Origin of the sequence: Daejeonella sp. (assembly GCF_036405355.1) — a bacterium.
Classification (GTDB): domain Bacteria; phylum Bacteroidota; class Bacteroidia; order Sphingobacteriales; family Sphingobacteriaceae; genus Daejeonella.
Genome location: NZ_DASWXT010000053.1, coordinates 1 through 47,950, shown reverse-complemented (window position 1 = coordinate 47,950; position 47,950 = coordinate 1). Strand labels below are relative to the sequence as shown.

The following is a 47,950-nucleotide window of genomic DNA, read 5'->3' as shown; positions in this document are numbered from 1 at the left end:
ATCGGAGTATAAGACGATGATCATCTGGCTTCCTGAATATCTCAAAAATGAAGGGAACCGGCTTTTAAAAACATTGGAGGAACCGGCTAATAAAACCCTGATTATTTTGGTGGCACAAAATCAGGATCAGATATTAAATACTATAATATCAAGAACGCAGCTGGTTAAGATCCCTGCTCTAAAGAATGAAGATATAATACGTTATCTGGCTGATAATAAGGATATTTCTGAAACTCAGGCTTCCCGGATTGCTTATTTGAGTGATGGAAATATGCAGGCTGCCCTGAATCTTTTGAAGGAAGATGATCATGATGATTTCAGGAATTTTACGGGCTGGATGCGGATGACTTTCGCCGATAAAGGAGCACAGATCATAGATTTTGTTGATGAGCTTTCTAAACTGGGCCGGGAGAATCAGAAAAATATGTTGCGTTATGGGGTTCAGTTGATCCGTGAATGCATTATGTTGATGTCAGGTGCAGAATCATTAGTACATTTACCTTCAGCAGAGCTTGATTTTGTTAAAAATTTCAGCAAACACCTGGATCTTGCTAAATGCGAGGCCCTCGTAAATGAACTGGAAAAGGCTCATTATCATATTGAACGTAATGCAAATCCAAAAATTTTATTTTTAGATGTATCTTTACAGTTCGTTAAAATTTTAAAGTTTAATACGCTCCCTGCGGGGACTCAATATATATTGAATTAGATATGGGATGTGGTAGTTGTTCAACGGGTGGCTGTGCGCCTGCCGGATGCAAGAGTAATGGTTCATGCCTTACTAATGGTTGCAGTAAATTAGATGTTTATGATTGGTTGTCGCATATGGATATGCCTTCTAATTTTAAACCATTTAATATTATAGAAATTAAATTCAAGGGCTCGCGAAAGGAGTTCTTTCTAAATACAGAAAATTTATACCTCGAAGCTGGGGAGTTGGTTGCCGTTGAAACCACTTCCGGTGGATTTGATATTGGTCATGTTTCCCTGACCGGGGAGTTGGTTCGTATGCAGCTTAAAAAGAGGCATGTGCGCACGGAAGATGTTCTAAAAAAGATATATCGGAAAGCTACTCCTGCTGATGTGGATAAATGGAAAGTTTCAAAGGAACTGGAGTTTGAAACCATGCATAAGGCAAGGGTTTTGGCTAAGGAACTTGGCCTGGCTATGAAGCTGAGTGATGTGGATTATCAGGGCGACCGCACTAAAGCCACATTTTATTATACTGCAGAGGGCCGTGTTGATTTCAGGGAACTGATTAAAAAAATGGCTGAGACCTTCCGGATTCGTATTGAGATGCGGCAAATTGGAATGCGTCAGGAAGCCAGCCGGCTGGGGGGAATAGGTTCCTGCGGACGTGAACTATGTTGTTCAACCTGGTTAACTGATTTTAAAACAGTATCCACTTCTGCAGCGAGATATCAGAATCTGTCATTGAATACACTGAAGCTTGCCGGTCAGTGCGGCAAATTAAAATGCTGCCTGAATTATGAGCTGGACACCTATATGGATGCTCTGAGGGATATTCCAGATAATGTGGAACGCCTGGAGACAATGACAGGGACAGTAAGACATCAAAAAACAGATATATTCAAGAAACTGATGTGGTTCAGCTATCCAAATGATGAGAACTGGATTGCAGTAGATATCGCCAGAGTAAAAGAAGTTCAGAAATTAAATAAAGAGGGAATTAAACCGGAATATCTGAAAGTAGAGCTTGCCGAAGAAGATAAACCTGTTGTTGCCAAGGTGTTTGATTACGAAAATGTAGTTGGACAGGATAGTCTGACCCGTCTTGATAACAAGGCTGGAAAGAACAAGAAAAATAATCGTAATAAAAATCGTAATAAACCCAAGGGACCGGGTGCTCCGCAAGCAGCTGCAGTTACACCAGCCGGACAGGAAGCAGCCCCAAGAGTACCAAAGCCTCAGAATCCTAATCAGCAACAAAGACCTGGTGGTCCGCAAGCTGAAAGACCTGAGGGCCCAAACAGAAATAACAAGCGAAGGAAAAATTTCCGGAATAACAACAATCGTGAAAGGCCGGCCGGAGAAAAACCAGGCGGTGGAAAACCTACAGAATAAGATTAATGAAGCCGGGTAAAAAATCGTTTTTGTTTGTTGTTTTATTGGCAATAGTTCTGGCTTCCTGCCGGGATCAGTCGGCAATTGTAGATACCAATATTGAACTTGATAAGCATAACTGGTCTTATGCAGAGAAGGTCAAAATTCCATTAAGCATTGAATCAGCAGAGATACCCTGTAATTTATATCTTAACCTTCGTCATACTTCAGATTATAAGTATTCAAATATTTTTCTGCTGATCCACATTACCGGGCCGGATGGTAAAAAATCTACCGAAAGAAGAGAATTTAAACTGGCGCTTCCGGATGGAGAATGGCTTGGCAGTGGTTCGGGAAATTTGTACAGTTATCAAATCTTATTCAAAGAAGATTATAAATTTCCTTTGAAGGGAAAGTATGTTATTGAGCTTGAGCAGAATATGAGAGATAATCCGCTGGATCATATTACTGATGCCGGAATCAGGGTAGAAAGGGCGATGTAAGATGAAGAAGACATTTCAAAAATTTCTGACTAGTTCTTACTACAACTATTTCACGATTTTTCTGATAGCCTTCTGCCTTTTTTCAGTATTAATTTTTGAGCCGGGGCATCCTCTTTATGTATTTTCATTTCTATGTGCACCGGTCATACTCATCCTTCAGCAATACCGAAGGAACCTGATTAGAAAATCGGAGAAATAATCTTGAATTGCCCTAAGTTATAAAAGTGGTAACAATGTTTCGAGCTTCATTCCCCTCGACCCTTTTACTAAAACAGTAGAAGCCAGGATTGGATTTTCTGCCAGCACTTGTTGTGCTTCATGCACTGTTCTGAAAAATTCAGCAGATTTACTTCCTTTCAGTTTATAAAATTCTTCACCAATAAAGATCTTTCTTTCCGAATTTGCTGCCATTGCTTTATCTAAAATCAATTGATGTTCTTTGCCGGCTTCCTTTCCTAATTCAAACATATCACCTAAAATCATTGCCCTGGAAGCCGAATTCATTGATTCCAGATTATCCAAAGCTACAATCATACTGCTCGGATTAGCATTGTAATAATCGCAGATTATTGTATTTTTTTCAGTTTTTAAAATCTGAGACCTGCTATTTAGAGGTTGGTATGAACTGACACCAGAATTAATCTGTTCTGGGCTTAATTTAAAATAGCTGCCTATGCAGATCGCGCAAACGATATTATTAAAATTATAGATTCCGGGTAAATTTGATTTTGCTGTAAAACCTTTCTTATCGGATGATTTAGCTTTGCATTCCCATTTTATATCAAGAAATGGAGAAGAAGCTTCTAGTGCAGCACATAAGAAATTATCTTTCCCGGAGCCATAAGTAACTGTATTTTCAAGCCCACGTTCGGCACTCATTTCTTTCAGAACAGGATCATCTGCATTGAGGAATATTGTACCTCCGGTTTTCGCAATGAATTCGTAAAGTTCTCCTTTACCGATTCTCACACCTTCAATCCCGCCAAATCCCTCCAGATGTGCTTTCCCAACATTTGTAATCAGTCCATGGCTAGGTTGGGCAATTCCACAAAGAAATTCGATTTCTTTCTGATGGTTGGCACCCATTTCGATGATGGCAATTTCGCATTCATCGTTTATTGATAAAATACTTAATGGAACGCCAATATGGTTATTCAGATTACCTTCAGTAGCAAAGGTTTTGAACTGTTGTGAAAGTACCGATCTGATTAACTCTTTGGTAGTGGTTTTTCCATTGCTTCCGGTAATTCCGATTACCGGAATGCTAAGCTGTCTCCGGTGATATCTGGCAAGATCCTGAAGTGCTTCCAAAACATCTGAAACGAGTATAAAGTGCTCATTTACAGCATATTTTTCTTCATCTATTATCGCATAAGCTGCGCCGTTCTCAATGGCCTGGCTGGCAAACTCATTACCATTGAAATGATCACCTTTCAAAGCAAAGAACAGGCATGATTTACTGATCTTTCTTGTATCAGTACAAATTACCGGATGCTTCCCGTATACCTCGTATAATTGTTCAATCCTCATTTTTAATAGCTTGATACAATAATAATACTTTTGTACCTCTCAGGCGAAGAATTTGGTAATTATGCGATTCTCTCGTACATTCGAAGGATTTCATCAGGCATTGAATAAGGCTGAATAGCAGCTTTGATATCAGATAAATGCTTCTATTTATACTGTACAATCTGAGCTATTTTAATGCTTCTCCAGTTCATTGCGGCATATTACCAATTATAAATACATAATTCCGAATGAAGAAATTTTTTATTTTGTTTCTGCTTTTAACAGGAATGCAATTGAATGGTTTTACACAAAAAATTCAATCCCCTTCCGAATTTCTGGGCTATAAGTTGGGTGATCAGTTTACACCACATTACAGGGTTGTTGAATATTATAAATACCTGGCTTCTGTCTCAAAGAATATCAAATTGCAGGATTATGGTAAAACCAATGAAGGCCGTCCTTTGTTTCTTGCCTTTGTTGGTTCAGATTCAAATATTTCCCGTCTTGAGGATATCCGGAAGAATAATATAGGCCTTACCGGGATAAAGGATGGCTTAAATACTTCGAAGCCCATGGAAGGCTTAAAAGATCAGCCTGTATTGGTTTGGTTTAGCTATAACGTACATGGAAATGAATCTGTATCAACAGAGGCTTCATTACAAACCGTTTTTGACCTGCTTGATCCTGCAAATGCAAGAACAAAAGCATGGTTAAAGAATACCCTGGTCATTCTGGATCCCTGTTTAAACCCTGATGGAAGAGAACGTTATGTTAATTTTTATAATCCGATAAAAAATGTTGTTCCTGATGCCCTTCCATTCGCCCGTGAGCATATGGAACCTTGGCCGGGAGGTAGGGCCAATCATTATTATTTCGATTTGAACCGCGACTGGGTATGGCAAAGTCAGGTTGAATCCCGGCAGCGACTTGCGGTTTATAATAAATGGCTACCACAGGTGCATGTTGATTTTCACGAACAGGGAATAAATAATCCATATTATTTTGCTCCGGCCGCAGAACCCTATCATCAGGATATCAGTAAATGGCAGAGGGAGTTTCAAACTATCATTGGCAAGAATAATGCGCGCTACTTCGATCAGAACGGATGGATGTATTTTACCAGAGAGAACTTTGATTTGCTTTATCCTTCTTATGGCGATACCTATCCGGTATATAACGGCTCTATAGGAATGACCTATGAGCAGGGAGGTTCAGGAAGAGCGGGACTTGCAGTAATTAATGCGGAAGGTGATACTTTATCGCTGAAAGACCGGATTGATCATCATCATACCTCTGGCCTTTCAACATTAGAAGCGGCTTCCCAACATGCTGAACAAGCAATTACAGAATTCAGGAATTATTTTACATCGAGCAAATCAAATCCTCCCGGGGATTATAAATCCTACATTATCAAGGGAGATAATACTGAAAAGATAAAATCTCTTGCTATACTTCTTCAGAGGAATGGAATTGAATTTGGCTTTGGGGTTTCGAAGGGGGCTCAGGGTTATAATTATTTTAATGGAAAATCAGAAAGCTTCAGGGTCGATAAAACAGATATGGTGCTTAATGCGCATCAGCCCAAATCGGTACTTCTGAAAGTTTTGTTTGAGCCAAATACATTCGTATCAGATTCGGCTACCTATGATATTACAGCATGGTCATTACCCTATGCTCACGGGCTTCAGGCTTATGCTACAAAGGAATCCATCAAACCGGAAACTACCCTTATCCCGGAGAGCACTGCATCGGCTTCTACGGTTTCAAATCCAGTAGCCTATATCGCGAACTGGAATTCTATTGCGGATGTAAAATTCCTGGCTGAATTACTCAACAATAATATCAAAGTAAGGTATTCTGAAATTCCATTTGAAACTTCCGGCAGACGCTTTAATGCAGGTTCTCTGATCATTACCCGAAATGGCAACATCACTATTAATGGTGGATTCGAGAAGACGGTGAATGAAATTGCAAAAAAATCAGGCATAAGCCTTTTTGCAATTCCTACTGCATTTGTAGATAAAGGAGCAGATCTTGGATCAAGTAAAGTACGTTTTATAAAGAAACCCAGGGTGGTAGTTGTGGGTGGAGAGTCTGTTTCTTCACTCTCTTTTGGTGAGATATGGCATTTTTTTGAGCAGGAGATTGGATATCCTGTAACAGTAGTGAGGCCGCAGGATCTGAATATGATCAACTGGAACGAGTTTGATGTTCTTATATATCCAGATGGGAATTATTCTGAAATGGGAAATGAGAAAATGCTGCAGTGGATTCGGGGCGGTGGTAAACTTATTGCAATGAAAAATGCGGTGTCAGAACTTGCCGATAAAAAGGGTTTTTATCTCAAAAATAAGGAGGACGCTAAAAAAGGAGATAAAGATATCTATGAGGACCTTAAGGCTTATGAGCAAAGAGAAAGGGAGAATGTAAGTACAAATATTCCGGGAGCTATTTATAAAGTGGATTTGGATAATACCCATCCTTTGGGGTTTGGTTTTCCAAATTTTTATTACACTTTAAAGCTCGATGATAAGGTTTATAAATTTATGACTGGTGGATGGAATGTAGGTATAATAAAAAAAGAGAATTATGTTACCGGTTTTGTTGGAGTACAGGCAAAGAAAAAATTAACCGATGGCCTTATTTTTGGCGTTCAGGAAATGGGCAATGGTTCAGTGGTCTATTTGGCTGATAATCCCTTATTTAGAGGTTTTTGGGAAAATGGTAAGTTATTATTCAGTAATGCCGTTTTTATGGTAGGGCATTAAAAAAGCCCAACCCCGAACCTTATCCAGGGCCGGGGTTGGAGTTTGATTGGCACAGGGCTTAGCCTGTTTTAATATTGTTCTTCCGGTTCAGGTGTATTTCTTTTTTGATTGTACAAGCTATCGTTTTTGCATTTTAAACCGTTATCTGTCATTACCCACTCTGAAAGGAAATCATTTTTTGCATTTTGAGGCTGACAGTCCCAGAGGCTATAATCTTCAAGATACTGGTTTAGGGTGCCTTCAATGAATACTGTGGTACTTACCGGAATTCTGAGAACCAGATGAACATTTTGGTCACGCCATAATTCACCCTTCTGCAAATGAGTATTTCCATCAATTAATAACAGGGAGTCTGTTTGAATATAGCGATGTTTTGCACTTTGTGCATTAGACAAGGCAGTTTCAAAATCAGGACCCTTAGCGCTGAATTCCTGAATCAATATTGGCGTGCTTACATCTGCTTTTACAATTTTCAAACTTACATTTCTGGGTAAATTAAAGTTTCCTCTTCTGGAGTTCATAATAATTCGTCCCTTAAAATCATTCGGGTCTATATTATAGTCCATACTATCTTCCTTAGTGAGATATTGAACAGGATTTAGCTTGAGATAAAAAGTATTTGATGGCTTTAAATTTGATTTTATTGAATATTGCGCTTCTTCATTAAATTCTGAACCAATCTTAGAGACATGGTATACTCCAATTCCTAAAGCTGCAAGCCAAATGATCAGCATCCCGAAGTAAACACCTTTTGAAACTTCAAAATGGGCAAATAATACCCTGATTGCAAATACAACAAGTGCGGTAATTGGAATGAATAACAAGGTAAAAGCGGAGAGGGTCAATATAGATTTATAACCCGGGTTTACCATATTAAAAGGAAAGGTGTTTAACTGATTGCCATTCCAGTAACCCAAAAAAGTAATGAGACCAATTCCCAGGACAAAAAGGCCGGTTATTCCGGCGAGTATGATAATTGCACCGATAATTTTTACAAATATCATCCCGGCTTTGCCAATAAACTTCGCCAACTGGTGAATTGCAGGTTTCGCTTCTTTGTGTGCTGTTTTGAATCCGCTTTTTAAATTTTGTATCTCCTCATCAAAGTTCTTTTTGAAACTTTGAATATTAATCGGCTCCCCTTTCATCGCCATTTTATCCACTCTGGTTCTCGCCTTAGGGATGACCAGCCATAAAATAATGTACACCGGAATACCGATTCCCATAAATAAGGTGATGATTGCTATCAACCTGATCCACTTTGGCTCCACATCAAAATAATGCCCAATACCTGCACAAACCCCACTGATTATGCTATCGTCCAGATCCCTGAACAATTTCTTTTCAGTTTTAAAGGCGCCGGTTGACAGGCGTATTGTGGGATCCTCTTCATCGATATTAAAATCATCGACAGTTCCCATTTTTTCCGTTACATATTCAACATCTTCGACAATGATTACCTGTTTATGGTCCTGTTTCAGCTTTTCGCTGAACATTTCTGCCAGTCGGTTTTCAATATCTGTAACTATCTCTTCACTATCGGCGGAATAAGCAAAGTGCCTTTTTACACTAGTCATATAAGTCCTCAGCACTTCATATGCATCTTCCTCGATATGGAAAACAATCCCATTAATATTGATTATAATAGTTTTATTCATGGCCTTAATTTTAGCAATTTTTTATGATTTTTCTTTAATGGGTTCTATAATTCTATCGTTTAATGAGACTTCCACTGCATAGGATAATTCTATCCAGGTCGTATCCAAACGCTTTAACACTTCATGTCCTGCAGGCGACAAAGTATAATATTTTCTTGGGGGGCCCGATGTTGACTCCTGCCAGTTATAGATTAACAGTCCGTTATTCTTTAATCGGGTTAATAGTGGGTATATAGTACCCTCTACGACAATTAAGCGGGCTTTTGTTAGTTCAGAGATGATGTCTGATGCATAAATCTCCCCTCGGGAGATTATTGAAAGGATACAATATTCAAGTATTCCTTTCCGCATCTGAGTTTGGGTATTTTCCACTATCATATTACAAAGATATATGCTTAGGTTGGTATTATGCAATGCATAGTAGTAAAATAATTGCTAATGTATATACAATTGTTACATAGTGGTCTATCTTAAAATTAATAAATCAGATAGTTATACAAAATGCCGGCTCGGTTATGGAAGGAAGTTTAATTATTTCTGTTTAAATAATTTTACATCAGACTTAGTCTATTTTTTATCTACACTATATTTCCCTGGCCCGATAAAAATCAGACCCAAAAACATGAATCCTGTTTCAATAGCCTGAGATGCCGCCATAAAATCTTCTCCGCTTTTCAGGTGCATCAATGCTGCAACTAACAGGTTAAATGTCAGTAACATACATACCGGCCTGAATGTAAGTCCAAGTAAAATTAAAAATCCCCCAAATGTTTCTGTCAAGCCAGCCATCAGACCCCAGACAGCCGGCGCAAAGGTAATTCCAAGATTCTTCATTGCTCCACCAATGGCCTCCCACTGTTCAGGTCCGCCCAAAAGTTTAGGATAACCATGAAGCATAAACATGGTTCCAAGACCAATTCTAATAATTAATAATCCTGTATTTCTGTATTTACCTAATGAATCAAATATTGCCATGTCGATATATTATTTTATTGTGATTACAAAGATGTTTTGGGATCAATGCCTAAATAGCTTAGGTCAACCTGCTGTCTGTCAACCTTTAACTTGCTCATTCTGCCAAATATTAAGGCGCGATTATCCGCAATATGACCTGCCGGGAAATTAAAACATACCGGAAAGTCAAACTCTTTAACGTGTTCCATGATGATTTGTTCAGCTGTCTGGCCAAAGGGGATATCATTATCCTTCAATTCAGTAAAACCTCCAACTATCAATCCCTTGAGACTCTTCAATTTTCCTGCCCTTTTCAGATTCCACAACATTCGGTCGATGGAATAAAGATATTCTCCGACATCTTCCAGAAAGAGGATTTTACCAGAGAAATCCTGTTCAGAAACGGAGCCGGCCATCATCACAAGGAGACTCAGGTTTCCTCCAATTAATATTCCTTCTGCTTCGCCGCTTCGGTTATTTGCCAGATTGGTGTAACTGTATTTAATTTCTTCATTAAAAAGAGCCTTCCTTAATGTTTCCAAAGAAATTTCTGAACCTTCTCTGATGGTTAATGGCATTTGTCCGTGTATGCTTTCTGTTTTGTACAAAGACTGGATGTGGCTGTGAAGTACAGTGATATCACTGAATCCTATAATCCATTTGGGATGATTACTGAAGCCCGAGAACTCAAGACGGTCAATGATGCGGATTGTTCCATATCCCCCCCGCGCTGCAAATATGGCTTTAACAGATGAATCATTTAGGAAACGCTGGAAATCATTAGTACGCAGCTCATCATCTCCGGCAAACTGGTTCCAGGAAGCATGAACGGTTTCCCCAAGAATGACATTTAAACCCCAGGATTCGAGAAGTTTGACAGCATCTTCAATGCTACGTGGGAGTTTTTTTGCCGGACAGGTAATGGCTACAGTGTCTCCAGGCTGCAGATAGGGTGGCGTTTTATAACTATTGATTTCGTTCGTCAATTTCTTATGTTCTGGTTCAGATAATTTAAGATTATGCTTATCCGCTATATTTCTAAAAGTTTTAAAGGGTATCCGATTCAAATTTACAAATTACCTCCACAACAAATTGACCTCTTATGCCATTAGTAATTTAGCTCATTAGCCTTTATCTTTGCAAATAAAAAAAACATATAAAATTCTGATTTTGGGACACAATAAATTCAAAAGATATACAGTTACAGCAGCATTACCTTATACAAACGGTCCGGTACATATAGGGCATTTGGCAGGGGTTTATATTCCGGCGGATATTTATGTCAGGTATCTCAGATCAAAAGGCCGGGATGTCATTTTTGTATGCGGATCTGATGAGCACGGAGTCCCAATTACTCTTAAAGCTCGCAAGGAGGGGATACAGCCACAACAGGTTGTTGATAAATACCACAAAATCATAGGCGATTCTTTCAGGGATTTTGGGGTATCCTTTAATATTTATCATCGCACTTCTTCAGAAACTCATCATGATACTGCTGGCGGATTCTTCAGAACTCTTTATGATAAGGGTGTTTTTAATGAAGAAGAAACTGAACAATATTTTGATGAAAAAGCCGGTCAGTTTTTAGCCGACAGATATATTATCGGAACCTGTCCAAATTGTGGAAACGAGGAAGCTTACGGTGATCAATGTGAAAAGTGTGGTACTTCCCTTAGTCCGACTGAACTGATCAATCCTCGTTCAACCCTATCCGGCGCTCAGCCGGTTTTAAAGAAAACCAGAAACTGGTTTCTTCCTTTGGATAAAATGCAGCCTCAGATAGAAGCCTATATCGACTCCCATAAAGAATGGCGTGCAAATGTGTACGGCCAATGTAAATCATGGCTTAGCGGTGGCCTGCATCCGCGTGCGATGACCCGTGACCTCGAATGGGGGGTTAAAGTTCCGGTTGAAGGAGCAGACGGAAAAGTATTGTACGTTTGGTTCGAAGCACCTATCGGGTATATTTCTGGCACCAAAGACCTTTGTGATCCTGATTTAAGTGCTGAGAAAAAATCAGATTATTATTTTAATGAAGCGCTTAAGCCCACAGATGAGTGGGAGAAATACTGGTATGCTGAGGATACTAAACTGGTTCATTTCATAGGGAAAGATAATATTGTATTCCATTGTATCATATTTCCTGCAATACTGATGGCACATGGGCAGTACCACCTCCCTGATAATGTACCGGCAAATGAGTTTTTGAATCTTGAAGGTGATAAGATCTCTACATCCAGAAACTGGGCGGTTTGGTTGCATGAGTATCTTCAGGATTTTCCAAATAAGCAGGATGTATTGCGATACGTTCTAACTGCCACTGCACCCGAGACTAAAGACAATGATTTTACCTGGAAAGATTTTCAGGCGCGGAACAATAATGAACTGGTTGCAATTTTTGGAAATTTTGTGAACCGCGTTTTGGTTTTATCCCATAAGTATTTTGATGGAAAGGTATTGATGGGTTCTGAACTTACATCTGTGGATCGTGAAGTCCTGGAAGAATTGAAGGAATACCCTGCAAGGATTGCATCTTCTATTGAACAATATCGTTTCAGGGAGGCTTTGGGCGAGTTTATGAATCTGGCCCGTCTAGGAAATAAATATCTGGCGGATGCCGAACCCTGGAAACTAATTAAGACGGATGAAGAGCGGGTAAAGACAATCCTGAATATCGGTTTGCAGATTACCTCTAATCTTGCCATCCTTGCGCAGGCACTCCTCCCGTTTAGTTCCGACAAACTGTTTCAAATGCTGAATCAGGATAAACTGGAATGGGACAAAGCCGGAACTGCTGATTTGCTGCCAATCGGGCATCAGCTGAATGAGGCAAGTTTACTTTTTGAAAAGATTGAGGATGAAGCTGTTGAAGCCCAAATTAAAAAGCTGATGGATAGCAAAAATGCCAATGAACTGGCAAACAGAAAGGCTGAAGATTCTAAACCGAATATCAGTTTTGATCAGTTTGCGGCTATGGATATCCGGGTTGGGACGATTCTGGCGGCTGAAAAAGTAGCAAAAACTAAAAAATTATTAAAGCTTCAGATCGATACCGGGATAGATCAGCGTACCATTGTTTCGGGAATTGCAGAATATTTTGAACCCGAAAATATCATTGGCAAACAGGTTTCAGTATTGATCAATCTGGAGCCCCGCGAGATAAAAGGAATATTATCGCAAGGAATGATTCTAATGGCTGAAAATTCGGATGGAAATCTTAGTTTTGTGGCTCCTCCTGCAGGCATGGATAATGGCAGCGTGATAAGGTAAATGATTGGTCCCGTTTCTATGGGATAAAATATAAATAAAGAAGGTCCCGTAGTTCAACGGATAGAATAGAAGTTTCCTAAACTTTAGATGTGGGTTCGATTCCCGCCGGGACCACAAAATTTTCTAAAAGATTTAAAATCTTCTGTTTATATTTCAATCATGAAAAAATTATTAATCATTTGCCTTCTTCTGGTTTCCCAACTAAGTTTTGCTCAAAAAACAGACAACCGCTATTTCGAATTAAGAGTTTACTATTGCAATCCGGGCAAACTGGACGCTTTAATTGACAGGTTCAGGGATCATGCGGTTCCATTGTTTAAAAAGCATGGAATTGATGGACTAGGTTATTGGGTACCGACCAATAATCCGGATAATGCATTTTATTATCTGATGGCATATCCAAGCAAAGAAGCAAGGGATGCATCCTGGAAAGAGTTTGGAAAGGATCCACAATGGCAGGAAGCTGCAAAAAAATCTGAAGAAAACGGAAAATTAATTGCTCGCGCAAATATTTATTTTCTTAAGGCAACAGATTTTACACCTAAAATTAAGCCTTCAAAAGGTTCAGCAATGCGCACCTTTGAAATGCGTATATACACTGCCATGCCTGAAAAGCTTCAGAATCTTGAGAACAGATTCAGGGATCATACAATGAAGATCTTTAAGAACAATGGCATGCAGAATGTAGCTTATTTTACAACTATTGAAAAGGATCCGGCTGATCAGGCTAAACTTCTGTATTTCCTTGCATATCCGGATGAAGCAGCAGGTAAGTTAGCATGGCAAAATTTCCGTAAAGATCCAGAATGGATAAAAGCAAGCACTGCCTCTGAAGTAAACGGTAAACTGGTAGAAAAGGTGGAATCAGTATATATGAAACCTATGGACTTTTCGAAGTTAAAATAATCACATTTGAACTCATATCAATGTAAATTGGCTCTGTATTTACAGAGCCAATTTTTTGCGCTATTAAATTGCTTTTATTGCAATGCTGCTCTTAGGTTCAAAATCAATCCGGATAAAACCCGGTTCAGATTCCCTGATTTTTACTTTCCCGCTGATCTTTTGTTCAAACTTTCCAAAAGGTGATTTTACTTTAAGGCTACCACCTTTTTCTGATTGGATACTGAGTGCCTCAACTTTTCCATTCTTCTTCTCAGCACTAACCAGAAATGCACCTTCGGCCCTGAGGGTCTTGAATGATACATCGTTCCATTCGGCAGGGATTGCAGGAAATATTTCGAGAAATCCAGCATGAGACTGGATCAGCATTTCCTGTAATCCGGCAGCGAAAGCAAAGTTTCCTTCCAGAGTGAATGGACGATAAACAAAATCGGAATAACCGGATTTTGTCTGATCTCCATTTAGGTGAAAGCTGTTTGTAGAGCAAAATGCAGTGGAGAAAATAGTTAATGCTTTCGCAGCTCCATCACCATCCTTTGCTCTCGCTTTTAAGTTACCCAGCCAGGCATAGGAATACCCGCACCATAATTTCGGGCCAACATCATCCAATAATTTGATACTCGAGCGGATTATGTTTTTTGCCTGATCAGAATCCTCCCATTTGATTAATCCAAGCGGATGGATAGCCATGGTATTTGAAAAATGGCGATGAGATTCATTGTATGGAAAATCAGGAGATATCATCAGTTCATTATTGTTTGAAATAGCAAGATCAGGCAATTGCTGATAAATTTTATCCCAATGCATGGCTTCTTCCATCAGGTTCAACTCTCTTGCCAGCTCCGCAGCTGCCTTAAAATTAAACTGCATCAGTGACAGGTCGTAATTGGTTGTTTTGGTAAACCAGGCTGTACTTTTGTTATCATTGATCTCCGGACTAGAACTGATTACCAGTTTACGCTTGCCGGTTTCAGGATCGAGTATTGAAATTTGCTCCAGAAAGGTAGAAGTGGATTTTATCCAGGGATAGGCTTTATTTTTCAGGAAATCCTTATCCATACTATATCGCCATTGCAGATAATAGTGTTGCGATATCCATGCAGAGACAGTTGGAGAAAGTGAATACTGGATCCATCCACCCATTTCAGTTCCATCTAAAGTAGTCACCCCGGGTACCGCTATCCCTTCTTTGCCAAAGAATAGTTTGGTATACCGTTTATAGTTTTCCTTATTGAGTTCAAAGTGATCAAGGTAGCCCATTGCTTGTTCAAGATGATTAGCACTATAAGAAGGCCAATAGCTGAGTTGGGTATTCAAATCATGGTGAAAATCTCCTTTCCAGGGAGGGATTCGGCCATTATCAGCCGACCAGATAGCCTGTAAGGAGATTGGCGGTGCATTCTGGCGGGCCGTTGATCCAAATTTATACTGTTCCATTTCCCATTGATGCTGGAGCGTTTTATCCGGCACCTGAAGATCAGATTTAGCCCAAAAATTTGACCACCATGCCAGATGAGTCTTTCTGTTCTGATTATATCCTGCATTCAGTTTTTGCTGTAAATTCAAAAGATCCAGATTGCTTTTAAAGACATCGGGATTACTTCTGATAGTCCAGACACCCTCCACTGTTTTAGCATCAAGCCTGTTCCAGCTTACAATTACATCGTATGAGAAATCACCCCAGCCTTTCTGATGGTAAATGATACTATTGGTTTTTCTCTCGACACTTCCTTGTTTGTATCCCAATCGGCCAAGATCGTCCCCTCCAACAGGATCCCCGCTTACTTTTACTGCAGCCTGATAGGATGGTGGAATCAATTCAATATCAAAATCTCCGGATAGGTTTTCAAATCTGAACCAACCTACAGGATCTACAGCATGTATATAGGAATACAACCGCGTACCGTTCTTCCAGCTGATTTCAGATGTAGCTTCATCAAGATTTAATTTCGCATCCGAAATGCTAAATCCTTTTGTGAAACTAAACTCAATTGCTGCTCCGGGAATTTTTGTTGGGGCCGGTTCCCTGTCATAGGGATGATCAAAATATTCCTGAACCGGTTTGTAATTGTCATTCAATCTTTGTTCTACTATCCATTGGTAGCTAAACTCTTTGCGATGCAGTCCTTTCATCGGCCGGCTATCCCAAAGATCTGCACGATCTAATGCAAAGCGTATAGTTTTATCTTTCTCCCAGATCAATGAACCAATCATTCCATTTCCCTGAGGGATTGCTTCATCCCATTGCTGAGGTAAGGGATTGAAAGGATGAAGTCTGGGCTGAGCCAATACAGCAGATGTCAGAATAAAGGATATTAACAGAAAAACTAAATTGATTCTGGTTTTTTTGATGGGATTGATCATAGAAAAAATGATTATTTACTGAATTCAGGTTTTTTGTTTTAACGTACCGGCATTCTGTTCTTAACCGGACTAAGCCCTGTTTTTGACAAATTACCTAAAGTACCCGAAAATTCAATCCATTTTGGATAGGTACCGCTCAGCAATCCCGAACCCGGTGAGGTGCAATTTGCCTGAGCTGAGTAGAATTGGGTAAACAATATGAATTTCTTTTGAAACTGATTGAAATTGGGAGTTTGATATGCATTTGCTCCCTTTATACCAATATCTCCATAAGCCATATCATCAATGTAGATAAGAATATTATTAGGTTTCTGGTTCTGAGAAATCGCATTGGATGTAAACAGAAGCATTGTGGTACAAAAGAGCAGAGTAATTTTTAACATTCTCATTTTAAATGTTGATTGATATTTCCTGACTTAAAGAATCGTCATGAATCAGAGATCCATCCTTAATCATTCTTAAATATAATCACGGTATAATATTTGTTACAATATAAACGTTATTTGATTTTATTTGAACCAATCGGGGTGAAAAAGATTCTTTTCATAACTCTTTTATCTGTTCATCTGCTGGGAAACACTGATTTCATTCAGGTGGTTCGACTGCCTATGTTATTGGTCCATTATCAAAACCACCTCAAAGAAAATAATCGTCTTGATCTGATCTATTTTCTGAGTTCACATTATAGTTCACAAGGTGATGGAATAAGTTCTGATGATAAAGAGGAGAAGGAAATGCCTTTTATGCAGAACAATCAAAGGAGTATAACTATCAGCCTGGTCAATTTGTCTGATTTGTTTCTGGTACCGCCCGCGTTTAAATATTTAAATACTAAACATACCATTTTTCAACAGTTCTATATCTCTGATATTCATACGCTCTCTTTGTTGAGACCCCCGATTAGCCTGAGCTAAGTTTTAAGCTTTTTTAACATTCTTACCAACCTTTCTTTTATTAATTAAGCAGCTTTTTATTCGCTTTTATTAATCTTTTGTATGAAAAAATACATCATTTTTTCTGTGCTTTTTGCATGGATTACTTTCTCATATACTTCATGTAAGCATGAAGTTCCGACTCTATCTGAACTTGAGTCACAGTTGCCGGCTGTTTCGGTATCATGCAGTACCGACACCGTTTATTTTGCCAACACTATTCAACCCTTGCTGATCTCAAATTGTGCAATGAGTGGCTGCCATGATGCGATAAGTCATAAGGAAGGGATTAACCTTACTACCTACAGCGGGGTAATGAGGGAGGTAAAATTAGGCAATGCCGCTAAAAGCAGTTTATATAAATCGATGATTGAAACCGGCAATGATCGAATGCCCCCGCCACCGGCAGCGGCCTTTACATCTACGCAATTAGCTCAGGTAAGAACCTGGATTAATCAGGGGGCAAGAAACAACGGTTGCAGCAGCTGTGATTCAAGCAGTTTTAAATTCGCTGCTAACATTAAACCAATAATCGCCAATAAATGTCAGGGCTGTCATAATCCTAATTCCCTTGGGGGTGGTATAGATCTTTCTACCTACAATACAATTAAAGCATCAGCAACGAGCGGAAAACTGTATGGTTCAATTACCTGGGCAAGCGGATTTTCAAAAATGCCACAAGCCGGAAAACTTCCAACCTGCGAGATTAGCCAGATTAAGAAATGGATTGATGCGGGATCTTTAAACAATTAAAATAATAACATGAAAAATATATTTAAACTCTCCGGAATTCTGCTCATTCTTTTTCTGCTAAATTCCTGTTATTACGATAAAGAAGACCAGCTATATCCCTCATCAGGTATTTGCGATACCAGTATTCCTGCAACCTACACTGCAACTATTGTACCCATGCTTCAGCAGTATTGTTATAGTTGCCATGGAGGCACTGCCACATTGGGAGGCGGCATACCGATGGGTACCTATGCCTCAGATAGAGCCATGGCAATAAATGGATCACTTTATGGTTCAATTGCACATGCATCAGGCTACTCAGCAATGCCAAAAGGCGGCAATAAGCTAACTGCCTGTCAGTTAGCTAAGGTCAAACAATGGGTTGACGGGGGTTGTTTAAACAATTAATGAAAATGTCATGAAATATAAAATAATACTACTTGCCACGGCACTGATCGTTATTGCTGCCGGAGCATATTTTTATGTTAATCGCAAGACTCAATCGCTGACTGATAGTAAGGCAGATTATAAAGTAAGTGCAATTAAGTTCCTCGAAGATTATAACTCTGATCAGGTTCTGTCTGATAAGAAATATCTCGGTAAAATCATTCAGGTTGATGGAAATCTTAAAGACATAGAGAAAGATGATAAAGGGTTTCTGACGTTTGTTTTAGGCGATCTCACATCCATGTCGTCGGTAAGGTGCAGTATTGACACAACGGTGGTCATTGATGAATCTTCCTATCCTGTTGGAACTGTAGTATCACTAAAGGGAGAATGTACAGGTTTTAATGCCGATGACCTTGGCTTGGGTGCTGATATAGTACTTAATCGTTCAGTAATTATTCAAAGTAAAAATTAAGATTATGAAAAAGATTCTTTTAGTTGCCATAGTACTATTCCTTGGAGCATCTGCAAATGCTCAGGACAAATATTTTACAAAAAATGGAACCATAACTTTTGATGCTACGACCTCAACTTCACCCGAAAAGGTTGCTGCAGTCAACAAGTCTGTAACCTGTGTATTAGACAGTAAAACAGGCAATACCCAGTTTTCTGTTTTAATGAAGGGCTTTGAGTTCGAGCAGGCCCTGATGCGCGAACATTTTCACGAAAACTATCTTGAAAGTGAGAAATTTCCAAAAGCCCTGTTTAAAGGTCAGATTATAAATCCTTCTCAGATTAATTATTCCAAAAATGGCATTTATGATGTCAATGTAAAGGGTCAGCTTACAATACATGGTCAAACAAAGGATGTCGAAACCAATGGGAAGGTTTCGGTTAACGATGGGAAAATTTCCATTGCAGCAAAGTTTGCAGTTCTTCTGAATGATTATGGAATTGAGGTTCCCCGTTTGGTATCGGATAAGCTTGCAAAATCAGCCAGTATAAAAGTGGATTGCAGTCTGCAGGTACTTGGTAATTAATCAATCCCACATATACATGAATAAATAAACAATTGTTTATATGAAAAGAATTGGCAATACACTAATAGTGCTGACACTACTTTTACTTGCTTGGACTAAAGTGAGTGCTCAGGAAGAAGATCTGTTAAAACTTGTAGGAGAGGATAAGCCTGAAAAAGAGATTGTAAAAAATGCATTCAAGGCTACCCGGGTTATAAATTCCCAGTCGATGGAATTCCTGTCTCCGGGAACAATGGACTTTATTATTCTACACCGCTTTGGCCAGATCAGCGAAGGCATGAGTAATTTTTTTGGCCTGGATCAGGCAAGTATGAGAATGGCTCTTGATTTTGGCCTGAGGGATAATCTGATGGTGGGAATAGGAAGAAGTACCTATAAAAAGGAAGTAGATGGCTTTGTCAAGTATGCACCGGTCAGGCAATCGACCGGGGCGAATAGTTTCCCTGTAACTATTGCAATTTCCGGGGGTACCACATTGAATACTTTGCCATGGTCTGATCCTGCCAGGCAGAATTATTTTACCTCCAGAATGGCTTATTATACTCAGTTAATCATTGGCAGAAAGTTCAGTGATAAATTTAGCCTGCAGCTGAGTCCTACGATGGTACATCAGAATCTGGTGGCCAGCTCAAGCATGCCTAATGATGTTTTTGCAGCCGGTATTGGTGGCCGCTATAAGGTGTCAAAAAGGATGGCATTAACATGGGATTACTCCTATCTGTTATATGGAGTTGACATGGAGCTCTATAATAATCCGCTATCAATTGGCGTCGATATTGAAACCGGTGGTCACGTTTTTCAACTGCATTTTTCAAATTCAACAGGAATGAATGAAAGAGCATTTCTCACTGAAACTACCGGAAGCTGGGACAAAACCGAAATCAGATTTGGATTTAATTTATCCAGAATGTTCCAGCTGAAGAAAAAGAAGGATGAAGCAAAAGAATGATTTACGAATTAAAAATAGATAACCCCTGATTTAATTACTTAATCAAGGGTTATTTATAAAAAAAATATTAATCAGCTTGGCAAAGCTCATTTCTCAAAAAAATATCAGCTTCAGCCCATTATAATATATGAAGTAGTTTATATATTCTTAAAATGTCAATCTGCCACTTTCATTTCCCTTAATGAGAATAAGACTCTTCGGTTTCTTATCCAGATAAAAATTGATAATATTTTGCTGACTGTCAAAATGCTTGTGAAGAATACTGTTTCTGACATCAACTTTTTGAGGTCTGGGAATTTGTTTTGCCTCAAGATAAAACCAGGCGGCATCTTCTTCAATCTCATAGCCGAGATAGTTTAATTCTGCTTTTTTTCCATTCACTGAAATTGTGTTGTTCTGCAGTATATATTGCTTGAGTTTTCTGTCCATATCTGCCTGGTCTTTTGGTTTTAAAAAATCAATTTTTCCGCCATATAAGTCGGTCAGTTCTGATTCAAGATCATCCCAGAAAATTTTTTGTGAGATCTCCAGACTGCTTTCCTTTGCATTGTATTTTATTTCGGTGAGACTTATATAGAATGGATGAAATAAGCTTTGAAAGAGCAGAAATACTGAAAATATATAATTGTAAAACATAATGCCTGATATTTGCTGCAAATTATGGATATTCTGAATAGGCTCAGTTATTATTTAACAATCTGATTTAATGGGACAGTTTGAACTTTATTTCCGGCTTGGATTAAACCACATTCTTGATCTTGCAGGATTTGACCATATTCTGTTTGTTGTAGTACTATGCAGTTTATATTCTATTTCAGATTGGAAACGCATTATCATTTTAGTTACAGCGTTTACTATCGGACATTCGGTAACTTTGGGACTTGCAACCTTTCAACTGCTAAATATCGATTCGGGTCTGGTTGAATTTTTAATACCTGTAACTATATGCATTACAGCCGCCGGAAACATTCTTAATCCTAAATCATCTAAAGGAATACAAGTCAATTATTTTTTTGCAATTTTTTTTGGTCTGATCCATGGCCTTGGCTTTTCCAATTACCTTAAGGCATTGTTAGGCAATGAGGTATCCTTATTGAATCCACTTTTTGCATTTAATATCGGACTTGAGGCTGGTCAGTTACTGATTGTATTGCTTTTCCTTCTTTTTTCGCTGATTCCCTTGAAGATCTTCAAAGTGAATCAAAAGCAATGGACTATTGTAGTTTCTGCGATAATTCTTGGAATGGCAATTATGATGATGATTGATTCGAAGTTTTGGTGAGTATTTTCTTTAAATATTAAGCAATACTTATCTTAGCAGGTATATTATCCCAGGATCCCTGAATTTAATATCAATTCTATTAACCCTTTATCAGAAATGAAACGAATATCAATTGCATTAGCAGTTTTATTGCTTTGCGGACTTCAAGGTATAGCTCAGCAGACAGAGCAAAACCATGCTGAACGATTTGAACAATTAGGTGGTACTCTTCGTTCTCCTAATGTTTATAGAACGGCATCAGGAGCACCGGGTCATATGTACTGGCAGCAAAAAGCAGATTATGAAATCGAAGTTGAACTGAATGACGAGAATCAATCAATAAAAGGCTGGCAAAAGGTCACGTATCATAATTATTCTCCGGATCCGCTGTCCTATTTATGGATTCAGCTTGATCAGAATGAAAGAGCTAAGGATTCAAATACACCCAAAGTTGCTGAAAGTAAAATCTCTCAGAATATGTCAATGACACAGCTTCAGGGGATTTTATGGCATAATCAGGATCTTGGTTACAAGATAATCTCAGTTAAGGATATATCAGGCCGGGATATTCCTGTAACAATTAATAAAACAATGATGAGGGTAAACCTTCCTGAGCCTCTTAAACCCGGTGCGAAAATGGAGTTCACAATTGACTGGACTTTCAATATTCATGACAGGATCAGTTTTATAGGTGGCCGGCCGGGATATGAATATTTTGAGAAAGATGGAAATTACCTGTATACTATGGCTGAATGGTTCCCAAGAATGGCAGTTTACTCTGATTTTCAGGGTTGGCAAAATAAGCAATTCATGGGTAAGGGTGAGTTTGCGCTAACTTTTGGGGATTACAAGGTTAAAATTACAGTTCCTGCTGATCATATGGTTGGAGCTACCGGAGTGCTGCAAAACCCTAAATCGGTTTTGAGTCAAACTGAGTTACAAAGATGGGAAGAAGCAAAGAAAAGTTATGATAAACCGGTAATCATACGTACACAGTCGGAAGCTGAAAAGCTGGAAAAAGGCAGATCAAAAGATAAAAAGAGCTGGATCTATCATGCAGAAAATGTCCGGGATTTTGCCTGGACCTCCTCACGCAAGTTGATTTGGGATGCTATGGCTGTAAAACAGCAGAACAGGGATGTGATGGCCATGTCATATTATGGCAAGGAGGGAAACCCATTATGGGAGCAGTACTCTACTAAAGTTGTTGCACATACAATTAAATCATACGGTGCAAAAACTTTTGATTATCCATATCCTGTGGCTATTTCTGTGGAAGCCTCTAACGGGATGGAGTACCCAATGATTTGCTTCAATTATGGCCGTCCGGATGCTGATGGAACTTATTCTGATGCGATTAAGTACGGAATGATTTCTGTGATTATACATGAAGTCGGGCATAATTTCTTCCCAATGATTGTCAACTCTGACGAACGTCAATGGACCTGGATGGATGAGGGTCTGAATACCTTTATGCAGTTTATGGCTGAACAGGAATGGGATAGAAACTATCCGTCAAGAAGGGGACCGGCTCATAAAATAGTGCCTTACATGAGGAGCGAGAAACATCTTCTTGAGCCAATTATGACCAATTCTGAAAATATTATTCAATTTGGTCCGAATGCTTATGCAAAGCCAGCAACAGCATTAAACATTCTGAGGGAAACAGTTATGGGAAGGGACTTATTTGATTTTGCCTTCAAGCAATACGCTAAGCGCTGGATGTTCAAGCATCCTACACCCGATGATTTTTTCAGAACAATGGAAGATGCATCAGCCATTGATCTTGATTGGTTTTGGAGAGGCTGGTTCTTCAAAACAGAACCGGTTGATATTTCATTAGAATCCGTAAACTGGTTTAAACTTGATAACCGAAATCCGGCAGAAAAAAAATCTGATGCTAAGAAAGTATTTGACAGAGAAGAGAGTTATGTAAGTAAAAATAATAACCTTAAAGATAATCCTAGTACAGTGGTTGAGTCAGATCCGGCGACCCGCGATTTTTATAACTCTTATAATCCGTTCAGTGTCACTCCCGATGATGAAAAGTCATACTCGGAGTTTGTAGCAAGATTAAGTCCTAAGGAAAAGGAATTACTAAACAGCAATCTGAATTTCTATGAACTCAGATTTAAAAATGTTGGAGGTCAGGTAATGCCTCTGATCATTCAGTTTAATTTTACTGATGGTAGTTCAGAAATTGAAAGAATCCCGGCCGAAATATGGAGGTTAAATGAATCAGAGGTATCAAAAGTGTTTGCTAAAAATAAGGAAGTTAAGAGCATTGTACTTGACCCCTTTCGTGAAACTGCAGATATTGATGAAGAAAATAATTATTTGCCCAGGAAATTTCTTCCAAGCAGATTTGAGCTTTTTAAAGGTAACCCGGGTGCAAGGGGAGTTTCAAGCGGAGATAATCCAATGAAGAAAGCCAAGAAGAACTAAATTTAATTAGCCTGATTTCGATATAAGGAAGGGTAAAAAATGCGGTTATAATTCATCATAAAAGGCTCTGGAGCCACAATGATTTGATTTTGGAAATCAATGCCTGTGTGTGATAGGGGCTGGTTCAGTCCTTTCCTGCGGAGTATTTCCGGCAAGAAATCGCGTTCTGGTTCAAATTACGAATAGCCGGAAGATACCTCCTCCGGCAAGGTTTATTTTACCCTGGGCTGCTTTTCATCGGAATGGACAGACTGGCAATATAATCATCTGCTGGTGTGCGCGTGCCGCGCGTTCCAGAAATTAATAAAGAATCACACGCGACACGCGTGCTCTAGCAAGTGCAGAACACGGGAATTCGAGACCGAAGAATCACAGACCTTTCTTTATAAAACAAAAGAAAATCAATCAATATAATTAGTCTCGCAAGATTTTATATCGAACTCAGCTTAAATAGAAAAAAGCCCTGATGAATAAATTTATCAGGGCTTTTCATTAATAATGTTTCTGCTTACTTAGGAACTGCGTTTTTCGCAATATAATCGGGTAAAACGGAAACCGGATTACCAATATAATGGTAAGCTTCAGCCCATTCCAGTCCGTACTTCTTACCTACTTCCCGGTCTGATGGAGTACCTCTTTGAGTTAAAGAGTCTTTATCAAGCACAAAATGCTTCACATAGTTAAAGTCTGCAGATTCATCCGTATCCCCAAGTATTGGTAATTTTTTACCTTGTTCAGCAAGTCTCTTTCTGATTCTTGAGCCATTATTACCTCCTGGGCCCTGAGTAGTGATTACCACGTTGCTTTCAACCTTTTTATCAATATGTTTCGATATGTCAACGATCCGGTTTACCAGTTGGGGACCCCTCGCGAAATAATAGCGCTCTTTTACACCGTAAGGTTTAACTGCATCCAGTTGTTCAGGATAATCGACACTACCCGACATCCACCTTGCAGCTTCAACCGCCTGGGCAGTTACATAATGATCCGGATTTTCTTCGTAATGTCCCCATGGATCATAACTGAAAATGGTATCCACTTTCAAAAGTCTGAACAGGAATATTAGTCTTCCCTTTATTTCCTGGGTATTATATTCATCCATACGATGGTTACGGTAGCCAAGATTATATACTTTTTTAAGTCCCAGGACTTTGGCCACTTTATCATTATCCCTTTCATTATTCAGAACCCTGTCACCATCGGTTCCGCCACCTGCGGCGTCATCATTTGTGGTTCTGATCAGATAACCGGTATAGCCTTCGCTAATCAGTTTTGCAATGGTGCCGCCTGCAAATAAAGTAGAGTCGTCAACATGCGGTTGGATTACTGCTAGAACTTTTCCCTCATGGGGTCTTCCGGATACACTTCTCTCGATAACAATTCCATCATCTTCTGCCATTTTATTGGCTTCGGTTTCAGTTTTAGGGGCAATTTCAGCTGCCTTTGCTTCTGAGCCCAGCAGGGTAGCGTACGTTGCCGGTATTATTGCACCAGCTGCCAGTCCACTGCTTATAAATTTTCTTCTTTCCATATTAGACTAATTTCTATTTCTAATATAGATATTCCTGAGTTTATAAAAGTTTATAAATAAAAAAGCTGCCCCTATGAGGTGGCAGCTTTAAAAAAGATTTTTCGGAATATCAGAAGTTTCCCTGACCACCCATTCCAGGTCTCATTCCGGGACCGCCCATACCAGGCCTCATGCCAGGGCCCATTTGCTGCTGCTCTGGTTGTTTACCACTAAATTTTTGCAATCTCATCGTAAAGCTTAACATGAAATACCGTGACAAGCGATTGCTCTGGCTATCAGTAATCACATTTCCTGTTACAGAACGGGAAACACTTGTATTTTCATTGAGCAGGTCAAATCCCTGAAATCTTAAGGAAGCACGTTTATCTTTAAAGAATTGCTTTTCGAGATAAGTATTGATAATAAATGGATTAACGGCTAAAGAGCTGCTGTATCCATTATTAAATGACTTACTGAGATCGGAACCAAGCAACCATGTTTTCAGAAAGTAAACCCTGCTGTTAAAATTCAGTGAGTAGGTTGAAACCTTCGTATTATTATTGGTAATGGCATCATTCGTATTGGTATTTAAGCTGTATCTCAATCCCGGATTGAATTCAAGATTCTTGTTTGGATTGATTTGCATATTCAGACCCTGCGAAAAGATCCAGTTCTTACCGATATTCTTTACATTATCAGTGTAGGAAATGTTGTTAATATAATTCGCTGATCCATTGAATGAGAACACATATTTCTTTTCTTTGAAAGGTTTGGAAAAATTATAGAAGGCATTGGCTGTATAATAACCATCTGTATTGAGGTAGCGGGTTTCCTGAACCAGACCAACAGCCGGATCCATAGAACGGACAATGTTGGAAACGATTTTATTTTCAGTATAGTTACCTGATAAATTAAAGAACAATACGTCCCCTGAATTGAAATTAAAGTTGTTGTATCTGAAGACCATGATATGGGTGAATTCAGCTCCAAGATTTGGATTTCCATAAACAGGGTACTGTGGGTTTGAAATATCCGGTGTTGGTTGTAACTGAATATAAGTTGGCTCATTTGCCCGGCCAAAGTAAAATGCATTTACTGCCCTCGTCCTTGAGAAATTATAGGAGTAACGTGCAGATGGGATAATGTTAAAGCCCGTATTTCTGTTTGGAGTAGTTACACCATTAACCACGGATCTGCCCTCCAGAACACTGGGCTGAGCACTTAGACCAAACGAATAATTGTACTTTTTCTCATTAAACCTGTAATTCACTCCAAACCTGTTGGTACTGAATGAATAATTAAAATCATTGCTCAGGCTTATATTGTAGCTTGATGATCCACCAGGGCTAATATCATAGGTTTCCCTTTCATTTCTGTAGGTTGTAGTACTATGATTATAATTGAACTCCAGATTTGACTTTAAGCTAAGCGGCTCATTATAAGATAGATTTGTATTAATATTGGAGTTTCTGTTGTTATCGTATAATTCCTGATTTCTGTAAACATTGGTATTTCCGCCCCCGACAATATAGTTGATATATTGAGTTAGCTGATCATCTTCCTGTTTGGTTTTGGCATTATTGGCTGAAGCGAATAAGGATAGATTTCTTCCTCTTTTTTTAAGACGATGGTTTAATAATAGGGTTGCTCCGAAATTTGGATTTTTTGAATCCGTAGTATTGAGTGTTGTACCGTCTGAGCTTAGCCGACCATTATCATATTGTAAATAGCTTGTATTTCCGTTATCAACCGATGATCCATAGCTGAACGAAGGACTGAATTTAATGAAGTTTACACTGTCGGGGCGGTATTCAAGATTCCAGCCAAAGCGGTGATTATTGTTGATCAGATTTTTTAATGAATTCTGATTAGTTGAGATCAGTGAATTCTGAAAATTGTTTTGCTGCAGTTGGTCACTGATAACGTCGTTATCCCGATTCGAAAAACTATAATTCCCGTATGAACTTACTTTTTTACCATAATCTTTACGATAATTAAGTCCGATGGATCCAACAGAAGTGAGTCCATCACTGTTGTTCCCGCCCTGGGTGCCACCACCACCTTGCATACCACCACCCTGGAAGCGCATACCACCGCCACCACCACCACCGACATTTTGTACACGGGCACCACCACCACCACCACCAAATCCACCACCACCACCGAAATTGAATACCGAGCTATTGGTATTGTTCAGATTCCCAATAAAAGAGAACTGTTCAGAGTTATTATAGGTATTAGCCGTAAGTGAAGCCTGATAGCGTTCTTTATCACCACCCCCAACTGTACCTCTTGCGAAATAACCTTTGTTTTTATCTGCCCTGATTGTGAAGTTCAGAATCTTTTCAGGATCTCCGTTTCTGATCCCGGTCAGGTTTGCCTGATCGCCATAATCGTCAATGATTTGAGCAGATTCAAGGATATCAGCAGGAAGTTGCTGGGTAGCTGTTTTAACATCGCCACCAAAAAAATCTTTTCCATTTACCCTTACCCTTGTAATTGCTTTACCCTGAGCAGTCACATTCCCATCTTTATCCACCTCAACTCCCGGTAGTTTCTTTAGAAGATCCTCAGCCAGTGCATTTTCCCGGAGTGGGTAATCAGATGCTCTGTAGACGATTGTATCCTCTTTTATGGTAACTGAAGGAGTACCTGAAATAACAATTTCTGAAAGCACCCTGCTCTCTGCTTTCAGGCTGATTGGGTCTAATTTGATCGGCGTGTCTCCGTCTTTGTATAAAAACCGTTTATTTAAGGGCCTGTAGCCTAAACTTGAAACAGTTAAAAGGAAGGTTGAAGATTTAACCCCTTTGAAAATAAAGTTTCCATCAGCATCAGTTCTTGTTAATAAAGTGTCTTTGCCGGCAATGTATTTCACTGTAGCTGCGATGATACTGGTACCCGTGGAATCCTGTACCACTCCACTTATATCACGACTTGTTTGTGCAAATGCACTGTAGCTAATAAATAAGCCGAAAATTAAGGGTAACAGTTTTTTCATATTTGTTCTTATTTGGTTTAAAGTTTTTTTTTGAATTCCTGATTTTCTTGTTCAGGAAACATGTTTATTGTTTTACTGCCAAAGAGCTCTTTATAAAAAACTCTGTTGATGTGGATATTCTGGCTGGAGGGTAATTTCTGGAAGGCATCCCTCCATACATCCCACCATAGTTTCTGCCATATCTTCCGTTATATCTGCCACCGTATCTGCCTCCGTACATATCATCAAAGGCATTCATATCTCTTTGCTGAACAGCCGCTGGTCCCTGAAATCCATTGATTCTGATACCATAGGTTATTGGTTCAGTTCTTCCCGGCTCAATACCCAGTAACCGGATTGGTATCGCTATTTCCTGAATCAGGTTATTTTTTGAATCAAATGCAGCAGCAGCTTTTATTCCATAGGTATTGTAAAGCGAAATACCCCCATCAATAATTTCTTTGAATCCATCCACCCTGATTTCTTTGATTCTTTCAAGAATCCTTCTTTGAATCTCTTCAGGCTCAGGTGGTTCTGCTTCATTTAGCTTTTTTCCCGGTGTGCGGTCGAGGAGTGGAAAGGTCACCATTGCCGGAATTTTCTTATTTTCAATGTTGGCTGAGAAACTTATTCCTCTTGCCAGAATCCGGGTTAAACTTTCTGGTGCCCCATTTTTTATTGCCAGGTAGATGTTTTCATCATCATTGGAGAGGTTATAATAAAGTTTGGTGGCATCGTTATAGAGAGTAAGACTATCATTCCAGTCATTTAGCTGGCCGTCAATTAGAATTGGTTTATCAGCCCATAGTGATTTTATCAGCTCTGCTTTTTTTTGCGAATACGCAGGCAAATAACCGAATAGAAATATGGATAATGAGAGAAAAAAAAATAAGTTTTTGATTTTTGTCTTCATACGATTTTTAGACTAGGTGTGTGATAAAGGTTTAATGGGATTCGTAATGATTTCATTACAATTGTTATTATATACGATCCTTGCAATGTTCTGAATCTGTAAAGATACATTAGGCAGCTCAGCAGCTATGTCAATTTGTGTTAAGATCTTAATTATTAGAAGGTTTGGTTTTAACTCTTCTCCTCCCAGATCAATGCCAGATTGATAATAGTTTGAACAGCCTTTTGCATGTCCTGAACAGATACCCACTCTTGTTTTCCATGAAAGGCATGCTCTCCGGCAAATATATTCGGGCAGGGTAAGCCCATGAATGAGAGCCTGGAACCGTCTGTTCCTCCTCTGATGCTCTGTAGTCTGGCTGTTAATCCGCTTCGTTCAATAGCTTCTATTCCTGCCTGAACAATTTGCGGATATTGGTCAAGAACCGATTTCATGTTCCGGTATTGCTCCTCCAAAATAAATTCATATCCTGAACCTGGATAAGCCTTCAAAATTTTCTGTACAATTTGTTCCAGAATCAACTCATGGCTTTTTAATAATTCCGTTTTAAAATCACGGATAATGAATTCAATACTTGCCTGTTCTACCGAACCATTTATTGAAACAGGGTGTATGAAACCATCTTTACCCGAGCTGCTCTCAGGTGAAAGAAATTCCTTTGGTAAGGCTGAAACAATCTCTGAAGCTATTTTTATAGCACTTTCCATCTTGTTTTTGGCAAATCCTGGATGAGCACTTACACCCTGAATAATTAACTTAACACCATCTGCTGAGAAGGTTTCATTCTCAATAGAACCAGAAGTTTCACCATCGATTGTATAGGCAAAATCGGCACCAAGTTTTTTGAGATCTACTTTGTCAACTCCTCTTCCTATTTCTTCATCTGGTGTGAAGAGAATCTTTATTTCACCATGTTTATACTCAGGATGGGAAATCAGGAACTTAGCCGCATCCATAATTTCGGCTATCCCAGCTTTATTATCAGCACCTAATAACGTAGTTCCGCTTGCAGTTATGATGTCATTACCAATCTGATCTTTCAGGTCAGGGTGATCCTTCATTCGAAGGATCTGATTGGGATCATCAGGAAGAATAATATCCTGTCCCTGATAATTGTTATGAATAATAGCTTTCACATTCTCTCCGCTGCAATCGGGAGAAGTATCCATATGGGAGCAGAAACAAATAACAGGCACTTTTTTATCGGTATTTCCCGGGATACTTGCATAAACATACCCATACTGGTCTAAATGAGCATCTTTCAAGCCCATTTCGAGTAATTCACAGACTAATAAAGCACCAAGATTTTTTTGTTTTTCGGTAGAAGGAAAGCTGTTAGAAGCCGGGTCGGATTGGGTATCAATTGCAGTATATCTTAAAAATCGCTCTGTAACAGTATAGCTTATATTTTCGCTTAAGGTCATTTTTGTTTAATTTTATAATTGGCTCTGCGAAATTAATCATTACCAACCTTATTGAGGAAATGATTTGTCCTGAGAGTATTCAAGACTTGTTACCCCGAAAATGAACATTGAAAGTTTAAGAGATTATTGCCTTTTAAAGCCAGGAGTTACTGAAACTTTTCCTTTCGGTGAAGACACGCTGGTGTTCAAACTGGCAGATAAGATCTTTTTGCTTTGCGGACTTGATAATCCGGATCGTTTCAATGTGAAATGTGATCCGGAAAGAGCAGTATCACTTCGGGAAGAGTATGAGGAAGTACAGCCAGGCTACCATATGAATAAAACCCACTGGAATACTGTATTTATGAATGGGCGATTAAGTGATATTCAGTTAAAGGAAATGATCGATCATTCTTACGACCTCATATTAAAAAGCCTGCCCAAAAACAAGCGATTTTAAGATTTTATTATGGAATGGATAGAAGTCAGGGATATTGAAAAGGGGGAGGAATACCTTAAAAAGGAATTCAAATTCAAGGATTTTATTTCTGCCTGGGCATTTATGAATAAGGTTGCTCTTATCGCCGAAAAATCAGGTCATCATCCGGATTGGTCCAATTCATATAATAAGGTAATTATTATGTTGAGCTCTCATGATGCCGGTAATAAAATTACAGAAAAGGACAGGAATCTTGCCGATCTTATCGATAAGCTTGGGCATTGATCTTATATTTGTCAATCAGGTATGATTAGAAGGTTTAGTCTTTTATTGATCTTAATTAATGGTTTTCTTATGGCAAATGCACAGATGAGTCCTTTTGAAAAAAACAAAGGATTAACTGCGACCTATCAGGAACTGATTGATTATTATCAGGTTCTGGATAAAAAACATGAGCAGATGCGGATTTTCGATTGCGGGCAAAGCGATATCGGAAAACCAATAAACCTGATTGTTCTTTCCGGGGATAAAATCTTTGATCCCATCGAAATCAGAAAGCAAAATAAAAGAATTCTATTGATTAATAATGGTATTCATCCGGGTGAACCTGAAGGGATAGATGCCAGCATGATGCTTGTTCGTGATCTGCTGGAAAAGAACTCTATCCCTAAAAATGTGGTAATCTGTATCATCCCCGTCTACAATATTGATGGAATGCTGAACAGAGGACTTTCCAGAGTAAATCAGAATGGTCCCGAGTCCTATGGTTTTAGAGGAAACTATCAGAATCTTGATCTTAACAGGGATTTTATAAAAGGAGATTCCAAAAATTCAAGGGTCTTTCAAACGATCTTCAATACCTGGCACCCGGAAGTGTTTATTGATAATCATACAAGTAATGGAGCTGACTATCAGTATATAATGACACTCATCGCTCCTCAGAAAGATAAGCTTAATCCAGTACTTTCTGAATACTTAAGCAGTCGTATGCTGCCTGATCTGTACAAAAAAATGAAGGCCTCGAACTTCGAAATGACTCCTTATGTAAATAGCATTGAGGATACTCCTGATTCAGGAATTACGGGTTTTTTAGAGACAGCACGATATTCAACCGGATATGCTGCCCTACATAATACCATTGGTTTTATGCCCGAAACGCATATGCTCAAGCCCTATCATCAGCGGGTTGATGGAACCTATAAGTTTATGGAGCTTGTAATTGAAATTGTAGAACGTGATGCAGATTTGATCACCAAAAATAAGCAGAAAGCTGATGCAGATGTCAGGGCACAGGTTTTATTTCCCCTGCAATGGACCTTAGATGATAAAAGTTTTTCTCTGTTCAAATTCAAGGGCTACGAGGCCAAATATAAAACCAGTGAAGTTAGTGGACTGCCCAGGTTATTTTATGATCGCAACAAACCTTACGAAAAGGATATCCGCGTTTTTGATCATTATTTACCTTCAGAATTGGTAAAAAAACCGCTTGCTTATATTATTCCGCAATCCTGGCAAAAGGTTATTGATCTGATGCTGCTGAATGGTGTTCAAATGAAACGCTTTGCCGCGGATACGGAGATCGAATCAGAAATGTATTATATTGAAGATTATAAGACTCCTGACAAACCATTTGAGGGGCATTATCTTCATTCTCAGGTCAAACTTCGGACTGAAAATCAAAGAGTAAAATATTACGAGGGTGATTATATCGTTTATACTAATCAGGTAAAGAACAGATATATTGTTGAAACCCTTGAACCTCAGGGTGTAGATTCATTCTTTGCCTGGAATTTCTTTGATTCAGTGCTGGGTCAGAAAGAACATTTCTCTGATTATGTTTTTGAGGATGAAGCAGCCCGGCTGGTAAAGCAGGATCCTGCACTGTTAGCCAGGCTTGATGAAGAGAAGAAAAAGAATCCTGTATTGCTGCAAAGCCCATCAGCACAACTTGATTGGGTATACAGGAATTCAGAACATTACGAAAAAACACATTTGAGATACCCGGTAGGCCGTTTGATCAGTCCTGCTAAAATTGAATTAAATTGATGGAGAGTTATATTAATGATACCCCTGTTGCTACGATTATTTTTATTTTCACGATTGTTACCAGTATTTATGCCTTTTCGAATGCAGAGGTTTACGGAAAGTTTATGCTTCATCCCTATAGTGTAAGTCGTGGGCGCCGTCTTTATAGCATGATTACCAGCGGACTTATACATAAAGACTGGCCACACTTACTGGTGAATATGTTATCCTATTATTTCTTCGCATTCACGCTTGAAAAAACCTTTGTTTCACTCAGCAGCTGGGGTCATTTCCAGTTTGGATTATTATACATTGTAAGCATTATTTTAAGTGATATCACTTCTATTTTTAAGCATAAGGAGCATTTCTGGTTTAACAGTCTTGGAGCCTCCGGTGCTGTTTGTGCGGTAGTATTCAGCTATATTTTATTCTATCCGATGAATAAAATGATGATCTTCCCAATACCCATTCCTATTCCTGCAGTTTTGTACGGCTTTTTGTTCCTAGGCTATTGTGTATATGCTTCCCGTAATTCAAGAGATGCAATTAATCATGATGCTCACTTCTATGGTGCACTGACCGGAGTCCTGTTTACAATTATTTATTACCCGGACATTGCAGGCTATTTTGTTAATCAGTTAACCGGAGGATGATTTTCCAAAACCTACCTGTCTCAATATTAAATTGATTGACAGATCTTTATGATGGCAAATCAACAGATTTTGCCGGAATAAACTCCTTGTTTTTATCTAGCAGATAGCTAAGAGGATTCTCAGGATCTTTCAGAATTTCGAATAAGAGGATACCCCATGGCTTCCAGAAATTTTCCAATACCTGAGCATAGGTTTTATTTTGCCAGAAATCAAAAAGTGGCTTATTGCTCATTCCCCGCAAGGGCATGGCCTCAATATAAATTGCCTCTTCGGTTGGCATGATAGTGTATTCAGGTAATCGGTTGAAAAGGTAATTAGAATAAAAAAACCGTGCGAAAACTTCCTCCAATTGTGCAGGATGTAATGATTTTCCCGATAGTTTTGAAAGAATTTCCTTGTGATAAATTGCATTGGTACCATTGTCTTGCAGGCATGCTATGATTCCAAAGTCCTTCATTGCCAAAGAGAAGGTAAGCGTATTAATCTCATCACGGTAGTTGAACAGGTCTTTGCTGCTCTCAAGTTCGAATACCTGTATACTCCAGGGATTATTACCTTCAAAAATTACAGGCTGATTTACTGCCTGAAGCATGAGATGAAGGTTGCTGAACTTGTGAATCAGTGATTGCGAGAGAACAAACTCTTCATTTTTAGCTTTCTGCTGCATCATCCCGATGCGGATTTCATTGAAAAGGATACCATAAACCATTTTAGCAATCCATTGAAATAATCTTAAGCCGGGTAATTGCTTAACTGAATCATATCCTGCTAAAAAGGCAGTTCTTATTTCATCTTCCAGAGGCTCTATTGCCATCTCATAAATTTTCCCTGAACAGGGCAATTTCATGTCGCTGTAAGTCGACATACTTTCATCGAGAAGTTTAAATGGCTTATCCTGAAGATCATATTCCTGCATCAGCCAAAGCGGGAATACAGTGATTTCCTCTTCGGACGACTGAAGTTTTTCGCCACTCAGGAAGCAGAATTGTTTACTGAAATTTAATCGTTCGAAAGGTTTATACAATTGAATCGCCATGCCCGGCAAAGGTAGTAAACCCCCTTAGTTTATTTTTGGACTTTAGTTTTTGAATCGTAAAATTTTCGGATTTCATCGCCTAAGCGCCGGATCATTTCCTGTTTTGATAAAATCAGAATATAATCATCCTCTGTGAGGTCAATTAACATTCCTCTTGACATGCTGATCGAAGGATCCACTGCCCTCATATCACCTTGAATATTATCAACATAGGTATTCACATAATTATAATTGGCAAAGAATGTTTTTTGAAATTTTACCGGCGGGTCTGCCTTAAACGATAAGGACGTTTTAAACCGTGCATTTGTTCTTTGCTGGATCTGAACAATATCTACGACTGCTGTAACGGTCTGATAGACAGGTTTTCCGTTTGAATCTGTACCAGCTACTATATTCCGGCTTACCCTCCTCCTTGAGACCCGTTCATCTTTTGGCCACAGCATAAAGTTTTCAATGTCAATATTGAGTACTACCTCTGGATTTTCGTCGGCTTCTACAAGTTCAAAATTTACACTTTGAAATTGATCAATGGCATTCAGTAACTGAAAGCGGTAATAACCCAGATTGATAAAATTTGTATTAGCACTACTCTCGGCCTGAATGTTTATCGCAATCGGAACATCGATTTTTGGTGCTCTGGGTTTTTTTTGTGTCTTGCAGGCGACCCCAGATATGATTAGAATGCAAAAAATTAATTTGAGCTTTTTCATATTATGCCAAATAATAAACCCTTGAAGAACTAATCAGCCGTTGCTGAACTCTAATTTACGGGAATAATGTGACATTATTAGATTAAATACTCATGTAATTAATCAGGTAAAATTTAAAATTCGATGCGTTAAAAATTCAGAATCGTGCTCAAAAGAATTCCTTTATTATCCTGAAATACATTCCTGCCGTTAACTTCTCTGGATAATTGTGCTATCTGATTCAAATAGCCTCCTTCAATACGTGCTTTTGCTGAAAGTCGGTAGCCAAGCAGTATTGCCAGCCTGTTCTGGTCGAATATATTTTCATTGACATTTTTACCAAATCCGATCATTATTTCGTCATATATAGCCAGGTAAGGGGTTTTATCGGCAATAGTTCTTCCTTTTAGCGGAATATTTGTTCTGAACATATACCTCATTCTATTCCAATACACAAAATCATCCTCTTTTGTTAATGAAGCGTTTGTATATCTGCCAATCCATCTTTGTTCGAGCATGAAGCGGTGGCTGAATTCAAATATTCCTGATTTATCGTTTAATGTAGCCATCTGGTAAATCCGGTGTTCTGTAAATTGTTTCCCCAGGTTATTGAGTGGTATATCGCCATAATTATAGGTTTCTGCTAAAGCATAACCGGCTCGTAAACTAAGCTTATTGTTCAGGGTATAATTGATTCCTGTTCTGAAGAGGTTTTGCTGGGGATCCGAAATCAGACGATCTCTTCGTAGCTGCAGCTCTGTGTGGATGCTCAATTTCTGATCTAATCGTATAGTTCCGCTATATGCCAGCCAGCCGATTGTATTCCGGTCAGTTATTCTGGTATTTTGTGCAAAGGAAAGAATTGTAAAAAGACTTAAAAAGGCGGCTAAAAGTATTTTTTTCATGCGACTAATTTCAGAAAATTGTTTTAAGGGTGAATGTCTGGCCAGCGGGACTGGTTAACAAATAGATTCGGGGTGTCTCCGGTAAAATTTACCGGATCACCCCGAACTATACATGCATAAGGATTAATTGAAAATCTGGGTGTCCTTGTAAAACTCCACAACACCAGTTGTTATGTCATGTGTACCACCAACAATACCGATCTGTCCGGCTTCAATCATTTCTTTGAGAATCGGACTTCTTTCCATTATTGCTTTTACGGTACGTTTCACATTGATTGCAGAAACTTTTTCAACAAATTCTGCATTGGATGAATTTCTTTGTGAAATTACGGTGGTTTCATCATCTACCGCCGGCCTGATTTTGGTTAGCAGGGTGGTGAGATTACCCATTTCAACATGATCGCAGGCACCTTTAACTGCGCCACATTTAGTATGGCCCAATACTACAATAATCTTTGAACCTGCTACCTTACATCCAAATTCCATGCTTCCAAGGATATCCTCATTCAGGATATTTCCTGCAATCCGAACACTGAATACGTCTCCCAGACCCTGATCAAAGATCAGTTCTGCAGATGTTCTTGAATCAATACAGCTCAAAATAACTGCGAATGGGTGCTGCCCATCTGAGGTTTCATTGGCCTGTTGTAATAGATTCCTGTTTACTTTGAGGTTATTTACAAAGCGCTTATTACCTTCTATCAATAGCTCCAATGCCTGAGCCGGCGAAATGGCTTGCTGTAATTCTTTGGTTAATGTTTTCATCTTTTTTAGCTTGTAAGTTGTGGTTCTATAAAATTGACTGTTTCTACTTGTATATTTTTGGTTTTTGCATTTGTACGAAAGTTAACTATCAGCTCAATAACATCATGTGCGATGGATTTAGACCGTGTACAATCGATAATCACTTTTGAGTTTTCAGGAATTTCATCCAGGGCTTTCAAAACGCTCGCTTTGTTAAAGAAGGAAACCTCTTCAGCCAGTTCCATATGATATACCTGAATTCCTTCAGCTTTATTTAAGCTGGTTTTTAAATGATGTGAATTACGGTAACTGTGTTTTAAGGTATAGAATATACCAAATAACATTCCTATCGTAATTCCCATAAGTAGATCAGTTAACAGAATTGCAATTATCGTTGCCATGAACGGTACAAATTGTTCCCAGCCCAAGCGGTACATCTGCTTGAATAGTTCTGGTTTAGCAAGCTTATATCCTACCATAATTAATATAGCTGCGAGACTGGCTAATGGAATCATATTCAATAAACCTGCAATAGTCAGTGCACTAATCAGAAGAAAAACACCATGAAGAATTGCTGACATTTTTGTTTTTCCCCCAAAAGAGATGTTTGCAGAGCTCCGTACTATTACCTGAGTAATAGGTAATCCGCCAATTAATCCGGACACGATGTTCCCTAATCCCTGAGCTTTTAACTCCCTGTTTGTTGGTGTTACCCGTTTATCAGGATCCAGTTTATCGGTAGCTTCAACACAAAGCAGGGTTTCAAGGCTAGCTACAATTGCTAATACCACTGCGATTTTATAAATCTCCGGATTGCTGAGCTGTGTGAAATCGGGCATAGTAAATTGGGTGAAGAACTCTGCAAGATTTTGAGCTACAGGAAGTTGTACTACCTGATCACTTGCCAGGGTAAAGTTCAGCATTCCATTTTGGAACATGTAATTCATCACAATGCCCAGAACTACCACTACAATGGGACCTTGAATTAACTGGAAGATCTTATGTTTTTTGGTTAGAACTGTATCCCATAAGATCAGGATCGCGATAGAAATGACAGCTATTAAAACTGCTCCCGGTGTTACCAGGTCAAAAGCTTTGCTGATAGCAGAGAAAGTATTCTCTCCGTCTGCCTGTAAAAATGCATCATCCCCTTCTGCATCTTTGTCGTACCCCAATGCATGAGGGATTTGTTTTAGAATTATTAGCAAACCAATACCGGTAAGCATTCCCTTGATAACAGAAGTCGGAAAGAAATAAGCTATAAAACCTGCTTTTGCAAATCCCATGATTAATTGAATTATCCCTGCAATCACTACCGATAGTAGAAAGGCAGGCCATGATCCCAGTGCAGCTATCGAGGTAAGTACGATTACAGCCAGTCCGGCGGCCGGACCACTAACCCCCAGGGGCGATCCGCTTGCAATTCCAACAATAATTCCACCTACTATGCCGGCAATTATACCAGAAAAGAGCGGAGCTCCTGATGCAAGTGCAATCCCGAGACAAAGTGGCACTGCAACAAAAAATACGACTATGCTGGCAGGCAGGTCGTTTTTTATTTCTTTAAACATGTTTCTTGATTCCATTTTTTTAAATCTTTGGTTTAGTTTAACGATACGAAGATAGCATCAATATTTAAAATGATAGTATTACTATCTCATTTAATTGTAAAACTTTTATCTATTTTTGCAAAGCAGAAATAAATGAAGGCAATTTGTGTTTAAGATTTACAGATCAGAGCGATGGAATTACAGCTTCAAATAAAGATGAATGAAAAACTGTTTGTTCGTAATCCCGAACAGACAGAACTTGGAAGAAAGATAATACAGTTCAGTATTCAGCTTATCCAGGAAAATGGTTTTGAATCCTTTACTTTCAAGAAGCTTGCAGAAGAGATTGGTTCTACAGAAGCAGGTATTTACAGATATTTTGAAAATAAACATCGTTTACTGATTTATCTGACAGCATGGTACTGGAGCTGGCTGGAATTCAGGGTTACTTTTCACCTTAATAATATTTCTGATCCCACCATTAAATTGAAGAAACTGATCCAGCTTCTTGCAGCCAATGTTGTAGACGATGACAGCACAATGTATGTTAATGAAAGCCTTTTGCATCAGATAATCATTGCCGAAGGCTCAAAAGCATACCTTACCAAGCATGTATCTGAGGATAACAAAGACAGGTTATTCAAGCCATATAAAGATCTTTGCTCTTTAATTGCCGGAATTATACTGGAATATAATTCTGATTATACTCATCCCCGTTCACTTGCGAGCACAATTATTGAAATGGCACATTTGCAGGTATTTTTTATGCATAACCTCCCCTCACTGACAGATTTTGGGGAGAGTAAGAACGAGCAACTGGTGGTTGAATATATTGAGGATCTTGTTTTCAGCAGCATCAGGCATCATCGCAGAACTGATTAATTCAATAAAATCAGGTCATTTATCATTATCATCATTAAGCCAGACAACATTTAGTTCAGCTTGATGTTCCTTTCCCAGTATATTTCCGTATAGCTCTGGTCTTCTGGCTTTGGTATATCGGTAGCCCCCGGCTTTTTTAAGCTTTTCGGGTATCAGTGTTGTGCTAACCAGAGAGTCTTCAAAGTTCCGGCATTCAGCCACAATATCCCCAAACGGGTCGATAATCATTGAACATCCGTTTTTAAGCTGATCATCGTCCATACCTATAGGGTTTGAAAAAACAGCATAGATTCCATTATCATAAGCTCTGGAAGGCAGCCATTTCATCAGCCATTCCCTGCCTTTCATGCCATCAAATTCAAGGCGAAGGGAGGTTGGATCATTTTCGCGATTGAACCATAATTGAGGATCTACAAAACCCGCACCTGGCCGGGTAGAGGGAGTGCACATAGTTACATGAGGCATAAAGATGATGTTGGCACCCAACAATACTGTAGCCCTCACATTTTCGATTACATTATTATCATAACAAATCAAAATACCGCATTTCCATCCATGGAGGTCAAATATGGTATAGCCATTACCGGGACTTAAATGCGGATTGATAAAGGGATGTAATTTTCTGTGTTTTGCCACAAGACCGGTTTTATCTACACAGACATAGGCTTTGAATAAGTTCCCTTCATTATCCTTCTCAAAAAGGCCGGCCAGAATTGCAATATCATATTTTTCTGCAATTTCTGTCAATCGAATTATGCTCGGCCCATCGGGAATGAGTTCAGCAAGATCAAGCATTTGTTCTTTTGAAAGGTTCCTGGCAAAAGTATAGCCGGTAATAGAGCATTCGTGAAAGGCAATTACTTTTGAGCCCGCTTGGGCAGCCTCTTTGGCCAGCTTTTCAATCACTGATAAATTGTAGGCTTTATCGCCGCTTTTATTCTCGAACTGTGCGCTTGATATTTTTATTTTTTCCATGTACCCGGCGTATATTTGTTTAGTTATTTGGCCTTTTAAATTTACAATTCTATAATTTAACCAATCCTATTCTTCAGGTTTAATTATAAAAATCTTTATCCCTGATATAGCTCTTTATGCCTTAAATTTTTGTTATTTCGTTTTCTTAATTTATTAACATGAAGATCAGTTATACCCCCTTTGAGCTCAATTTGAAGCACCCTTTCACTATCGCAAAATTTTCACGGACATCTACTCCAATCATGTTGATGGAGATAAGTCATGAGGGCTATATTGGTTATGGAGAAGCATCAATGGTGCCTTACATGGGCGAGAATATTGAAACTGCAAGTGCTTTCATGTCAAAAGTTGATCTTTCCTGGCTTAAAGCCCCATTCAATTTTGATGAACTTATTGAGTACCTGGATAGCATTGCTCCCGGAAATCCCAATATTAAAGCGGCTATTGATATTGCATTGCAGGATCTGCGGGGTAAGATTGAGCAAAAGGCCTGTTATAAATATTTTAATACTGACCCTGCTAAAATGCCTCCAACCTCTTATACCCTTGGGATTGACACCCCTGAAGTTTTGCTTCAAAAGATCAGGGAAGGGGAAAATTGCCATATTATCAAAGTAAAGCTGGGAAGAGATAATGATAAGGAACTGATCAATACCATTCGTTCTGCAACTGATAAACCACTTTACGTTGACGCCAATCAGGGCTGGACAGACAGGCAGCAGGGGCTGGATATGGTCTTATGGCTGCATGAACAGGGTGTGGTACTGATTGAACAGCCTATGGCCAAAGATGATCCGGATTCAAATGCCTGGATCACCGAAAGAAGTCCGGTTGCTATTGTAGGCGATGAATCTGTACAACGATTTGCGGATGTTGAGAAGGCCAAAGGGGTTTACCATGGAATCAATATGAAGCTGATGAAAAGTGCGGGTATGCACGAAGGTTATCGCATGATCATGAAAGCAAAAGAATTGGGATTGAAAACCATGATAGGTTGTATGAGCGAGACAAGTTGCGGTACACTTGCTGCTGCTGCTCTGGCTCCTTTGTGCGACTGGGCAGATCTCGACGGACCATTTTTAACTAGCAATAATCCTTACAAAGACCCTGAATTTAAGGATGGGAAATGGGTTTTATCAGATGCCCCGGGATTGGGACTGGTCAAGTCTTGAGTTTTCCCGGTTTATTTCTGATTTTTCCTGGTCAGACTCCTGACACTCTTAACCAGTCTGAATTTCAGATAAATCAGCATGGCAAGCGGTGGTATTCCGGCAAATACATAAAGGTAGAATGAGTTTTTTACAGCCCAGGCAATACACATTACCAGAACAATGATAGCCACATTCAGAAAAATGTTTAATAAGACTTTTTTTAGCATAGAGAATTAATATACCTGCATATCTGGCTCGTACTCTGCTTTCCAGGCCAGAATACCACCTTTTAGGTTATAAAGGTTAGTATATCCAAATTGCTGTTCAAGCTGATTCAAAGCTGCAGCACTTCTTGCACCGCTGCGGCATTGGATGATAACAGGTTTATCCTTACTGATCTTTGAAGCCTCAAGAATAATACCTGCAAGTGGTATATTGAGACCATTCAGATTGGACATTTCATATTCAAAAGTCTCGCGAACATCAATTAATTGAAAATCTTCTTTTTTGTCGATTTTTTCCTTTAGCTCCTGTACTGTGATTTCTTTCATATCGCTTTAAATATATATGTAAAGGTACGATTTTCTTAAATATTAATGAGAATGCAATCTTGGTTAATAGATCGTTTAATAGCAGGAGTTCTGTAACAAATTGACCATCCAGAAGTCTTAATATATAATGAAAAAGCTAACTGATTTCTTTTGGTTCTGTTCCGGAGCTCATAAAGACACCCTTCTGAAGTATCCTACAGAGCATAATAAATACGTTGGCATAGGCGCTACTATATTTTTTACAGCTCTGTTCGCTTCACTTTCCGGAGGATATGCGATGTACTTCGTTTTTGCCGGAACTGAAACAGCAGTGCCTTTCGCTTTTCTTTTCGGGATAATATGGGGACTTGCTATTTTCAACATGGACCGTTATATAGTTTCCAGTATCAGTAAAAGCGGGACAACCTGGCATCAGATATTACAGGCTACTCCCAGAATACTTCTGGCAATAATGATCGGAATCGTGATCTCCAGGCCTCTGGAGCTCAAAATATTTGATAAGGAGATCCGCCAGCAGTTAAAAACAAGTTACCTGAACCTTCAACGTGCCAGAATAGATACTCTAAATCGCACTTTCGACCTGAAATATGCGCAGGAACTGCAGAAAACTTCGAATTTTAAAACCGAGAAGGATTCTTTGGAAAAGGATATTAACCGTTCCAGGTATATTCTGAACCAGGAAGTTTTTGGGGATAAAACGAATCAGACATCCGGAATTACCGGCTATGGTACCTATGCCAAACAAAAGGAATCGATTGTAGTACAAAAAGAATTAAGACTGGAGCTTCTTCGTAAAGAACTTGCATCAATGGATACCTTCTTTAGCAAGCGGAAGGAACTTGAAGGGCTGACACAACAAAGAATGTTTAGCAGCAAGCAGCTCGACAGTCTGGCTAATGTTGCCGGTTTTGCCGACAGGAACAGGGCTTTGGGACAGCTTAGTTATAAAGAGGACGGTAGCCGCGATATGGATAATTACCTTGCTATTTCATTTATTGCATTTCTGTTTATCCTTTTTGAATGTTTACCGGTCTTCGTGAAACTGATGAGCAATAAAGGCCCTTATGACGTGGCAATACAAAATACAGATGATACGGCTATTCATCACTCAGATAAAACCAAAGATCTTGATATATCCCTTATCGATGGTGTTCACGATACCAGAGTCAGCACCGGGATAAGCCGTGAGAAGAAAGCAATAGAAAGTGGTCTTGAAACTGATTCAGGAGTATAGTCCTTCCGATAATATACAGGACTTGTTATTGCAGTACTATTTTTTATAACTTCACAGCAACCAATTATTATACAATGCGGACAATACTTCTGTTCCTGTTATTTTTGAATGCACTGACTTTATCAGCCCAAAAACCAGTTCAGTATAAAATTTCATTTCCAAATGCTGTTCATCATGAAGCTGAGGTAGAACTATTGATTCCGGATGTTCCGGCAGGTGCATTGACCTTTCGTATGAGCCGGTCTTCACCCGGAAGATATGCAACTCATGAATTTGGTAAAAATGTTTATGATGTTAAGGCATTCAATGGAAGCGGGACTGTTCTGGAAGTACAGCAGACTGAAGGAGATGTTTACCAGGTGGAAAAGCATGATGGAACAGTTAAAATATCATACACCATTTTCGGGAATTGGGTAGATGGTACATACATGGCAATTGATGAAACACATGCCCACCTGAATATGCCTGCAACCTTTATGTGGATTCCTGCATTGAAATACAGACCTATCCAGATCAAGTTTAATGATTTGAACAGATATAACTGGAAAGTAGCCACACAGTTAAAATCCACAGAAAATTCAGATTCTTTTACGGCACCTGATCTGAACTATTTTATGGACAGTCCGGTGGAACTATCAAATCATCATTTAATAAGCTGGAAAGAGCGAAATACAGATAATACCGAACAGGTCATCCGGCTCAGTTCACATAGTCCTGATAATAAAGAAGTTGTATCAACCTATGCAAAAATGGTTGAGCGTATGGTTAAGGAAGCTAAGGCTGTCTTTGGGGAACTGCCAAAATTTGATCATGGGGTTTATACTTTTTTACAAGATGTGAATACCGCAAATGCAGGAGATGGAATGGAGCATAGAAATTCAACCATAATCACTGATACACAAGCGGGAATCGCCGGGAATGAGGCCGATCTACTGGGTACATTTTCTTATGAGTTCTTTCATGCCTGGAATGTTGAGCGGATCCGTCCGAAAACATTGGAACCATTCAATTTTTCTCATGCCAATATGAGCAGTGAGCTTTGGTTTGCTGAGGGTTTTACTCAATATTATGGTAATCTGATATTAAAAAGGGCAGGTTTTTTTACTGAAAAAGAGTATCAGGGCATATTGTCAGGTATTCTGAATGGGGTACTTAATTCACCAGGTGCCGCAAGTTTCTCTGCAACTCAAATGAGCAGCCGGGCGGTTTTTGTGGATGCCGGTGTTTCTGTCGACAGAAATAATTATGCAAATACCTTCACTTCTTATTATACATACGGGGCATTTATAGCCATGGGACTTGATCTGCGCCTGCGTTCAGAATTCAATTTAACACTTGATGATTACATGCAGGCACTCTGGAAAAGCCATGGTAAGCCTGAAATTCCTTATACTATCCCGGATCTGCAAAATGTGCTCGCCAATTTGACAAATGCGGCTTTTGCTGAAGATTTTTTCCGCAGGTATATTCATGGAATTGAGAAGAATGATTATGTAAAGCTTTTGGCCAATGCCGGATTGGAACTTCGAAAAGCTAATCCCGGTATGGCAAGTATCGGAAACCTCAGATTAAATGTTAATCCTGCAGATGGCAGATACCGGGTTTCTTCTGCCACCATGAAAGGAACAGCAGCCTACGAAGCAGGGATTGAAATGGGTGATTATATTTTGAAAATCGGGGATCAAAAACTGTCCGATTCAGTTAAGTTGAACGATATTCTCAGAAAATATAAACCCGCGCAGAGTATTCCAATTGTATTTGAAAGTAAAGGGCAGGTGAAAAGTTCAATGGTAGACCTTAAAGAAAGCGAAATCCTTGAACTGGTAGAAATGACTAAGAACAGCCGGAAGCAAATCGAGTTTAGAAATAACTGGTTATCATCAAAAATTAAATAGAAATCAACAATAATCAGGCGATGACCTGTTCTTCCAATGTTGAATAAATGAATATGAAAAAACAACTATCAGGCTTTATTGCCATTTTATTTCTGACAGCATGTGCAGTTCAGAAACCTGAGCAAATCATTAAAGAGGCGGATGTGGCCAGATTGATAAAAACCCTTTCCTCTGATGAAATGGAAGGCAGAGGTACTTTTACACCTGGTATAGACAGGGCTGCAAAGTTTATAGAAAATGAATTTAAGCAGATTGGTCTTAAACCCCTTGATGGAGATAATGATTTCAGGCAGGATTTTATGGTCATGAGGATCAAGCCTGAAACTATTCAGGCTACAGTAAACGGGAAAACGATTGACCAGCAAAATGTACTGCTAATTTCAGATCTGCCATCCTCAGGTTTTGATCAAAGCTCCGGGAACAAGGTTATGCTTATCGCCTCCGGAGATCAGTTCATTCAGAAATACAGGGAAATAACAGCGATGAAATCACCGGTTCTGGTACTGGTTGACAATCAGCATGCTCAGATGTTTAAACGCCTTAAGGATAATAACAGCCGCGGGCGTATAGTTGAAAAGCAAAATCAAACGTCAGCTGCAGTATTCATCCTTGGCGAATCGGATGCAGCTTCCTATAAGGTTAGTTTTAGCAATAAGATTGAAGAACTTCCCCTGTTTAACGTAGCTGGAATGCTGCCGGGAAGATCTAAAGCAAAAGAACTGGTTTTAATTTCAGCACATTATGATCATTTGGGTTTAGTTAAGGAAGTTGATGGTGATGCTATCGCAAACGGTGCAGATGATGATGCATCCGGAACTACTGCTGTAATTTCACTCGCCAAATACTACAAGAAACTGAACAATAATGAACGGACTTTAGTATTCGTTGCTTTCACAGCAGAAGAAGTTGGAGGTTTTGGTGCCCGTTATTTCTCTTCCCTCTTAAACCCGGATGATGTTGTTGCGATGTTCAACATCGAAATGATCGGTAAGGAATCGAAATTCGGAAAAAATGCGGCCTTTATTACAGGCTATGAAAGATCTGATTTTGGAGAAATTCTTCAGAAAAACCTCAGCGGAACCGATTTTAAGTTTCATCCTGATCCTTATCCAACACAGAATCTTTTCTACCGCAGTGATAATGCTACACTGGCAGCTCTGGGAGTGCCGGCACATACGATATCAACCGACCAGATCGATACGGATAAATATTATCACACCGTGAATGATGAATTTGAAACGCTGGAGGTGGCAAATATTCACGCAACAATTAAAGCGATTGCATTGAGTGCAAGAAGCATTGTTGCCGGAACAGATACACCGAAAAGAATTGCTAAATTAAGCGGACGGCCGTAATTTGTTTGGAATCAGAGGTTTTTCCTCATCACATAGTCATTGAGCACAAAATTATGGTATGCGATATCTACAGTACGGTAGATATCAAATCCAGCCTTTTTGTAAAATCCGGATGCAGGATTGCCCCTGTTTACGTTAAGCTCAAGAATCTTTCCGCCTTGCTCCCTTGCTAAATCTGAAATATGTTCGATTAGTTTCTTGCCTGTTCCACTTCCTTGTTCAGAAGGAAGAACATACAGCTTATGCAGTTTAAAAACCCCTTCATCTGGATCAGTGAGAGAGAATCCTGCAAATGCCACCGGTATATTCTCCCTTTCAGCCAGGATGAATTCAATACCCGAATTTATCTGTTCTTTTAAACTTTCTTCCGAGTACATCTCCTTCAGCATAAAGCTGATCTGTTCATCAGAAATGATATTTCTATAGGAAGGCCACCAGATTATTTCTGCAAGCTCAGAAATCACCGGAATGTCCTGATCGGTCGCTTTTCTGATTCTCATCTTAAATTGATTCTGCAATAAAAATAAAGGGTTGCTCAAAAGTAAGGGAATAAAAACCATCCTTTTCTGTCTCAAATAAATGATTTTCAAGTCCTCTTAATCCACTGATATGAAGATTATGAACCTCGTGGAGAATTTGTATCTGTTCCCCGGCAGGAAGCCATTTACTAAATCCAGATCTCACAGGAAATATTTTTTTATTGCCTATAAAGACTACAATATCAATGTCATCCACAAATAGTGCATAATCTTTTAATACAAATTCATCGGCTATGACATTAACAGCACTGTATTGTTCGCCAAGCAGGAATTTAAAAGCATCTTCAACCGGATCAGTATCTGTAATGATCAATTTTGTGTTTTCCTGAGCATTGAAATGAGGGTCAGGGGTAATTACAGCATCAATTTTAAAGGCTAGAGAGTCGGCTAATTCATAAATATCCTGTTGTACGATTACTGTAGGGCTCCATTCAAGAATTTGTCCGAGGTTTTCGTATTCAAAACCTTCCAGGCTCAGGATCAGCAATGCAGGCTCCTGTTTTTCGCGAACAATATGATGGGATGACATACATCAAACTTAGATATTTTGTTTCTAAATAAAGACCAAATAGCATGGAACAATGATTAAAGAACAAGGATCAAAGATTAAAGAATTGGTACTGGTCTTTAATCCTTTCTCTTTGTTCCTTGATCAATCTTAATAGATTCTTTTATAAAAATCCCTGAATGCTTCTGCAGGTTCATCCGCCAGATTCACAGATGCTGAAACTGCAATTCCATGAATTCCGGTTTTGAGAAGATGCTCCGTATCATCAATTTTA

45 protein-coding genes and 1 tRNA gene are annotated in these 47,950 nt (G+C 39.1%); 24 read left to right on the top strand and 22 right to left on the bottom strand.

The genetic code is table 11. The features are described from left to right. The 3 genes from VGE44_RS06820 to VGE44_RS06810 all read left to right on the top strand — a co-directional run. A partial coding sequence (locus tag VGE44_RS06820; RefSeq protein ID WP_414649294.1) for an ATP-binding protein occupies positions 1 to 709 on the top strand: 709 nt, incomplete at its 5' end. A gap of 2 nt (positions 710 to 711) precedes the next feature. Further along, complete coding sequence (locus VGE44_RS06815; RefSeq protein ID WP_331077262.1) at positions 712 to 2,085, top strand: regulatory iron-sulfur-containing complex subunit RicT; 1,374 nt, start codon at positions 712 to 714, stop codon at positions 2,083 to 2,085. A gap of 5 nt (positions 2,086 to 2,090) precedes the next feature. Next, complete coding sequence (locus VGE44_RS06810) at positions 2,091 to 2,567, top strand: gliding motility lipoprotein GldH (protein ID WP_331077260.1); 477 nt, start codon at positions 2,091 to 2,093, stop codon at positions 2,565 to 2,567. Positions 2,568 to 2,783: 216 nt separating this feature from the next. On the opposite strand, the gene VGE44_RS06805 is transcribed toward VGE44_RS06810, so the two are convergent. Further along, entirely contained in the window at positions 2,784 to 4,097 is a 1,314-nt protein-coding gene (locus VGE44_RS06805) for a UDP-N-acetylmuramoyl-tripeptide--D-alanyl-D-alanine ligase (protein ID WP_331077258.1), read from the bottom strand. Positions 4,098 to 4,324: 227 nt separating this feature from the next. Between VGE44_RS06805 and VGE44_RS06800 the strand changes: the two genes are divergently transcribed. Then, positions 4,325 to 6,844, top strand: a complete 2,520-nt coding sequence (locus tag VGE44_RS06800; protein ID WP_331077256.1) for a M14 metallopeptidase family protein — start codon at positions 4,325 to 4,327, stop codon at positions 6,842 to 6,844. A gap of 68 nt (positions 6,845 to 6,912) precedes the next feature. Here the strand turns inward: VGE44_RS06800 and VGE44_RS06795 are convergent, their stop codons facing one another. The 4 genes from VGE44_RS06795 to VGE44_RS06780 all read right to left on the bottom strand — a co-directional run bounded on the left by VGE44_RS06795 (position 6,913) and on the right by VGE44_RS06780 (position 10,442). Beyond that, positions 6,913 to 8,502, bottom strand: a complete 1,590-nt coding sequence (locus VGE44_RS06795; RefSeq protein WP_331077254.1) for a PspC domain-containing protein — start codon at positions 8,500 to 8,502, stop codon at positions 6,913 to 6,915. 21 nt (positions 8,503 to 8,523) lie between these two features. Beyond that, positions 8,524 to 8,880 carry a PadR family transcriptional regulator gene (locus VGE44_RS06790; protein WP_324485110.1) on the bottom strand — a complete coding sequence of 119 codons (357 nt, stop codon included), beginning with the start codon at positions 8,878 to 8,880 and terminating at the stop codon, positions 8,524 to 8,526. 189 nt (positions 8,881 to 9,069) lie between these two features. After that, positions 9,070 to 9,477, bottom strand: a complete 408-nt coding sequence (locus tag VGE44_RS06785) for a DoxX family protein (protein WP_331077251.1) — start codon at positions 9,475 to 9,477, stop codon at positions 9,070 to 9,072. Positions 9,478 to 9,500: 23 nt separating this feature from the next. Then, on the bottom strand, positions 9,501 to 10,442 hold the full coding sequence (locus tag VGE44_RS06780; protein ID WP_331077249.1) for an LD-carboxypeptidase: 942 nt from the start codon (positions 10,440 to 10,442) through the stop codon (positions 9,501 to 9,503). A 184-nt stretch (positions 10,443 to 10,626) separates the two neighbouring features. Between VGE44_RS06780 and metG the strand changes: the two genes are divergently transcribed. The 3 genes from metG (at position 10,627) to VGE44_RS06765 (ending at position 13,632) form a co-directional block, all read left to right on the top strand. Next, entirely contained in the window at positions 10,627 to 12,726 is a 2,100-nt protein-coding gene (gene metG, locus VGE44_RS06775; RefSeq protein ID WP_414649293.1) for a methionine--tRNA ligase, read from the top strand. A gap of 42 nt (positions 12,727 to 12,768) precedes the next feature. Continuing rightward, positions 12,769 to 12,840 (top strand) — tRNA-Arg (locus tag VGE44_RS06770). 45 nt (positions 12,841 to 12,885) lie between these two features. Beyond that, a complete protein-coding gene (locus VGE44_RS06765; protein ID WP_331077244.1) occupies positions 12,886 to 13,632 on the top strand; it encodes an NIPSNAP family protein in 747 nt (248 codons plus the stop codon). 63 nt (positions 13,633 to 13,695) lie between these two features. Here the strand turns inward: VGE44_RS06765 and VGE44_RS06760 are convergent, their stop codons facing one another. Further along, positions 13,696 to 15,993, bottom strand: coding sequence for a glycosyl hydrolase family 95 catalytic domain-containing protein (locus VGE44_RS06760; protein ID WP_331077242.1), 2,298 nt, complete (start codon positions 15,991 to 15,993; stop codon positions 13,696 to 13,698). A gap of 38 nt (positions 15,994 to 16,031) precedes the next feature. Continuing rightward, positions 16,032 to 16,376 (bottom strand): sulfatase-like hydrolase/transferase, encoded by a 345-nt coding sequence (locus tag VGE44_RS06755; RefSeq protein WP_331077240.1) that lies wholly within the window; start codon positions 16,374 to 16,376, stop codon positions 16,032 to 16,034. Between the two features lie 144 nt (positions 16,377 to 16,520). On the opposite strand from VGE44_RS06755, the gene VGE44_RS06750 reads away from it, so the two are divergent. The 6 genes from VGE44_RS06750 (at position 16,521) to VGE44_RS06725 (ending at position 20,033) form a co-directional block, all read left to right on the top strand. Next, positions 16,521 to 16,907 (top strand): hypothetical protein, encoded by a 387-nt coding sequence (locus VGE44_RS06750; RefSeq protein ID WP_331077238.1) that lies wholly within the window; start codon positions 16,521 to 16,523, stop codon positions 16,905 to 16,907. Positions 16,908 to 16,988: 81 nt separating this feature from the next. Next, positions 16,989 to 17,678, top strand: a complete 690-nt coding sequence (locus VGE44_RS06745; RefSeq protein ID WP_331077236.1) for a hypothetical protein — start codon at positions 16,989 to 16,991, stop codon at positions 17,676 to 17,678. A 9-nt stretch (positions 17,679 to 17,687) separates the two neighbouring features. Then, positions 17,688 to 18,065 carry a cytochrome c gene (locus tag VGE44_RS06740; protein ID WP_331077234.1) on the top strand — a complete coding sequence of 126 codons (378 nt, stop codon included), beginning with the start codon at positions 17,688 to 17,690 and terminating at the stop codon, positions 18,063 to 18,065. 10 nt (positions 18,066 to 18,075) lie between these two features. Next, positions 18,076 to 18,519 (top strand): OB-fold protein, encoded by a 444-nt coding sequence (locus VGE44_RS06735; protein ID WP_331077232.1) that lies wholly within the window; start codon positions 18,076 to 18,078, stop codon positions 18,517 to 18,519. 4 nt (positions 18,520 to 18,523) lie between these two features. Next, complete coding sequence (locus tag VGE44_RS06730) at positions 18,524 to 19,084, top strand: YceI family protein (protein WP_331077230.1); 561 nt, start codon at positions 18,524 to 18,526, stop codon at positions 19,082 to 19,084. Between the two features lie 40 nt (positions 19,085 to 19,124). Then, complete coding sequence (locus tag VGE44_RS06725; protein ID WP_331077228.1) at positions 19,125 to 20,033, top strand: DUF5777 family beta-barrel protein; 909 nt, start codon at positions 19,125 to 19,127, stop codon at positions 20,031 to 20,033. Between the two features lie 147 nt (positions 20,034 to 20,180). Here VGE44_RS06725 and VGE44_RS06720 read toward each other — a convergent pair whose 3' ends face one another. After that, positions 20,181 to 20,669 carry a DUF6702 family protein gene (locus VGE44_RS06720; protein ID WP_331077226.1) on the bottom strand — a complete coding sequence of 163 codons (489 nt, stop codon included), beginning with the start codon at positions 20,667 to 20,669 and terminating at the stop codon, positions 20,181 to 20,183. Positions 20,670 to 20,739: 70 nt separating this feature from the next. Between VGE44_RS06720 and VGE44_RS06715 the strand changes: the two genes are divergently transcribed. Together VGE44_RS06715 and VGE44_RS06710 are read left to right on the top strand one after the other, a co-directional pair. Further along, positions 20,740 to 21,315, top strand: a complete 576-nt coding sequence (locus VGE44_RS06715) for a HupE/UreJ family protein (protein ID WP_331077224.1) — start codon at positions 20,740 to 20,742, stop codon at positions 21,313 to 21,315. A gap of 96 nt (positions 21,316 to 21,411) precedes the next feature. Further along, positions 21,412 to 23,739, top strand: coding sequence for a M1 family metallopeptidase (locus tag VGE44_RS06710; RefSeq protein ID WP_331077222.1), 2,328 nt, complete (start codon positions 21,412 to 21,414; stop codon positions 23,737 to 23,739). Between the two features lie 508 nt (positions 23,740 to 24,247). On the opposite strand, the gene VGE44_RS06705 is transcribed toward VGE44_RS06710, so the two are convergent. The 4 genes from VGE44_RS06705 to pepT form a co-directional block, all read right to left on the bottom strand. Next, complete coding sequence (locus VGE44_RS06705; protein WP_331077220.1) at positions 24,248 to 25,270, bottom strand: PIG-L family deacetylase; 1,023 nt, start codon at positions 25,268 to 25,270, stop codon at positions 24,248 to 24,250. A 109-nt stretch (positions 25,271 to 25,379) separates the two neighbouring features. Continuing rightward, on the bottom strand, positions 25,380 to 28,250 hold the full coding sequence (locus tag VGE44_RS06700) for an outer membrane beta-barrel protein (protein ID WP_331077218.1): 2,871 nt from the start codon (positions 28,248 to 28,250) through the stop codon (positions 25,380 to 25,382). A gap of 64 nt (positions 28,251 to 28,314) precedes the next feature. Then, on the bottom strand, positions 28,315 to 29,142 hold the full coding sequence (locus VGE44_RS06695; RefSeq protein WP_331077216.1) for a hypothetical protein: 828 nt from the start codon (positions 29,140 to 29,142) through the stop codon (positions 28,315 to 28,317). A gap of 170 nt (positions 29,143 to 29,312) precedes the next feature. After that, positions 29,313 to 30,566, bottom strand: coding sequence for a peptidase T (gene pepT / locus VGE44_RS06690; protein WP_331077214.1), 1,254 nt, complete (start codon positions 30,564 to 30,566; stop codon positions 29,313 to 29,315). 100 nt (positions 30,567 to 30,666) lie between these two features. Here pepT and VGE44_RS06685 point away from each other — a divergent pair, with 100 nt between their 5' ends. The 4 genes from VGE44_RS06685 (at position 30,667) to VGE44_RS06670 (ending at position 33,662) form a co-directional block, all read left to right on the top strand. Then, positions 30,667 to 31,005: an MmcQ/YjbR family DNA-binding protein gene (locus tag VGE44_RS06685; protein WP_324485162.1), complete on the top strand. Its 339-nt coding sequence runs from the start codon at positions 30,667 to 30,669 to the stop codon at positions 31,003 to 31,005. Positions 31,006 to 31,014: 9 nt separating this feature from the next. Then, entirely contained in the window at positions 31,015 to 31,269 is a 255-nt protein-coding gene (locus tag VGE44_RS06680) for a 4a-hydroxytetrahydrobiopterin dehydratase (RefSeq protein ID WP_324485164.1), read from the top strand. Between the two features lie 69 nt (positions 31,270 to 31,338). Beyond that, positions 31,339 to 33,030: a M14 family metallopeptidase gene (locus VGE44_RS06675; protein ID WP_331077211.1), complete on the top strand. Its 1,692-nt coding sequence runs from the start codon at positions 31,339 to 31,341 to the stop codon at positions 33,028 to 33,030. Next, complete coding sequence (locus VGE44_RS06670; RefSeq protein ID WP_331077209.1) at positions 33,030 to 33,662, top strand: rhomboid family intramembrane serine protease; 633 nt, start codon at positions 33,030 to 33,032, stop codon at positions 33,660 to 33,662. The genes VGE44_RS06675 and VGE44_RS06670 overlap by 1 nt, the downstream gene beginning before the upstream one ends. Before the next feature lie 46 nt (positions 33,663 to 33,708). Here the strand turns inward: VGE44_RS06670 and VGE44_RS06665 are convergent, their stop codons facing one another. The 5 genes from VGE44_RS06665 to VGE44_RS06645 all read right to left on the bottom strand — a co-directional run bounded on the left by VGE44_RS06665 (position 33,709) and on the right by VGE44_RS06645 (position 38,622). Next, entirely contained in the window at positions 33,709 to 34,698 is a 990-nt protein-coding gene (locus VGE44_RS06665; protein ID WP_331077207.1) for a hypothetical protein, read from the bottom strand. Positions 34,699 to 34,727: 29 nt separating this feature from the next. Further along, positions 34,728 to 35,408 carry a hypothetical protein gene (locus tag VGE44_RS06660; protein WP_331077205.1) on the bottom strand — a complete coding sequence of 227 codons (681 nt, stop codon included), beginning with the start codon at positions 35,406 to 35,408 and terminating at the stop codon, positions 34,728 to 34,730. A 128-nt stretch (positions 35,409 to 35,536) separates the two neighbouring features. Then, the gene (locus VGE44_RS06655) at positions 35,537 to 36,292 is read right to left on the bottom strand and encodes a DUF2490 domain-containing protein (protein WP_331077203.1); all 756 of its coding nucleotides are present in this window, start codon (positions 36,290 to 36,292) and stop codon (positions 35,537 to 35,539) included. 123 nt (positions 36,293 to 36,415) lie between these two features. Then, positions 36,416 to 37,057 carry a carbonic anhydrase family protein gene (locus VGE44_RS06650; RefSeq protein WP_331077201.1) on the bottom strand — a complete coding sequence of 214 codons (642 nt, stop codon included), beginning with the start codon at positions 37,055 to 37,057 and terminating at the stop codon, positions 36,416 to 36,418. A gap of 5 nt (positions 37,058 to 37,062) precedes the next feature. Continuing rightward, positions 37,063 to 38,622: a SulP family inorganic anion transporter gene (locus tag VGE44_RS06645; protein WP_331077199.1), complete on the bottom strand. Its 1,560-nt coding sequence runs from the start codon at positions 38,620 to 38,622 to the stop codon at positions 37,063 to 37,065. A 180-nt stretch (positions 38,623 to 38,802) separates the two neighbouring features. Between VGE44_RS06645 and VGE44_RS06640 the strand changes: the two genes are divergently transcribed. After that, positions 38,803 to 39,468, top strand: coding sequence for a TetR/AcrR family transcriptional regulator (locus VGE44_RS06640; RefSeq protein WP_331077197.1), 666 nt, complete (start codon positions 38,803 to 38,805; stop codon positions 39,466 to 39,468). Between the two features lie 15 nt (positions 39,469 to 39,483). Here VGE44_RS06640 and VGE44_RS06635 read toward each other — a convergent pair whose 3' ends face one another. After that, positions 39,484 to 40,443, bottom strand: coding sequence for a nitrilase family protein (locus VGE44_RS06635; protein ID WP_331077195.1), 960 nt, complete (start codon positions 40,441 to 40,443; stop codon positions 39,484 to 39,486). 158 nt (positions 40,444 to 40,601) lie between these two features. Here VGE44_RS06635 and VGE44_RS06630 point away from each other — a divergent pair, with 158 nt between their 5' ends. After that, entirely contained in the window at positions 40,602 to 41,615 is a 1,014-nt protein-coding gene (locus VGE44_RS06630) for a dipeptide epimerase (RefSeq protein WP_331077193.1), read from the top strand. Positions 41,616 to 41,626: 11 nt separating this feature from the next. On the opposite strand, the gene VGE44_RS06625 is transcribed toward VGE44_RS06630, so the two are convergent. After that, positions 41,627 to 41,821: a DUF6358 family protein gene (locus tag VGE44_RS06625; RefSeq protein WP_305365015.1), complete on the bottom strand. Its 195-nt coding sequence runs from the start codon at positions 41,819 to 41,821 to the stop codon at positions 41,627 to 41,629. 6 nt (positions 41,822 to 41,827) lie between these two features. Next, a complete protein-coding gene (locus VGE44_RS06620) occupies positions 41,828 to 42,145 on the bottom strand; it encodes a rhodanese-like domain-containing protein (protein WP_331077190.1) in 318 nt (105 codons plus the stop codon). 127 nt (positions 42,146 to 42,272) lie between these two features. On the opposite strand from VGE44_RS06620, the gene VGE44_RS06615 reads away from it, so the two are divergent. The 3 genes from VGE44_RS06615 to VGE44_RS06605 all read left to right on the top strand — a co-directional run bounded on the left by VGE44_RS06615 (position 42,273) and on the right by VGE44_RS06605 (position 46,629). Then, positions 42,273 to 43,379, top strand: a complete 1,107-nt coding sequence (locus VGE44_RS06615) for a DUF4407 domain-containing protein (protein ID WP_331077188.1) — start codon at positions 42,273 to 42,275, stop codon at positions 43,377 to 43,379. 74 nt (positions 43,380 to 43,453) lie between these two features. Further along, positions 43,454 to 45,274 (top strand): M61 family peptidase, encoded by a 1,821-nt coding sequence (locus VGE44_RS06610; RefSeq protein WP_331077186.1) that lies wholly within the window; start codon positions 43,454 to 43,456, stop codon positions 45,272 to 45,274. A 53-nt stretch (positions 45,275 to 45,327) separates the two neighbouring features. Continuing rightward, complete coding sequence (locus VGE44_RS06605) at positions 45,328 to 46,629, top strand: M20/M25/M40 family metallo-hydrolase (protein ID WP_331077183.1); 1,302 nt, start codon at positions 45,328 to 45,330, stop codon at positions 46,627 to 46,629. 11 nt (positions 46,630 to 46,640) lie between these two features. Here VGE44_RS06605 and VGE44_RS06600 read toward each other — a convergent pair whose 3' ends face one another. Beyond that, entirely contained in the window at positions 46,641 to 47,129 is a 489-nt protein-coding gene (locus VGE44_RS06600; protein ID WP_331077181.1) for a GNAT family N-acetyltransferase, read from the bottom strand. A gap of 1 nt (position 47,130) precedes the next feature. Continuing rightward, positions 47,131 to 47,697, bottom strand: a complete 567-nt coding sequence (locus tag VGE44_RS06595) for a thiamine pyrophosphokinase (RefSeq protein ID WP_331077179.1) — start codon at positions 47,695 to 47,697, stop codon at positions 47,131 to 47,133. Positions 47,698 to 47,950 lie beyond the last annotated feature (253 nt).

Bases quoted from the DNA above. Each gene is read 5' to 3' on its own strand.
- VGE44_RS06815 (WP_331077262.1), top strand. From the start codon at position 712: ATGGGATGTGGTAGTTGTTCAACGGGTGGCTGTGCGCCTGCCGGATGC.
- VGE44_RS06810 (WP_331077260.1), top strand. From the start codon at position 2,091: ATGAAGCCGGGTAAAAAATCGTTTTTGTTTGTTGTTTTATTGGCAATA.
- VGE44_RS06805 (WP_331077258.1), bottom strand. From the start codon at position 4,097: ATGAGGATTGAACAATTATACGAGGTATACGGGAAGCATCCGGTAATT.
- VGE44_RS06800 (WP_331077256.1), top strand. From the start codon at position 4,325: ATGAAGAAATTTTTTATTTTGTTTCTGCTTTTAACAGGAATGCAATTG.
- VGE44_RS06795 (WP_331077254.1), bottom strand. From the start codon at position 8,502: ATGAATAAAACTATTATAATCAATATTAATGGGATTGTTTTCCATATC.
- VGE44_RS06790 (WP_324485110.1), bottom strand. From the start codon at position 8,880: ATGATAGTGGAAAATACCCAAACTCAGATGCGGAAAGGAATACTTGAA.
- VGE44_RS06785 (WP_331077251.1), bottom strand. From the start codon at position 9,477: ATGGCAATATTTGATTCATTAGGTAAATACAGAAATACAGGATTATTA.
- VGE44_RS06765 (WP_331077244.1), top strand. From the start codon at position 12,886: ATGAAAAAATTATTAATCATTTGCCTTCTTCTGGTTTCCCAACTAAGT.
- VGE44_RS06760 (WP_331077242.1), bottom strand. From the start codon at position 15,993: ATGATCAATCCCATCAAAAAAACCAGAATCAATTTAGTTTTTCTGTTA.
- VGE44_RS06755 (WP_331077240.1), bottom strand. From the start codon at position 16,376: ATGTTAAAAATTACTCTGCTCTTTTGTACCACAATGCTTCTGTTTACA.
- VGE44_RS06745 (WP_331077236.1), top strand. From the start codon at position 16,989: ATGAAAAAATACATCATTTTTTCTGTGCTTTTTGCATGGATTACTTTC.
- VGE44_RS06740 (WP_331077234.1), top strand. From the start codon at position 17,688: ATGAAAAATATATTTAAACTCTCCGGAATTCTGCTCATTCTTTTTCTG.
- VGE44_RS06735 (WP_331077232.1), top strand. From the start codon at position 18,076: ATGAAATATAAAATAATACTACTTGCCACGGCACTGATCGTTATTGCT.
- VGE44_RS06730 (WP_331077230.1), top strand. From the start codon at position 18,524: ATGAAAAAGATTCTTTTAGTTGCCATAGTACTATTCCTTGGAGCATCT.
- VGE44_RS06725 (WP_331077228.1), top strand. From the start codon at position 19,125: ATGAAAAGAATTGGCAATACACTAATAGTGCTGACACTACTTTTACTT.
- VGE44_RS06720 (WP_331077226.1), bottom strand. From the start codon at position 20,669: ATGTTTTACAATTATATATTTTCAGTATTTCTGCTCTTTCAAAGCTTA.
- VGE44_RS06715 (WP_331077224.1), top strand. From the start codon at position 20,740: ATGGGACAGTTTGAACTTTATTTCCGGCTTGGATTAAACCACATTCTT.
- VGE44_RS06710 (WP_331077222.1), top strand. From the start codon at position 21,412: ATGAAACGAATATCAATTGCATTAGCAGTTTTATTGCTTTGCGGACTT.
- VGE44_RS06705 (WP_331077220.1), bottom strand. From the start codon at position 25,270: ATGGAAAGAAGAAAATTTATAAGCAGTGGACTGGCAGCTGGTGCAATA.
- VGE44_RS06700 (WP_331077218.1), bottom strand. From the start codon at position 28,250: ATGAAAAAACTGTTACCCTTAATTTTCGGCTTATTTATTAGCTACAGT.
- VGE44_RS06695 (WP_331077216.1), bottom strand. From the start codon at position 29,142: ATGAAGACAAAAATCAAAAACTTATTTTTTTTTCTCTCATTATCCATA.
- pepT (WP_331077214.1), bottom strand. From the start codon at position 30,566: ATGACCTTAAGCGAAAATATAAGCTATACTGTTACAGAGCGATTTTTA.
- VGE44_RS06685 (WP_324485162.1), top strand. From the start codon at position 30,667: ATGAACATTGAAAGTTTAAGAGATTATTGCCTTTTAAAGCCAGGAGTT.
- VGE44_RS06680 (WP_324485164.1), top strand. From the start codon at position 31,015: ATGGAATGGATAGAAGTCAGGGATATTGAAAAGGGGGAGGAATACCTT.
- VGE44_RS06675 (WP_331077211.1), top strand. From the start codon at position 31,339: ATGGCAAATGCACAGATGAGTCCTTTTGAAAAAAACAAAGGATTAACT.
- VGE44_RS06670 (WP_331077209.1), top strand. From the start codon at position 33,030: ATGGAGAGTTATATTAATGATACCCCTGTTGCTACGATTATTTTTATT.
- VGE44_RS06665 (WP_331077207.1), bottom strand. From the start codon at position 34,698: ATGGCGATTCAATTGTATAAACCTTTCGAACGATTAAATTTCAGTAAA.
- VGE44_RS06660 (WP_331077205.1), bottom strand. From the start codon at position 35,408: ATGAAAAAGCTCAAATTAATTTTTTGCATTCTAATCATATCTGGGGTC.
- VGE44_RS06655 (WP_331077203.1), bottom strand. From the start codon at position 36,292: ATGAAAAAAATACTTTTAGCCGCCTTTTTAAGTCTTTTTACAATTCTT.
- VGE44_RS06650 (WP_331077201.1), bottom strand. From the start codon at position 37,057: ATGAAAACATTAACCAAAGAATTACAGCAAGCCATTTCGCCGGCTCAG.
- VGE44_RS06645 (WP_331077199.1), bottom strand. From the start codon at position 38,622: ATGGAATCAAGAAACATGTTTAAAGAAATAAAAAACGACCTGCCTGCC.
- VGE44_RS06640 (WP_331077197.1), top strand. From the start codon at position 38,803: ATGAATGAAAAACTGTTTGTTCGTAATCCCGAACAGACAGAACTTGGA.
- VGE44_RS06635 (WP_331077195.1), bottom strand. From the start codon at position 40,443: ATGGAAAAAATAAAAATATCAAGCGCACAGTTCGAGAATAAAAGCGGC.
- VGE44_RS06630 (WP_331077193.1), top strand. From the start codon at position 40,602: ATGAAGATCAGTTATACCCCCTTTGAGCTCAATTTGAAGCACCCTTTC.
- VGE44_RS06625 (WP_305365015.1), bottom strand. From the start codon at position 41,821: ATGCTAAAAAAAGTCTTATTAAACATTTTTCTGAATGTGGCTATCATT.
- VGE44_RS06620 (WP_331077190.1), bottom strand. From the start codon at position 42,145: ATGAAAGAAATCACAGTACAGGAGCTAAAGGAAAAAATCGACAAAAAA.
- VGE44_RS06615 (WP_331077188.1), top strand. From the start codon at position 42,273: ATGAAAAAGCTAACTGATTTCTTTTGGTTCTGTTCCGGAGCTCATAAA.
- VGE44_RS06610 (WP_331077186.1), top strand. From the start codon at position 43,454: ATGCGGACAATACTTCTGTTCCTGTTATTTTTGAATGCACTGACTTTA.
- VGE44_RS06605 (WP_331077183.1), top strand. From the start codon at position 45,328: ATGAAAAAACAACTATCAGGCTTTATTGCCATTTTATTTCTGACAGCA.
- VGE44_RS06600 (WP_331077181.1), bottom strand. From the start codon at position 47,129: ATGAGAATCAGAAAAGCGACCGATCAGGACATTCCGGTGATTTCTGAG.
- VGE44_RS06595 (WP_331077179.1), bottom strand. From the start codon at position 47,697: ATGTCATCCCATCATATTGTTCGCGAAAAACAGGAGCCTGCATTGCTG.